Annotated in this window: 51 protein-coding genes (1 of these 51 running past the window's edge); 45 read left to right on the top strand and 6 right to left on the bottom strand. The window is 43.1% G+C overall.

All coding sequences use genetic code 11. The features are described from left to right. The 13 genes from fabF to OCV72_RS03000 all read left to right on the top strand — a co-directional run. On the top strand, positions 1 to 15 hold the end of the coding sequence (gene fabF, locus OCV72_RS03060; RefSeq protein WP_055281846.1) for a beta-ketoacyl-ACP synthase II. The gene continues 1,224 nt to the left of window position 1, outside the view; 15 of the gene's 1,239 nt are visible here — the last part of the coding sequence; the start codon falls outside the window, past its left edge; the stop codon is at positions 13 to 15. 29 nt (positions 16 to 44) lie between these two features. Beyond that, positions 45 to 512 carry an acetyl-CoA carboxylase biotin carboxyl carrier protein gene (gene accB / locus OCV72_RS03055; RefSeq protein WP_055281844.1) on the top strand — a complete coding sequence of 156 codons (468 nt, stop codon included), beginning with the start codon at positions 45 to 47 and terminating at the stop codon, positions 510 to 512. 9 nt (positions 513 to 521) lie between these two features. Then, a complete protein-coding gene (gene fabZ, locus OCV72_RS03050; protein WP_055281842.1) occupies positions 522 to 950 on the top strand; it encodes a 3-hydroxyacyl-ACP dehydratase FabZ in 429 nt (142 codons plus the stop codon). A gap of 30 nt (positions 951 to 980) precedes the next feature. Then, positions 981 to 2,315, top strand: a complete 1,335-nt coding sequence (locus OCV72_RS03045; protein ID WP_055281840.1) for an acetyl-CoA carboxylase biotin carboxylase subunit — start codon at positions 981 to 983, stop codon at positions 2,313 to 2,315. Between the two features lie 12 nt (positions 2,316 to 2,327). Next, the gene (locus OCV72_RS03040) at positions 2,328 to 4,034 is read left to right on the top strand and encodes an acetyl-CoA carboxylase carboxyl transferase subunit (protein ID WP_055281838.1); all 1,707 of its coding nucleotides are present in this window, start codon (positions 2,328 to 2,330) and stop codon (positions 4,032 to 4,034) included. Between the two features lie 45 nt (positions 4,035 to 4,079). Further along, complete coding sequence (locus OCV72_RS03035) at positions 4,080 to 5,150, top strand: NAD(P)H-dependent flavin oxidoreductase (protein ID WP_055281837.1); 1,071 nt, start codon at positions 4,080 to 4,082, stop codon at positions 5,148 to 5,150. Positions 5,151 to 5,207: 57 nt separating this feature from the next. After that, positions 5,208 to 5,660, top strand: a complete 453-nt coding sequence (locus OCV72_RS03030) for a MarR family winged helix-turn-helix transcriptional regulator (protein WP_028088536.1) — start codon at positions 5,208 to 5,210, stop codon at positions 5,658 to 5,660. Between the two features lie 168 nt (positions 5,661 to 5,828). Beyond that, on the top strand, positions 5,829 to 6,557 hold the full coding sequence (locus OCV72_RS03025; RefSeq protein WP_055281835.1) for an NAD-dependent protein deacylase: 729 nt from the start codon (positions 5,829 to 5,831) through the stop codon (positions 6,555 to 6,557). Between the two features lie 70 nt (positions 6,558 to 6,627). Next, a complete protein-coding gene (locus tag OCV72_RS03020; RefSeq protein ID WP_242859192.1) occupies positions 6,628 to 6,816 on the top strand; it encodes a hypothetical protein in 189 nt (62 codons plus the stop codon). A gap of 16 nt (positions 6,817 to 6,832) precedes the next feature. Continuing rightward, positions 6,833 to 7,864 (top strand): ABC transporter substrate-binding protein, encoded by a 1,032-nt coding sequence (locus OCV72_RS03015; protein WP_330376551.1) that lies wholly within the window; start codon positions 6,833 to 6,835, stop codon positions 7,862 to 7,864. Then, positions 7,861 to 9,558, top strand: a complete 1,698-nt coding sequence (locus tag OCV72_RS03010) for a sensor histidine kinase (RefSeq protein ID WP_055281833.1) — start codon at positions 7,861 to 7,863, stop codon at positions 9,556 to 9,558. Before OCV72_RS03015 ends, OCV72_RS03010 begins: the two co-directional genes overlap by 4 nt. After that, a complete protein-coding gene (locus tag OCV72_RS03005; protein ID WP_055281830.1) occupies positions 9,539 to 11,065 on the top strand; it encodes a response regulator transcription factor in 1,527 nt (508 codons plus the stop codon). The genes OCV72_RS03010 and OCV72_RS03005 overlap by 20 nt, the downstream gene beginning before the upstream one ends. A 96-nt stretch (positions 11,066 to 11,161) precedes the next feature. Continuing rightward, complete coding sequence (locus OCV72_RS03000; RefSeq protein ID WP_055281828.1) at positions 11,162 to 12,604, top strand: MFS transporter; 1,443 nt, start codon at positions 11,162 to 11,164, stop codon at positions 12,602 to 12,604. Between the two features lie 229 nt (positions 12,605 to 12,833). Here OCV72_RS03000 and OCV72_RS02995 read toward each other — a convergent pair whose 3' ends face one another. After that, entirely contained in the window at positions 12,834 to 13,907 is a 1,074-nt protein-coding gene (locus OCV72_RS02995) for a M24 family metallopeptidase (protein ID WP_055281826.1), read from the bottom strand. 386 nt (positions 13,908 to 14,293) lie between these two features. Here OCV72_RS02995 and OCV72_RS02990 point away from each other — a divergent pair, with 386 nt between their 5' ends. From OCV72_RS02990 to OCV72_RS02905, 18 genes are all read left to right on the top strand, one after another. Beyond that, complete coding sequence (locus tag OCV72_RS02990) at positions 14,294 to 15,307, top strand: ketopantoate reductase family protein (protein ID WP_330376546.1); 1,014 nt, start codon at positions 14,294 to 14,296, stop codon at positions 15,305 to 15,307. Further along, complete coding sequence (locus tag OCV72_RS02985) at positions 15,304 to 15,714, top strand: peptide deformylase (protein WP_055281822.1); 411 nt, start codon at positions 15,304 to 15,306, stop codon at positions 15,712 to 15,714. Before OCV72_RS02990 ends, OCV72_RS02985 begins: the two co-directional genes overlap by 4 nt. A gap of 122 nt (positions 15,715 to 15,836) precedes the next feature. Then, a complete protein-coding gene (locus tag OCV72_RS02980; RefSeq protein ID WP_055281820.1) occupies positions 15,837 to 16,934 on the top strand; it encodes a glycerol dehydrogenase in 1,098 nt (365 codons plus the stop codon). Positions 16,935 to 17,160: 226 nt separating this feature from the next. Then, entirely contained in the window at positions 17,161 to 18,531 is a 1,371-nt protein-coding gene (locus OCV72_RS02975) for a PhoH family protein (RefSeq protein ID WP_006426107.1), read from the top strand. Between the two features lie 69 nt (positions 18,532 to 18,600). Further along, entirely contained in the window at positions 18,601 to 19,233 is a 633-nt protein-coding gene (locus OCV72_RS02970) for an HD domain-containing protein (RefSeq protein WP_055181618.1), read from the top strand. Positions 19,234 to 19,523: 290 nt separating this feature from the next. Next, positions 19,524 to 20,852, top strand: a complete 1,329-nt coding sequence (locus tag OCV72_RS02965; RefSeq protein ID WP_055281818.1) for an MATE family efflux transporter — start codon at positions 19,524 to 19,526, stop codon at positions 20,850 to 20,852. Positions 20,853 to 21,586: 734 nt separating this feature from the next. Next, positions 21,587 to 22,348, top strand: a complete 762-nt coding sequence (locus OCV72_RS02960; protein ID WP_055281816.1) for a nucleotide-binding protein — start codon at positions 21,587 to 21,589, stop codon at positions 22,346 to 22,348. Beyond that, positions 22,345 to 23,625, top strand: a complete 1,281-nt coding sequence (locus OCV72_RS02955) for a nitrogenase component 1 (RefSeq protein ID WP_055281814.1) — start codon at positions 22,345 to 22,347, stop codon at positions 23,623 to 23,625. Before OCV72_RS02960 ends, OCV72_RS02955 begins: the two co-directional genes overlap by 4 nt. Positions 23,626 to 23,628: 3 nt before the next feature. Further along, positions 23,629 to 24,708 carry a nitrogenase component 1 gene (locus tag OCV72_RS02950; RefSeq protein ID WP_055281812.1) on the top strand — a complete coding sequence of 360 codons (1,080 nt, stop codon included), beginning with the start codon at positions 23,629 to 23,631 and terminating at the stop codon, positions 24,706 to 24,708. Positions 24,709 to 24,756: 48 nt separating this feature from the next. Beyond that, complete coding sequence (gene hypF, locus OCV72_RS02945; RefSeq protein WP_055281810.1) at positions 24,757 to 27,096, top strand: carbamoyltransferase HypF; 2,340 nt, start codon at positions 24,757 to 24,759, stop codon at positions 27,094 to 27,096. A 1-nt stretch (position 27,097) separates the two neighbouring features. Further along, positions 27,098 to 27,307, top strand: a complete 210-nt coding sequence (locus OCV72_RS02940) for a HypC/HybG/HupF family hydrogenase formation chaperone (RefSeq protein ID WP_028088524.1) — start codon at positions 27,098 to 27,100, stop codon at positions 27,305 to 27,307. Further along, a complete protein-coding gene (gene hypD, locus OCV72_RS02935; RefSeq protein ID WP_006426096.1) occupies positions 27,307 to 28,353 on the top strand; it encodes a hydrogenase formation protein HypD in 1,047 nt (348 codons plus the stop codon). Before OCV72_RS02940 ends, hypD begins: the two co-directional genes overlap by 1 nt. 36 nt (positions 28,354 to 28,389) lie before the next feature. Further along, positions 28,390 to 29,436, top strand: coding sequence for a hydrogenase expression/formation protein HypE (gene hypE / locus OCV72_RS02930; RefSeq protein ID WP_055214824.1), 1,047 nt, complete (start codon positions 28,390 to 28,392; stop codon positions 29,434 to 29,436). Positions 29,437 to 29,483: 47 nt separating this feature from the next. Next, positions 29,484 to 29,747 carry a TM1266 family iron-only hydrogenase system putative regulator gene (locus OCV72_RS02925; RefSeq protein ID WP_022415754.1) on the top strand — a complete coding sequence of 88 codons (264 nt, stop codon included), beginning with the start codon at positions 29,484 to 29,486 and terminating at the stop codon, positions 29,745 to 29,747. Positions 29,748 to 29,790: 43 nt separating this feature from the next. Further along, positions 29,791 to 30,567, top strand: coding sequence for a nitrogenase iron protein NifH (locus OCV72_RS02920; protein ID WP_055281808.1), 777 nt, complete (start codon positions 29,791 to 29,793; stop codon positions 30,565 to 30,567). Next, positions 30,561 to 31,856: a nitrogenase component 1 gene (locus OCV72_RS02915; RefSeq protein WP_055281806.1), complete on the top strand. Its 1,296-nt coding sequence runs from the start codon at positions 30,561 to 30,563 to the stop codon at positions 31,854 to 31,856. The genes OCV72_RS02920 and OCV72_RS02915 overlap by 7 nt, the downstream gene beginning before the upstream one ends. After that, positions 31,853 to 32,998 carry a nitrogenase component 1 gene (locus OCV72_RS02910; RefSeq protein ID WP_055281804.1) on the top strand — a complete coding sequence of 382 codons (1,146 nt, stop codon included), beginning with the start codon at positions 31,853 to 31,855 and terminating at the stop codon, positions 32,996 to 32,998. Before OCV72_RS02915 ends, OCV72_RS02910 begins: the two co-directional genes overlap by 4 nt. A 26-nt stretch (positions 32,999 to 33,024) precedes the next feature. Then, positions 33,025 to 33,570 carry a histidine phosphatase family protein gene (locus tag OCV72_RS02905; protein ID WP_055281802.1) on the top strand — a complete coding sequence of 182 codons (546 nt, stop codon included), beginning with the start codon at positions 33,025 to 33,027 and terminating at the stop codon, positions 33,568 to 33,570. Positions 33,571 to 33,978: 408 nt separating this feature from the next. Here the strand turns inward: OCV72_RS02905 and OCV72_RS02900 are convergent, their stop codons facing one another. Continuing rightward, a complete protein-coding gene (locus tag OCV72_RS02900; RefSeq protein WP_055281800.1) occupies positions 33,979 to 35,109 on the bottom strand; it encodes an ROK family transcriptional regulator in 1,131 nt (376 codons plus the stop codon). Between the two features lie 242 nt (positions 35,110 to 35,351). On the opposite strand from OCV72_RS02900, the gene OCV72_RS02895 reads away from it, so the two are divergent. The 4 genes from OCV72_RS02895 to OCV72_RS02880 all read left to right on the top strand — a co-directional run bounded on the left by OCV72_RS02895 (position 35,352) and on the right by OCV72_RS02880 (position 40,671). Beyond that, positions 35,352 to 36,128, top strand: a complete 777-nt coding sequence (locus OCV72_RS02895) for an SDR family oxidoreductase (RefSeq protein ID WP_028088515.1) — start codon at positions 35,352 to 35,354, stop codon at positions 36,126 to 36,128. 120 nt (positions 36,129 to 36,248) lie between these two features. After that, positions 36,249 to 37,844 carry a xylulokinase gene (locus tag OCV72_RS02890; RefSeq protein ID WP_055281798.1) on the top strand — a complete coding sequence of 532 codons (1,596 nt, stop codon included), beginning with the start codon at positions 36,249 to 36,251 and terminating at the stop codon, positions 37,842 to 37,844. A gap of 171 nt (positions 37,845 to 38,015) precedes the next feature. Further along, on the top strand, positions 38,016 to 38,609 hold the full coding sequence (locus OCV72_RS02885) for a 50S ribosomal protein L25 (RefSeq protein WP_055281796.1): 594 nt from the start codon (positions 38,016 to 38,018) through the stop codon (positions 38,607 to 38,609). Positions 38,610 to 38,811: 202 nt separating this feature from the next. Next, complete coding sequence (locus tag OCV72_RS02880) at positions 38,812 to 40,671, top strand: serine hydrolase domain-containing protein (protein WP_055281794.1); 1,860 nt, start codon at positions 38,812 to 38,814, stop codon at positions 40,669 to 40,671. Here the strand turns inward: OCV72_RS02880 and OCV72_RS02875 are convergent. Together OCV72_RS02875 and OCV72_RS02870 are read right to left on the bottom strand one after the other, a co-directional pair. Further along, positions 40,668 to 41,795 (bottom strand): glycerate kinase family protein, encoded by a 1,128-nt coding sequence (locus OCV72_RS02875; RefSeq protein ID WP_055281792.1) that lies wholly within the window; start codon positions 41,793 to 41,795, stop codon positions 40,668 to 40,670. The genes OCV72_RS02880 and OCV72_RS02875 overlap by 4 nt on opposite strands. Positions 41,796 to 41,979: 184 nt before the next feature. Beyond that, positions 41,980 to 43,104 (bottom strand): CdaR family transcriptional regulator, encoded by a 1,125-nt coding sequence (locus tag OCV72_RS02870; RefSeq protein WP_055281790.1) that lies wholly within the window; start codon positions 43,102 to 43,104, stop codon positions 41,980 to 41,982. A 230-nt stretch (positions 43,105 to 43,334) separates the two neighbouring features. On the opposite strand from OCV72_RS02870, the gene OCV72_RS02865 reads away from it, so the two are divergent. Together OCV72_RS02865 and OCV72_RS02860 are read left to right on the top strand one after the other, a co-directional pair. Beyond that, the gene (locus OCV72_RS02865) at positions 43,335 to 44,090 is read left to right on the top strand and encodes a LamB/YcsF family protein (protein WP_055281788.1); all 756 of its coding nucleotides are present in this window, start codon (positions 43,335 to 43,337) and stop codon (positions 44,088 to 44,090) included. A 50-nt stretch (positions 44,091 to 44,140) separates the two neighbouring features. After that, positions 44,141 to 45,322, top strand: coding sequence for a pyridoxal phosphate-dependent aminotransferase (locus OCV72_RS02860; protein WP_055281786.1), 1,182 nt, complete (start codon positions 44,141 to 44,143; stop codon positions 45,320 to 45,322). A gap of 118 nt (positions 45,323 to 45,440) precedes the next feature. Here OCV72_RS02860 and OCV72_RS02855 read toward each other — a convergent pair whose 3' ends face one another. Beyond that, on the bottom strand, positions 45,441 to 46,361 hold the full coding sequence (locus tag OCV72_RS02855; RefSeq protein ID WP_055281784.1) for a LysR family transcriptional regulator: 921 nt from the start codon (positions 46,359 to 46,361) through the stop codon (positions 45,441 to 45,443). A 154-nt stretch (positions 46,362 to 46,515) separates the two neighbouring features. Here OCV72_RS02855 and OCV72_RS02850 point away from each other — a divergent pair, with 154 nt between their 5' ends. From OCV72_RS02850 to OCV72_RS02835, 4 genes are all read left to right on the top strand, one after another. Further along, entirely contained in the window at positions 46,516 to 47,196 is a 681-nt protein-coding gene (locus tag OCV72_RS02850; RefSeq protein ID WP_055214805.1) for an RraA family protein, read from the top strand. Positions 47,197 to 47,329: 133 nt separating this feature from the next. Then, entirely contained in the window at positions 47,330 to 48,067 is a 738-nt protein-coding gene (locus OCV72_RS02845) for a 5-oxoprolinase subunit B family protein (protein WP_055281782.1), read from the top strand. Between the two features lie 16 nt (positions 48,068 to 48,083). Then, on the top strand, positions 48,084 to 49,028 hold the full coding sequence (locus OCV72_RS02840; RefSeq protein ID WP_055281780.1) for a 5-oxoprolinase subunit C family protein: 945 nt from the start codon (positions 48,084 to 48,086) through the stop codon (positions 49,026 to 49,028). A gap of 87 nt (positions 49,029 to 49,115) precedes the next feature. Further along, on the top strand, positions 49,116 to 50,081 hold the full coding sequence (locus OCV72_RS02835) for a D-2-hydroxyacid dehydrogenase (RefSeq protein WP_055281777.1): 966 nt from the start codon (positions 49,116 to 49,118) through the stop codon (positions 50,079 to 50,081). A 146-nt stretch (positions 50,082 to 50,227) separates the two neighbouring features. On the opposite strand, the gene OCV72_RS02830 is transcribed toward OCV72_RS02835, so the two are convergent. Next, positions 50,228 to 51,523 (bottom strand): aminotransferase class V-fold PLP-dependent enzyme, encoded by a 1,296-nt coding sequence (locus OCV72_RS02830; RefSeq protein WP_055281775.1) that lies wholly within the window; start codon positions 51,521 to 51,523, stop codon positions 50,228 to 50,230. Positions 51,524 to 51,805: 282 nt separating this feature from the next. Here OCV72_RS02830 and OCV72_RS02825 point away from each other — a divergent pair, with 282 nt between their 5' ends. From OCV72_RS02825 to OCV72_RS02810, 4 genes are all read left to right on the top strand, one after another. Next, a complete protein-coding gene (locus OCV72_RS02825; RefSeq protein WP_055281773.1) occupies positions 51,806 to 53,158 on the top strand; it encodes a dicarboxylate/amino acid:cation symporter in 1,353 nt (450 codons plus the stop codon). A 102-nt stretch (positions 53,159 to 53,260) separates the two neighbouring features. Beyond that, a complete protein-coding gene (locus OCV72_RS02820; protein ID WP_055281771.1) occupies positions 53,261 to 54,652 on the top strand; it encodes an alanine/glycine:cation symporter family protein in 1,392 nt (463 codons plus the stop codon). Between the two features lie 515 nt (positions 54,653 to 55,167). Further along, positions 55,168 to 56,334 carry a phosphopentomutase gene (locus OCV72_RS02815; protein ID WP_055281769.1) on the top strand — a complete coding sequence of 389 codons (1,167 nt, stop codon included), beginning with the start codon at positions 55,168 to 55,170 and terminating at the stop codon, positions 56,332 to 56,334. A 443-nt stretch (positions 56,335 to 56,777) separates the two neighbouring features. Continuing rightward, entirely contained in the window at positions 56,778 to 57,470 is a 693-nt protein-coding gene (locus OCV72_RS02810) for a chloramphenicol acetyltransferase (RefSeq protein WP_055281767.1), read from the top strand. The last annotated feature ends 201 nt before the right edge of the window (positions 57,471 to 57,671 follow it).

The following is a 57,671-nucleotide window of genomic DNA, read 5'->3' as shown; positions in this document are numbered from 1 at the left end:
CGGTATGAAGGCTAGCGGAGAATCACAGGAGGGACAAAAAGCATATGGAAATGGAGAAAATGATCGAACTCATAGATGCCGTGTCAAAGTCAGATCTGACAGGATTTAAATATGAGGAAGAAGGAATCAAATTGCATTTGAGCAAGAAAGAAAATACATGCTATGTGACGGAAAATCTGTCTGCACCGGTGAATGCGGTAACAACTTCTGCTGCTGAGATAAAAAAAGCAGCAGAAGGAGATCAGATATCGGGAACATCTGCCGAAGAAATACCTGTCGGGAATGTAGTGGAATCCCCGTTGGTAGGAACATTCTATGCAGCACCTGCGGAAGATGCGGAAAGTTTCGTAAAAGTCGGTGACAGAGTAGAAAAAGGACAGACACTCGGAATTGTAGAAGCAATGAAGCTGATGAATGAGATCGAAAGCGATTACAGCGGAACAGTCGCAGAGATTCTGGTAAATAATCAGGAAGGTGTGGAATATGGACAGCCATTGTTCCGCATCGTGTAGGAGGACAGTATGAATCATTTGGATATCAATCAGATAAAAGAAATCATCCCGCACCGCCACCCATTTCTTCTGTTGGATTACATTGAGGATTATGTACCGGGAGAATACGCAGTGGGATATAAATGTGTGTCTTACAGAGAAGAATTCTTCGCCGGACATTTTCCGGAAGAACCGGTGATGCCGGGAGTACTGACTGTGGAAGCGCTGGCGCAGGCCGGTGCGGTTGCAATCTTAAGTCTGGAAGAAAACAAAGGAAAGATTGCATATTTCGGCGGAATCAATAAATGTAAATTCAAAGGTAAGATCGTTCCGGGAGACAAGGTACGTCTGGAGACGAAGATCATCCGGCGAAAAGGGCCTGTCGGTGTCGGCGAGGCAGTCGCAAGTGTGGATGGAAAGGTAGTAGTCAGTGCAGAACTGACATTCATGGTTGGATAAACAAAAAGCAGCATAGGAGTGTAAGGAAAGATGATTAAAAAAGTATTGATCGCAAACAGGGGAGAGATTGCAGTGCGTATCATCCGTGCCTGCCGTGAGATGGGAATAGAGACTGTGGCGGTCTATTCCGAGGCAGATAAAGAAGCATTGCACACGAAGCTTGCAGATGAAGCAATCTGCATAGGTCCTGCTCCGTCAAAAGACAGCTATCTCAGTATGGAAAATATCATCAGTGCAACGATCATCAGTGGTGCAGATGCAATTCATCCCGGATTCGGATTCCTGTCTGAGAACAGTAAATTTGCAGAATTATGTGAGCAATGCAATATTACATTCATCGGACCGGATTCCAAAGTCATTGCAAGCCTTGGTAATAAACAGGTTGCGAGAAATACGATGATGGCAGCAGGCGTTCCGGTCATACCTGGAAGTAAGGAACCGGTCTACGATGCAAAGACAGGTGCTGCGTTGGCACAGGAGATCGGCTATCCGGTTATTATAAAAGCTGCCCTTGGCGGCGGAGGGAAAGGCATGCGTACTGCATGGACACCGGAAGAGTTTGAATCTGCATTTCAGACGGCGCAGAAAGAGACTGAGATGGCATTTGCCGATTCGACGATGTACATTGAACACTTTGTAGAAAATCCAAGACATATTGAGTTCCAGATTCTGGCAGATAAATATGGCAATGTGATCCATCTGGGAGAAAGAGACTGTTCCATCCAGCGTAATCACCAAAAATTGATTGAAGAATCCCCATCTGTTGCATTGTCAGATGAACTGAGAAAAAAGATGGGAGATGCGGCGGTGAAAGCCGCCAAAGCAGCAGGGTATGAGAATGCCGGAACGATCGAGTTCTTATTAGAAAAATCCGGGAACTTTTATTTCATGGAAATGAATACCAGGATCCAGGTGGAGCATCCGGTAACGGAATGGGTAACCGGTGTAGATCTTGTAAAGGAACAGATCCGTATCGCATCCGGACAGAAGCTGTCCTATACACAGGAAGACATTAAACTGACCGGACATGCGATCGAGTGCAGGATCAATGCAGAGAATCCGGAGAAAGGATTCCGCCCGTCTCCGGGAACGATCACGGATATGTATCTTCCGGGAGGAAAGGGAATCCGCATCGATTCTGCAATATACAGTGGTTATACGATTCCGCCATATTATGATTCCATGGTGGCAAAACTGATCGTATGGGCGAAGAACCGTCAGGAAGCAATCCACAAGATGCAGAGTGCGCTGGGTGAGGTCATTATAGAAGGAATTGACACGAATGTGGATTATCAGTATGGAATTGTGAATCATCCGGATTACATTGAGGGAAATATAGATATTGAATTTATTGAAAGACTGTAGAGGTGACTGCTGATGAAGCTGGACAACGTATTTAAGAAAACCAGAATTGCTGTCGGAAGAAAGAATTATATTACATTTACCAGACGACCGGAAGTACCGGAGGGATTACTCCGCAAATGTAACAAGTGTGGAGGAGCAATTATTGCAGAGGATGTAAAGAAAGATCATTACATCTGTCCGAAGTGCGGGGGATATTTCCGCGTGCATGCGAGACGAAGGATCGAGATGGTCACAGATGAAGGTTCTTTTGAAGAGTGGGATTCTGATCTTCAGGGAGGGAATCCTCTGGAATACAAAGGATACGAAGAAAAACTGGAAAAACTGCAGGAAAAGACAGGGCTTTCAGAAGCAGTCATAACAGGAAAAGCAAAGATTGACGGCCGTGAGACGGCTATCGGAGTCTGTGATGGGAGATTTTTGATGGCCAGCATGGGAGAAGCAGTTGGAGAGAAGATAGCAAGGGCAGTAGAACGGGCAACAGAAGAAAGACTTCCGGTCATCTTATTTGCCTGCTCCGGAGGGGCCCGCATGCAGGAGGGAATCGTCTCTCTGATGCAGATGGCAAAGACATCCGCAGCACTGAAGCACCACAGTGATGCCGGACTTCTTTATATCAGCATACTGACTGATCCCACGACTGGCGGAGTAACCGCAAGCTTTGCGATGCTCGGGGATGTGATCCTGGCAGAGCCAAAAGCTCTGATCGGGTTCGCAGGCCCAAGAGTGATCGAGCAGACCATCGGCCAAAAGCTTCCGGAGGGATTCCAAAGAGCAGAGTTCTTATTGGAACATGGATTCCTGGATGCCATTGTAGAACGTCCGCAGATGAAAGCAGTACTTTCTAAAATCCTTGCACTTCATGAGAATGGAAAAGGAACAGATTTTAATAGAAAAGAATGTGCTCAGGATCTGGTGGCAGACGGAAGGAAAGAAGAAAAATTAACGGCATGGCAGAGAGTAGAACTTTCCAGACGAAAAGACCGTCCGGTAGGAAGTGATTACATTGATGCGCTCTTTACAGACTTTGTAGAATTCCACGGTGACAGATATTTTGCGGATGACAAAGCAATCATTGGCGGTGTGGCAAGGTTCCATGGCATGCCGGTAACGGTGATCGCACAGGCAAAGGGAAGAAATACGAAAGAAAATATCGAAAGAAACTTCGGCATGCCGGAACCGGAAGGTTATCGAAAAGCATTAAGACTGATGAAACAGGCAGAAAAATTTGCCAGACCTGTCATTTGTCTGGTCGATACACCGGGAGCGTTCTGCGGACTGGAAGCAGAAGAGCGCGGACAGGGAGAAGCGATTGCCAGAAATATCTATGAGATGTCCGGATTAAAGGTTCCGGTCGTATCTATCATTATCGGTGAAGGCGGAAGCGGTGGAGCACTTGCGATGGCAACTGCGGATGAAGTGTGGATGCTGGAGAATTCTATCTATTCGATTCTTTCGCCGGAAGGATTCGCAAGCATTTTATGGAAAGACAGTTCTAAAGCAAAAGAAGCCGCAGAAGTGATGAAGCTGACAGCAGAGAATTTGAAAGCACAGGGAATTGTAGAGCGTGTTTTCGCAGAACCGGAAACATATACGGTTCAGAATATGGATTCTGTGATCATGCAGATAAATGAAGCAATAGAAGAGTTTCTGATGAGATATGGAAGCATGTCAGAACAGGAATTGATAAGACATAGATACGAGCGCTTCAGAAATATGTAATAGGTATGAACACATAAATTCTATAATATGACGAGGAAAAAAGATATGGAAATACAACCATTGAAAATAGGAACAAAGATGGCAAAAGTTCCGGTTATCCAGGGTGGTATGGGAGTAGGGATCAGCCTTGGAAATCTTGCCGGAGCAGTTGCAAAAGAGGGCGGCATAGGGATTATCTCTGCCGCTCAACCCGGCTTTAAAGAAAAAGATTTTGAAAAGAATCCATTAGAAGCAAACTTAAGAGCGGTGAAATCGGAATATGAAAAAGCAAGAAAACTGGCACCGGATGGAATCATAGGATTTAATCTGATGGTTGCCATGGAGCATTATGAAGAATATGTGCATGCGGTGGTAGAAGCAGGCGCAGATCTGATCGTATCGGGAGCGGGACTTCCGACGGAACTTCCGAAATATGTGGGGGATTCGGACATTCTGCTTGCGCCGATCGTATCTACTGCAAAGTCGGCGAATGTCATATTAAAGTACTGGGATAAAAAATATCAAAGAATACCGGATCTGGTAGTGATCGAAGGACCGCTTGCCGGGGGACATTTGGGATTTCGTGAAGATCAGCTGGATGAATATGAAGGACAGGCAATATACGATCAGGAGATTCAGAAAATCAAAGAAATCATACAGAACTATTCGGATAAATACGAAAAGAAGATTCCGATAGCAATCGGTGGAGGAATTCATGACAGCGAAAGCGCCGCACATGCATTTTCCCTTGGGGCAGATGCGATACAAGTGGCAACCAGATTCGTTACAACGGAAGAATGTGACGCAGACATCCGCTATAAAGAAGCATATCTGAATGCCGGAAAAGAAGATATTGTGATCGTAAAAAGTCCTGTGGGAATGCCTGGACGTGCGATTCTGAATCCCTTTATGAAAAAAGTAAAAGAACAGGGCAGGATCGCTCCCGCACATTGTTACCGCTGTCTGAAACACTGTAATCCGGGAACGACACCATATTGTATTACGCAGGCACTGATCAATGCCGCAAAGGGAAATGTCGATGATGCATTACTTTTCTGCGGGGCATATGCATACAGAGCAGATCATCTGGAAACTGTGAAAGAAGTTATTGATTCTCTGATGCCAGAAAGGGTATAATAAAAGACAAGAGTAAAGAATGAAGAGTTAAAGTGAAGGAAATTACAGAAGATGGGAATGGATGACGCATATAAGATGATCAATCAGACACTGGTCAGTCTGATCAATGAAATATGGGAGCTGGAAGAAAAGGCGATTATTACGGACGAGTTCAAGGATCTTACAAATAATGATATGCATGTAATAGAAGCAATCGGACTCGGAGAAGGAAATAATATGTCTTCCATCGCCAGAAAGCTGAATATTACGGTAGGATCCCTTACGACTGCCATGAACAGTCTGGTGAATAAAAGATATGTGGAGCGTCACCGCAGTGAAGAAGACAGAAGAGTCGTTCTTGTCAAGCTGACAGAAAAAGGTGTAAAGGCTTACCATCATCACGAAGATTACCACAGACAGATGACACAGGCTATCCTGGACAAACTGGATGATACCGAACTTCCGGTACTTGTGAAGACACTGGATGCATTATCTGAATTCTTTACCGGGTATAGTGAGAATAAGGAATGATGGAGTTATCTTCCAAATCTGCATGAAGTAGCTGCATGGATCGAGAAAGAGAATAACAAATAAGAAGATAGAAAGTGACTGTCATGCAGCCTTTACAGGTTGTGGGCAGTTTTTTCTGCATATGTCAGAAATACAAAATAAAATTCATAGAATTCAGGAGGAATAGCAATGTACGAAAAAGAAGCAGAACAATTACAGACAATTATTGATGACAGTGAAAGAATTGTATTTTTCGGAGGTGCAGGTGTCTCTACAGAGAGTGATATTCCGGATTTCCGAAGTGCGGATGGATTATATCGGCAGAAGTATAAGTATTCACCGGAACAGATTGTAAGCCACAGTTTCTTCGTACAGAACCCGGAAGGATTCTATGAATTCTATAAGGAGAAGATGATGTTCCTGGATGCGAAACCGAATGCTGCACATCGTAAGCTTGCAGAATTAGAAGCAGCCGGCAAATTAACTGCTGTTATCACGCAGAATATTGACGGACTTCATCAGGCGGCAGGAAGCAAAAATGTACTGGAACTGCACGGAAGTATTCATCGCAATTACTGCATGAAATGCCATAAATTCTACGATGCGGCTTATGTAAAACATGCAGACGGAATCCCGAGATGCAGCTGCGGAGGAATGCTCAAACCGGATGTTGTACTTTATGAGGAAGGTCTTGATTCTGCTGTGATCAATAAGAGTGTGAAGGCAATAAGTGAAGCAGATACGCTGATCATAGGTGGTACATCACTGATCGTTTATCCGGCAGCAGGATTTATTGATTATTTCAGAGGAAAACATCTGGTGGTGATCAATAAGGGTGCAACAGCCAGAGAAGTTGGTGCGGAGTTGACGATTGCGGCACCGATCGGGGAGATACTGGGACAGATAAAGGTACAGTAGTAAGCGCTGGAAGTACTAAGTGCCAAAAGTGGTAAGGACTGGAAAAGAACTTAAAAACTGGAGAAAGAAGATGAAGAGAACAGGAAAATACATTTCTGTCTGCCTGTGTGCAGTAATGATCGCTTCCATGTTCATGTGCGGAGGCTGCCAGAAACAAGAGAAAACAAAAATAACAAAGAAAAAACAAATCGAACTGTGGCATTACTGGGACATTCCGGGAAACCAGCAGCATCTGGAAGAACTGGTAGAATCAGTTTAACCAGTCACAAGATAAAATAGAAGTTAAGGTATCCTACATACCGGATGAAGATTTCAAGAAACAGCTGGCATTGTCCATGTCGGAAGAAAAAATGCCGGATATTGCGTTGGTGGATTCTTCGGATTTTCAATTTCTCCATCAGATGAAACCATTTGCAGATCTGACAGATGAGATCCCGGAATTACAGGAGTATTCAGAAAAAGCGCTGGCACCATGTTCTGCGGATGGAAGAATCTATGGACAGCCGTTTGGAGTGAACTGTACGGCGATGTTTTATAATAAGAAGATTCTGGAGAAAGCCGGATGTAAAGTCCCGGACAATTGGGAAGAATTCGAAAAAATTGCGGCGAAGGTCAGTGATAAAACGATAAAAGGATTCGCAATCACAGCATTGCAGACGGAAGAAAGTATGTATGAGTTCCTGCCGATCCTGTGGTCTATGGGTGGCGATATCCATCGTATTAATACAGCAAGCGGGCAGCAGGCTTTTCTGTTTTTGAGAAATATGGAACAGGAAGGAAGCTTAAGTCTGCAGAGTATTTCCCTAACGATGGGAGATCTGACGAATCAGTTTATAAAGGGCAAGATTGCAATGATGTTCAATTCTTCTATGGCAATCGACAGCATCCGAGAAGGCAATCCGGATCTCGAATTTGGAGTGGCAGCAATTCCATGTGGAGACAATCCGGTGACAGTTGCAGGAGGAGAGATTCTGGCGGTGGCAAATAATGAAAATAAGGAATATGCGGTTCAGTTTCTGAGATTTCTTGCTGATGAGAATCGAATGAAAAGCTACATAGATGAATTCGGATTTCTTGCACCAAGGCAGGAGATTATGCAGCAACAGTTCAAAAACGATGAAGAAAAAGGGGCATTTATAGATCTGTATCAGAATGCAAGGATAAGAGAGATCAGCAGTAACTGGCCGCAGATCTCATTGACTCTTTCCGATACATTAAGAGAGATCCTGGTAAATGAAGAAGATTCACAGACGATACTGGATAAAGGTGCGGAGAAGATAGAGAGTATTGGAGCGGAAAAAAAATGAAAAAGCGAAAGAAGAATCTCCGGCAGATATTGATCCCGTCATTTATCATTACGGCATGTATTCCGCTTGCTATTTTTGCACTGATATCGCAGGAGAGATTAAAGACAAGTACATTAGAGAATATGAACAATCAGGCAGAGGCTGACTTGCAGAAAGCAAATCAGAGCCTGAATATGACGCTGGATAAATACGAAACGTTACTTTATGCTATTACAACAGATGAAGAATTTCTGAGCCTTGTAGTAAATGCAAATGATTCGGAAGAAATTCCGGAAGCGGATGCATATAATATGAGAAGAGATTTTGCCCATATCTGTAATAGAAATGAAGGAGTTGACGGAATCCAGCTTGTGCTTTCAGACAAGAGGCGGATATTTTACGACCGACTGTCGTCATCTTCGGTAAATAGTACATGGATGGAAAAGGTAAAAATTCCGGATGAGACAAAGCTGCTGTCCTATGATGTTGATAAAGATACGGACAATCCTGAGCGTATGTTTCATATCGGGAGAAAGGTCGTTAATTACTGGGATATCAGTGAGGATCTAGGATATGTAATCCTGTCTGTCAATTTGGATGAACTGGAATCGGTATTAAGCGCAGGAAAAGGGTCCAGAGTATATCTTGTGAAAGACGGAGTGATCGTAGGGGCAGAAGATACAAAGATGCTTGGCCGGCAAGAGAAGGCTTTGGATAGTGCAAAGGTTAATCAGAAGGCAATCAAAAATGCCAGAAGCGGCTGGTCAATCCTCTTATGTCAGTCGATTCGTGAATATCAGAAAGCAATTGAAGAACAGGTGATATTCTGGATCATGGTAGCGCTTGCTGTTCTGCTGATCTTTGTCCTTCTGATCTATCGTGTTACCAAACCGGCCATGATATCGGTAAATGACATTGTGGATGCAATGAAAAATCTCGAAAAAGATAATTTCCGGGAAAAGCTTGAAGTCAAAGAAAAAGACAGTACAGAGATTCAGGAAATATCTGAAGGATTTAATGAAATGTCGGAACGTATCCACAATTTGATCGGACAGGTAAAAGAATCGGCAATGGAGCAGAAGAATGCAGAAATCTCTGCATTAGAGGCTCAGATCGATCCACATTTCCTTTATAATATTCTGGATACGATCAACTGGAAAGCAATTGAGAATGAACAATATGAGATCAGCGAGATGTTGGTGGCACTTGCGGACATCCTGCGCTATGCGATCAATGATGCCGGTGAATTTACCACAATTGATGCGGAAAAAGGATGGCTGGAAAAATACATCCTTCTCCAGCAGGAAAAACTGGGAGAAGAGATTGAACTGGAATTTAAAATTCAAGATTCGTACGGGAACTGCAAGATTCACAAGATGCTGTTGCAGCCATTTGTGGAAAATGCGATCAAATATAGTTTCCGTGGTTATGAAGGAGTACATCGTCTGACGATCGAGGTATCCAAAGCGGAAGAACAGATGCATATTATTATCGCAAACAACGGCCGGCATATAGAAGAAGATCAGTTGAAAGACCTGAATATGGGAAAAGAGATCAAGAATCATTTTGGAATCTCGAATGTAAGAAAACGTCTGAAACTTTATTACGGAGAAGATGCAGTGATTTATTTTGAAAATGTATCTCCAAGTGGAGTGAAAGTACATTTGTTTGTGCCATTGCAGGAGAAACAAAAAGATGAAGATAGCAGTTATTGAAGATGAAAAACCGATCAGAGAAGGACTTGTACATATTTTAAATAAGATAAGTCCGGAATATCAGGTCGTAGGCAGTGCGGAGAATGGAGCAGAAGGACTGATACTTCTGGAAGAGGAAATGCCGGATCTGATCATGCTGGATATCCAGATGCCGGATATGGATGGACTGCAGATGCTGAAAGAAGCACGGGCAAGAGGAATCTATACAAAAGTGATTATTCTTACAGCCTACTCGGATTTCAGCTATGCGAAAAAAGCAATCGAACTGGGAATTGAAAATTATCTGCTAAAACCGGTGAATCTGACAGAACTAAAGAAAACGCTGGAAAAAATTAAAGAAGAGTTATTTGTAGAACAGAGGGGAAAGAATTCTCTTTCATTGGAAAAGATTCTGAAGGATATCCTGGATGGTGAATATGAGAAGAATGAAAGGCTGGACGCTGTGCTGGCAGATAATTATGGAATCATTCAGGGACACAGCCTGTATTGTATGTACATTTTCCTTGGAAAATATTATGAAAGTGAGAAGAAAGAAGTCGGATTATTTCTGGAGGAATTGAAAGAACACAATCCGGAACGGAAACTGTGCTGGCTGCCTCGTGAAAAACAACAGGCCGCATTGGTCTGCTTTTATGGTGAGGAAGATGTCAGTAAATTATTGAAATACGTAAAACATTCGGTAGTACCGGCATGTTCCGTAAGACTGCATGACCGTGGCGTATTTACATGGAAGGAATGTAAGGGACTTAACAGACTGACTGAGACAGAGCTGGAATTAGAGAAGGCATGTGGCTGGCATCTGATACTCGGAGACAGGGTATTGATTGAATGCGAGAAAATTCTACAGATGAGAACGTATCAGTTCATTTATCCGGCAGAGCTTGAAAACAGGGCCAGAAGTGCAGTAATACATATGAATGCAGAAGAATTTACCGGTTGTTTTCAGAAATTCATGAAATATGGACGCATAGAAGTACACAGTCCACAGGAACTCAGAGAAGTGTGTATCCGTTTCGCATATGCGATAATCAATACAGCCAAGGAGTGTGGCACATTGCGGGATGAGGAATTGATGGTTCAGAGAGTGTTAAAGACAATCTTAGGTGCAGTTTCCTGGGAGGAGATAGAAGCAGTCATGATGGAATTATTCTCCAGCATCGAGATAAGTCAGATCAACCAGACATCTTCTGAATATCTGGTACAAAAAGCACTGATAATTATGAAAGAATGTTATAGTGACGGGATTACTTTGGAAGAAACAGCCAGAAGACTTCATGTTACAGAGCAATATCTGGGAACACAATTAAAGAAAGAAACGGGGACTTCCTTTACGGAGACGGTACGAAAATTTAAAATCATGCATGTGAAAGAATTACTTCTGGATACAGATCTGAAATTAAATCAGATAGCTGCAATGACTGGATTTTCCAATCCAAAGTATATGAGTAAAGTATTTAAACAGGAAGAAGGGATGCTTCCAAATGAATACAGGCGGATTAATGCATAACAGTTTATAAAATTACTCCTTTCCGAAAAAATTGCTCCTTTTTAAAATTTGGATTCTGATATAGTGGGTTCAGAACAAAAAAGAGGAGGAATTAAGATGGAAGCGGTTGATAAAATATCCGTCGGAGTGAGTAAAGAAAAAGCCGGACAGAATACACAGGAAGCCATCACAGAGAATGCGGATGGAATGAAAGTATCTCTGGGAGAGAAAATCTGTTATGGAGTAGGTGATATCGGAGCAAATCTGGTATGGACAACGGTAGCCTCTTTCCTGACGATATATTGTACTGATGTGGCAGGTATTGCTGCAGGAATAGTAGGAACACTGATGCTGATCGCCAGATTATTCGATGGCGTATCGGATCTTTTTATGGGAATCATTATAGATAAGACGAACACCAGATGGGGAAAAGCCCGTCCGTGGGTACTCTGGAGTGCGCCACCGCTGGTCATCAGCCTGATCATGATCTTTACAGTACCGGACCTTGGTGCAAATGGAAAAGCAATTTACCTGTTACTTGTATACATATTCCTTGCAGCGGTATGCTTTACAGCATCTAACCTTTCTTATAATACAATGCTTTCACTGGTAACCACAGAGCAGCACGACAGAAATGTCATGAACACGATCCGTTTTGAATTTACCATGATCGCACAGCTTGTGATTAACGTGATCACGATTCCACTGGTACATTTCCTTGGAAACGGACAGCGTGGCTGGACATGCATGAGTATCGTGTATGCAATCGTAGCACTTGGAATGTTCATCACAACATTTGCCGGAACAAAAGAAAGATACAAACCAATCAAAAAAGAAACAACAGCGAAGAAGAAGACACATCCGCTGAAAACAATTAAGACCCTTTGCAGAAATAAATACTTTATCCTGATCACACTTGCATTTGCAGTGATCTATACATCGCTTGGATTAACCGGAGGATCCAGAATCTACTATGCAAAATACGTATTAGGGGATGAGATGCTGAACAGTACAATGACCATGTTCAACTATATCCCGACCATCCTTACGATTATGTTGATCCCGGTATTTACAAAAAGATTCGGAAAGATCAAAGCACTGTTTGTAGGATTCTTATTCTACGCAGCAGGACTGGTGCTTGAAATCGCAGGACCTGTTAATCTTCCAATGATTTACACTGGTCTGGTGTTACAGGGAATCGGACATGCGGCATTGTATTCATGCCTGTTCGCAATTGTCGGAGATGTCGTAGATTACAGTGAATGGAAAGACGGAATCCGTGAAGAAGGAATTACTTATAGTGTGACAAGCTTCGGACAGAAGATCGGAACCGGACTTGGAACAGCAGCACTTGGATGGATCCTGGCAGCCGGACATTATGACGGAACAGCAGCCGTTCAGTCAGCAAGTGCAATCTTCGCAATCAAAGGACTGTTCCTGTATCTGCCACTGGTAATTACAGTAATTGTACTTATCATCTGGTACTTATTCATGGGAATTGATAAGATCTATCCGACAGTCAGAAAAGAACTGGATGAGCGTAGAGAAAAGGCTGAGTAAGAAAAAGCTGAGCAAGAGAAAGCCGAGTCAGAAAATATAGAATAGAAAATGTGAACTTGAATGGTAATTAGGAATAAGCCGGAAGATGTAATGTCTTCCGGCTTATTTTAATCGCCATGCGTTCGGAAGAAGCTGCCGGTGGCAGGTTCTGTAGATACAGAAAACTTTGGCACATAAAAAGGCAGGAAATGAAGTCCTGCCTTTAAAAAATAATATGTAAGATTTAAAATTAACCAACAATGCGGTATTTCTTATCTACAGCATTCAGAAGTTCATGTCCGTCTTCTGTTACGAGAACAAGGTCCTCAACACGAACACCGTATTTGCCTTCGAGGTAGATACCAGGCTCGATAGAGAAGATCATACCAGGCTCAGCTACATTCTTGTTGATCGGGCTTACATCACCATACTCGTGATCTTCCTGTCCGATGAAGTGTCCAAGACGGATTCTCCAGTACTCACTGTATCCAGCTTCGTCAATCAGATCTCTTGCCTGAGCGTCGATATCGCAGAAACGCATACCAGGTTTGATAACAGCTTCTGCTTTCTCAACTGCTGTACGAACCAGATCGTGGATAGCAGCCTGCTCATCATCTACGCTCTTGCAGTAGAATGTTCTTGTCATGTCTGAGCAGTAACCTTTCCATACACAACCCATATCGATCAGGACACATTCTCCGGCTTTCAGAGTTCTTGTCTCACTTGGTGTATGGTGCTGGTCAGCAGCGTTAGCTCCGAAACATACGATGGTATCAAAGCTTACTCCGCTTGCTCCTTCTTTCAGGTACTCAGCATCGATGAAGTCCGCAACTTCTTTTTCTGTCATACCTTCTTTGATGAAATTAGCAACTCTTTCCATAACCGTATCATTGATTACAGATGCATGTTTCATGATCTCGATCTCCTCAGCGTTTTTAACAGCACGAACACCGTCTACGCAGTCAGATCCCCATACAGTCTTCATCTCAGGGCAGCGCTCCTGAAGTGGAATGAGGAAACGAGCCGGCCATGTCTTGTCAATTCCAAGAGTGCTCTTTGTATCGATGTGCTCCATCAGAACACCGATCTGGTCATCCATGTCACTGAACCATACTTCTTCGAATCCTGTATTTGATACATAATACAGATAGTTCAGGAATAATGTATGTTTTCCACTTGTTCTAAGTAACAGGGCATATAATCTTTCCCCAGGATTTACCATGATTCCTGTTAAAAAGCGGATGCTCAGTGGATCAGATACCAATAACTGATCAATTCCTTTCTCTTTCATTTTTTCCAATACGCGGCTAATTCTTTCGTCCATTGTTAAAATGCTCCTTCCTGTGCGTTTTGTTAAAAATCCTATTTAAGATAATAACATGAATTGGCTAAAATGACTAGAATTTTAGTGAATTTAAAGGATTAATTTTTGAAATGTTCTGACAACAATTTCTAATGGGCCAGTGTGGACGGAGTTTGTGGCTTTTTTGTGTCCCCTCCGGTAATTTTGTAAAAAAATAGGACTGCATTGTTTGGGAGGAGTGCAGTCCTGAGGAAAAAGTTATGAAAAAGATTTAAAGTGTTTGTTCTTTCGAACAATTCTTAGTATAGAAGGAATATGTGATGAAAGTGTGATGGAATTAGGAAGAAATTGTTAACAAATGAAAAACAGAAAATAGAATACAATCAATGGTACCATAAACGGGAACAATGTTGAAATCCAAAAGTCCGGGTGTTAGAATTACAACAGATGCTATAACAGAAGATATATATCAAAGAATACAAGAAACCATACAGAACATACGAATATACACCAAGGAGGAATACACCATGCGGATCCTAATCTACGGCGCCGGAGTCATCGGAAGCTTCTACGCATCCAGATTCGCCAAAGCAGGACTAGATGTAACAGTCTTAGCAAGAGGGCAGCGGTTAAAAGAATTACAGGGACACGGTCTATGGTACAGAGGCAAGACAAGAACGCATAAAGTTGAGGTTAAGACGATCAGTGAGTTAAAGCCGGATGACCGCTACCAGTTTATTTTCCTGACCGTACGTGAGAATCAAGTAGAAGAAGCACTGGAAGATATCAGTAAGAATAAAAGTCCGAATGTTGTCACTATGATCAATACGATCAAACCATATGGCAGGTGGGAGAAAATCTGCGGAAAAGGAAGGATCCTTCCGGCATTTCCGGGAGCGGGTGGCTGCATTGAAGGTGGGATTCTGGATGCGCAGCTTCTGCCAAGAGCAATTCAGCCGACAACATTCGGTGAGATAGGAGGAAGAAAGAGCAGCAGGGAAGAAGCATTGGCATATATATTTAGAAAAAGCCACATTCCATACCAGATCGTTCCGGAAATGCATCACTGGCAGATATCACATCTTGGCGTGATCATTCCGCTGGCAGATGCTTATTACCAGAGCAGGCATCCGGAAAAAATCTGTGCAAATGAAAAATTGATGACGCTGACAGCTTATCGGATGAAAAAGAACCTGAAGTGGATCGCCCAGAAGGGAATGTTGTGCCCGGCAAAGCTCTATATGATCAAAGATATGCCGACAGGAATGCTGGCAGGGGTTCTAAGCAGAGTATATCAGAGTGAATTTGGCAACAAATTCCTTTACAGACATGCGATGCATGCACCGGAAGAATTCCAGCGGTTGCATCAGGAATTCTATAATTATATGAAGACACATACGAAAGAGAGTAACAAAGCATGATAAGACCGATTATGAAAGACATATTTTTCCTGAACCAGAGATCCGAGCCGGCAACAGAGACGGACAAGCAGGTTGCAGTGGATTTGTTAGATACATTGAAAGCGCACGAGGAAGGCTGTGTCGGCATGGCAGCGAATATGATCGGAGTGAAGAAATGTATCATAGCCGTTAATATGGGATTCATGAATATGGCAATGTTTAATCCGAAGATTGTAAAACGTTCCGGAAAATATGAGACGGAAGAAGGCTGCCTTTCCCTTACAGGTGTGAGAAAATGCACTCGATATCAGGAGATTGAAGTAGAATATCAGGACATGAATTTCAAAAAGCAGAGACAGAAATATACCGGATGGACGGCACAGATTATTCAGCATGAGATAGATCACTGTCAGGGTATAGTGATATGACACTAAGAAAAGTAAATGTTTTCCTCCTGTTTTATTGACACAACTGTATCGATAGCATACAATAAAACCAGATTGTTAATAAAATAACATATAAAACGTGAAGATTACAGGAGGGTAATAGCATGGCAAAGATTTTATGTAGTCCAAGTAAATATGTACAGGGTGCAGGTGAGCTGAAGAAGCTGGGTGAATATGCTCAGAAGTATGGCAAAAAAGCACTTGTACTGATCACAGAATCAGGATATAAACGTATCGGGGACGTTGTAAATACCGGATTTGAAGGATACGAGATCACACCTGTGTACGAGTATTTCAACAGAGAATGCAGTAAGAATGAGATCAACCGACTGGTAGACATCATGAATGAGAAGGGCTGTGATGTCGTGATCGGTATCGGCGGTGGTAAGATCCTGGACACGGCCAAGGCAGTTGCTTATTATAAAGAAGCACCGGTTCTGATCTGTCCGACGATCGCCTCAACAGATGCACCTTGCAGCGCACTGTCTGTTATTTATACAGATGCTGGTGTATTCGAAGAGTACTTATTCCTTCCGGCCAACCCGGACATGGTTCTGATGGATACTGAGATCATTGCAAAATCACCGGTAAGACTTACCGTTTCCGGAATGGGTGATGCGCTGGCAACATATTTTGAAGCAAGAGCCTGTCAGGTAAGCGGAGCAACGACATGTGCGGGTGGACAGGTCACACAGGCAGCAATCGCACTTGCAAAACTCTGTTTTGATACGCTGATGGCAGAAGGAGTAAAGGCAAAACTTGCTTTGGAAGCAGGAGCATGTACACCGGCTGTAGAAAAAGTCATCGAAGCCAATACATTGCTGAGTGGTATCGGATTTGAGAGTGGCGGACTTGCAGGAGCGCACGCAATTCATAATGGATTTACCGTACTGGATGAGTGCCATCACATGTATCATGGCGAGAAAGTCGCATTTGGAACGATTACACAGCTGGTACTGGAGAACATTCCGGCAGAAGAACTGGAAGATATCATCGATTGGTGTATCGAACTGGGACTGCCTGTGACATTAAAAGAACTGGGAATCACAGAAGTAACAGATGAGAAGCTGATGGCAGTTGCAACGGCAGCCTGTGCAGAGAACGACACGCTTCACAATATGCCATTCGAGGTAACACCGGAGACTGTATGTGCAGCAATCAAGGCAGCAGATGCATACGGAAAATATTTCCTCGGAGAATAGTCAAGAATCTGTGAAAATAAAAAATACATAATAAATACAGAGAATCTGCCATTGACAGGTTCTCTGTATTATTTTGCAGAATCATTCTGTATATGAATCTGAAAATTTCAGTAGATTTCAAGAATAACTTAACATCTTTTTTACAAAAATATCGAGTAAATTCAATATTTTCATACTATACCTGAAAATGTACAAAAAACAAAATCAGAAAGTGTGAGAAATATCTATGATCAAATCCTATGTTATTGATACCAATATTTTAATCCAGGCACCTTATGCATGTCAGTGTTTTGAAGAAAACAGGGTGATATTGCCATTGGTTGTATTAGAAGAACTGGACGGCCTGAAGAAAGCAGAAGGAGAAAAGGGAGCAAATGCAAGGCGGGCGATCCGTTTTCTGGAAAAGCTCAGACTGAAAGGAGACCTTTTAAAAGGTGTCCAGATGGAAAATGGAGGAATCCTCCGTGTAGAGGCCAATTGTGTAAATGTAGAACTGCCGGAAAGCCTTCCGGAAGATAAGCCGGATAATCGGATCTTAAAAGTATGTAAGGGAATCCGGGAAGAAGAAAAGCCGGTCGTTCTGGTGACAAAAGATCTGGTCCTTAGGTTAAAAGCACAGATTCTCGGAATTGAAGCCCAGGATTTCAGCACAGAGCAGGTCATCGAAGAAGAGGGACAGTACAGCGGCAGACAGATTTGCTATGTGGCGGAAGACAAGTTCAAAGAATTCAAGAAAAAAGGCGTTCATCTGAAGGAACTTTATTTGTCCGATGAAGATGGTAATAAGATCCAGCCGGAACTTACGGAGAATGAATTTATCATATTGAAGGCAGATCAGTCTGTGAAAAAGACACATCTTGGAAGAGTTGAAGGGAAGAAAGTAGTATCGTTAGAATTCCGAAAGAGCCAGCCTTATGGCATCAAACCAAGGAATGCCGGACAGTATTTTTTACAGGAAGCATTGATGAAATCCGCAGAGAAAGCACCGCTTGTAATTGTAAAAGGAATGGCAGGAACGGCGAAGACATTTTACTCACTGGCAGTCGGACTGGAGAAGGTGCTGAACAATCCGACCGGAGAATATAGAAGAATTCTGATCTGCAGACCGAATGCGCAGTTTGACCAGGATATCGGTTTCCTTCCGGGAGACGAGCAGGAAAAGATATCACCTTTGATGCGTCCGATCGTAGATAATCTAGAGCAGCTGATTGATTCGGATGAAGAAGAGCGTTATCAGGATGAACAGGAATTACAGGGTAAGATCGAAGAGATATTTGCAAGAGGACTGATCCAGACAGAAGCAATGAATTTCATCAGAGGCCGTTCATTTGTGAAGACCTATCTGATCATAGACGAGGCGCAGAACATGACTCCGAATCAGGTGAAAGGAATCATAACAAGAGCCGGAAAAGGAACGAAGATCATTCTGCTTGGTGATCCGAATCAGATAGACCGGCCATTTCTAGATGAGAGAACGAATGGACTTAGTTATGCGTCGGAATACATGAAGGGTAGTCCTTTATGTTATCAGATTACAATGTCTGCAGAAGAATGTGAGCGTTCCGAACTTGCGATGGATGCGATTCACAGATTATAGACATAGATTATAGAATTAGAAGGGAACGAAATAAAATTGAGCAAAGTAACATATAAAGCAATCAAAAATATGCCGGAGGTGAATGCCTATATTGAGCAGGGAAATAGGGTACTTGGAGCACTTGGGTTTACCGAACATTCCAGAGGACATGCAGTAAAAGTGGCGGAAACTGCCGGAAATATTCTGGAAAAATTAGGGTATAACCAGCATACGATCGAGCTTGCCAGGATAGCGGGCTATATGCATGACATGGGAAATTGTGTAAACCGTGTGGATCATGCACATAGTTCCGCGATCATGGCATTTCAGATACTGCGGGATCTGAAAGCACCGGATGAAGACATCGCAGTGATCGTCAGTGCAATCGGTCAGCATGATGAGGCAACCGGCATGGCAGTGGATGCGGTATCGGCAGCACTGATACTGGCGGATAAGACGGATGTAAGAAGAAACCGTGTGCGGAACACGATCAAGGAAAGCTTTGACAAACATGACCGGGTGAATTATGCTGCAGTGGCATCCAGTCTGCATGTAAATGTCGAAAAGCAGGTGATTCTGCTGGAGATTGAACTGGATGAAGGAATCTGTTCTATATTAGATTATTTTGAGATTTTCTTACAGCGTATGCTGATGTGCAAGCGTGCGGCAGAGATGCTGGGAATGAAATTCAAGATGAAAGCGAACGGGAATAAGATCTGTTAATCGGATGTGACAAATGAGGGAAAATTGGAAGATGATTTCATAGAACTAGTGATTGACATTCCCTGAAAGACAGTGCTATAATACAACCCTAAAATGAATGTGGATTTTTCTGGAGCAATCTATTTTTCGCCACATGGTTACTGAGTAGAAGTAACCATGTGGTTTTTTGATGTTACATATTCAGTTGAAACAATCTGTGACAAGATGGGAAAATAGAGAAAAGCATTGCAAAGATCCGCAATAGAATTAGAAGATTAATAGATAGTACATATGAGAGAAAGGGGATATATATGGATCAGACATATATGAAAGAACAACCGGTATTAAAATTGATCGTATCGATGGCACTGCCGATGGTCATTTCTATGATGGTGAGTTCACTTTATAATATTGTAGACAGCTTCTTCATCGCCAGGATCAGCGAAGATGCCATGACGGCGTTATCACTGGTGTATCCAGTGCAGAATCTGATCAATGCGGTGATGATCGGATTTGGAATCGGAATCAATGCGGTCATCTCATTTTATCTTGGAGCGCAGGATAAAAAGATGGCAGACAGGGCGGCAACACAGGGAATGCTGCTAGGGACGATTCACGGAGTCGGATTTATGATTCTGGGAATTGCCGTAATGAGACCGTTTTTACAGATGTTTACGGGAAATGCACAGATTGTGGACTATGGTGTGCGTTATTCGAGAATTGCATTTTTATTTGCTACGGCATTATCTTGGCAGCTGGTATTTGAGAAGACGTTTCAGGCGGTCGGACGTATGGTGGAGTCAATGACTTGTATGATGTCAGGTGCGATTATCAACATTATCCTGGATCCAGTCCTGATCTTCGGACTTGGACCATTTCCGAAGATGGGAATCGAAGGAGCCGCACTTGCAACAGGAATCGGACAGGCAGCAGGAGCAGTATTGTACCTGATCTTTTATATCGTGAATCCGCTTCCGGTGAAATACAGAAAGAAATATCTGAAGGCTGATTTGAAGCTGTGGAAAAAATTATATGTAATCGGAATTCCGGCAAGCCTGAACCTGGCACTTCCGTCGCTTTTAATCTCTGTATTGAACGTAATACTTACAGGCTATGGGGAAGTCTACGTATTCGTTCTCGGAGTCTACTATAAGCTGCAGACCTTCCTCTACCTTCCGGCAAATGGAATCGTGCAGGGAATGCGTCCGCTTCTCGGATATAATTACGGAGCAGGAGAGCATAAGCGTGTACATAAGATCTTCCAGGATGGCCTGATCCTGGTACTCGTGATGATGGCAGCCGGAATGGCAATCTGTCTGGCAGTTCCGGGACAGCTGATGGGATTATTTACAGCGAATCCGATAACGATGAAGGCCGGAAGTGTGGCACTCAGAGTCATCAGTCTTGGATTCCTTGCTTCATCGATATCGGTTATCTGCAGCGGGGCACTGGAAGGTCTTGGAAAAGGTGTGCATTCACTGATCATTTCGTTATGCAGATATGTGGTTGTGATTATTCCGGTGGCATTCATTGTCAGCCGTTTTATGGGAGCGGTCGGAGTATGGCATGCGTTCTGGATCACGGAAGTGGTGACTGCGGTGATTGCGTATGTGGTGTATCGGAAAGGCGTGAAGGGATAGTAGAAGAGATAGCGAAAGAGATCATATAAGAGTAGAGAATATAAAGTAAGAAGTGGGAAGTTAAAAGTCAGAAAGAAAGTTTTTTCAGATCTGAATAATCTGAATGTGATTATTTCTACATCTCAGGAATATGAGACCAGCTTTGGATTTACGGAAGAAAAAGTATTTTATGTCCGATCGCATGGACCATTGCCGAGTCACTGGGAGCGGATCCGAGAGTCGTCGTCATTGCAGTGTTCATTGTATTGCCGATCTTTTATCCATTTTATTAATTCCTTAATTTTTATAAATATGAACAGGGCTGTCGTACGAAATGATGTGTGCGGCAGCCCTGTTCTTTTGCGCAAAAAGGGCAGGTAAAGACAGAGAAAATTGTAAAAGAAGAGACTACAGGTTTGCGTTGACTGACTAATTGAATAAAGAGTATAATAAACCTATTGATACAGACGGAGTGATCGATATCTATCCGAATGTAAAGAGAAGAAAATACAGGGAAGAAAATAAAAAAAGAATGACTCTGACTGCAAGGTAAGTCCCGAGCAGGAATAGTTATGAATTCGTTTCATTAAAAAGTAGTTAACAGCAGGTTATGTTACAGCACGGTATACAAAATCAGGCGATTTCTAACATGAAAGAGAGCCATTTGGGTATATCGTGCTTTATTATATCTAAGTATACAAGAAAAACTTTCAAAGGTAAGTTTTCAGCAATAAGAACATGCAGGAGGAACACACATGTTAAAAGTAGCAATCTACGGCAAAGGCGGCATCGGAAAATCTACCGTCACATCCAATCTGGCGGCAGCATTTGCCACGATGGGGAAGAAAGTAATCCAGATCGGCTGTGATCCGAAGGCAGATTCGACGATGAACCTGCTCGGTGGGGAACCGTTAAGACCGGTCATGAATTATATGAGAGAGGAAGATGAAGAACCGGAGAAACTGGAAGACATTGCAAGAGAAGGATTTGGAAATGTCTTATGTATCGAGACGGGCGGACCGACACCGGGACTGGGCTGTGCGGGAAGAGGAATCATTGCCACATTCCAGTTATTAGAAGATTTGAAATTATTCGAGACCTATAAGCCCGATGTGGTTCTGTACGATGTACTTGGTGACGTAGTCTGCGGCGGATTCGCAGCGCCGATCCGGGAAGACTATGCAGAGAAGGTCCTGATCGTGACATCCGGGGAGAAGATGGCACTTTATGCGGCAGATAACATTTCAAAAGCAGTAAAGAACTTTGAAGACAGAAGTTATGCAAGAGTGTTCGGAATCGTACTGAATCACAGAAATGTAGAAAATGAAAATGAAAAAGTAGAGACATTTGCAAAAGAGCATGGATTTGACATCGTGGGAGAGATTCCAAGAAGTGATGAAATTAACCGTTGTGAAGACCAGGGGAAGACGGTGATCGAGGGCAATCCGGAGTCGGACATCAGTAAATGCTTCTATGATCTGGCGGAAATATTATGGAAAGATGAGGAACAGGTATGAGAGGGACTGCCTATTATTGTACGGTAGAAGAATTACAGAAGCGGGGAAGGGATGATATTCCGGAGCAGTTCCGGTCGAATACGCATCTGATTTACAGTTCTCCGGCGACGCTTGCATTTAATTCGCCGGGAGCGGAAGGATTCGGTGTAAAGAGAGCGGGGCTTGCGATCCCGGATTCGATCATGCTGATCGTGGCACCGGGATGCTGCGGACGGAATACGTCCATGATCAGTTCCATGCCGCAGTATGAGGACCGGTTCTTTTATCTTACGATGGATGAGACCGATATCGTAACGGGAAGACACTTGAAGAAGGTACCGAAGGCAGTACAGGAGATCTGCGAAAGCCTTGCGAAGAAGCCGTCGGTTGTGATGATCTGCATTACCTGCGTAGATGCGCTTCTTGGAACAGATATGGAACGGATCTGCAGAAAATCCGAAGAAAAGACAGGACTTTCGGTCAGACCGTGTTATATGTATGCGCTGACAAGAGAAGGACGGAAGCCACCGATGGTGCATGTGCGCCAGTCCTTATATTCTTTATTGCAACCAAAGAAGAAGAAAGGAAATGTCGTGAATCTGCTGGGATTCTTCTCACCACTTATGGATGACTGTGAGTTATACGGAATGCTGGAAAAAGCAGGCGTAAAGACGGTACACGAGATATCCAGATGCAAAGATTACGAAGAGTACCAGACGATGGCAGAGGCGAATTTCAATCTGGTATTACATCCGGAAGCGAGATTCGCAGCGGAAGATTTTCATGAGAAATTACAGATTCCATTTATCGAACTTCGGAGATTGTACCAGATTGATAAGATAACGAAGCAGTATCAGGCACTGGGGAAGGTTCTGGGGATTCCATTCGAAGATCATGAAGCGGAGGCTGCTGCACTTGATTCCGTAAAATGCTTGAAATCTGCGAAGCCGGATGCAGTTTTCGCCATCGGGGAATGCATGAACGGGGATCCGTTCGAACTGGCACTGGCGCTTGTAAAGTATGGATTCCGGGTGGCTGAGATCTATGGAACGCTGACCGCCGAGAATTTTGTATACCTGAAGAATTTATCTGAATTGAGTCCGCAGACAAAAGTATTTTCCAATATGGAACCAACCATGCTGTATTATGATCCGGAAGAGAGCGGGGTTACAATTACAATTGGCAAAGATGCCTGCTACTATCATCCGGATGTGAAAAACGTGATGTGGAACGAAGAAGTGCAGCCGTACGGATATGCGGGTGTGAGACATTTGTGCGAAAGACTGTTGGAGGTGTAGGCGATGAAAGGATTAAGAAAATATCTGACACCATTTGCACCGGACCAGTCTGGAGCGGTGTCGGTGTTATACGAACTTGGCGGAATGCTGGTCATCTGTGATGCGGGCGGCTGTACGGGAAATGTATGTGGATTCGATGAGCCAAGATGGTTTGAAACAAGAAGTGCGGTATTCAGTGCGGGGCTTCGTGATATGGATGCGATCCTTGGAAGAGACGACAGACTGGTTGCAAAACTTGCAGATGCGGCAGAAAAGCTGGATGTGACATTTGCAGCAGTGATCGGGACTCCGGTACCGGCAGTGATCGGGACTGATTACCGGGCGCTGGAGCGGATGCTGGCGAAGAAGACGGAACTGCCGGTCCTGACGGTGAATACGGATGGCATGGAATTGTATGATAAGGGAGAAGAAAAGGCGTATCTTGCATTGTTCGAGAAATTCAGTGACAAGAACGAAGAGTCTGAGGATATGAATGATAAAGACAGACCACATATCGGTATTATCGGTATGACTCCGCAGGATGTCAGTGACCTGAAGGCAGCAGAGAAAATCCAGAAATTATATGCAGATCAGGGACTGCGTGCTGTCTGCTATGGCATGGGCGACGGACTGAAAGAAGTGAAAAAGGCTTCGCTGACAGTGAAAAATGTAGTCGTATCTCCGGCGGCGTTAAAAGCAGCGCAGTATCTGCAAAAGAAGTTCGGAACGCCATATGAGATTGCTTATCCACTGGCACCAGAGCTGGTACCGGAAATGGATTACAGAGGAAAGAAGATCCTGATCGTACAGCAGCAGGTGATTGCAAATGCAGTGCGTAAGGAGATCGAAAAACGAACCGGGGAAAAAGAAGCAATCACAACAGCGACATGGTTCATGCGGAAAGAGGAGATTTTAACGGATCTGAATGTTGATGCTGCAGATGATATTAGTCTGAAAGAAGAGGATGATTTCATTTCGCTGGTGGAAAAAGAAGGATATGATGTGATCTTTGCAGATCCGTGTATGGAGCGGATGATTCCGGGATTTGAAGGGGTATTTATTCCGCTGACGCATTTTGCAGTGTCAGGAAAGCTTAACGTGTAAGCAGGGTATATGGGAAACCTATATGTTTTAGACAGGGGGAAGAAACGGATGATAACAAAGAAAATCCGTGTCTACGGAATTGTGCAGGGTGTCGGCTTCAGACCGACTGTGAGCCGTCATGCAGCGGCTGCCGGAATCACCGGAAGTGTGTGTAACAAAGGTCCCTATGTGGAAATCTTTGCACAGGGAGAGGAAAAATGTGTAAAAGATTTTCTGGAGAGACTGGAAAAGCAGCCGCCGAAGAGAGCTGCCATATTGAAGATCAATACAGAAGATGTAAAAGAGGAAGAATACGGGAAATTCAATGATTTTCAGATTATAGAAAGTGAGAAGACAAAAGGGGAGATCTTCGTCTCGCCGGATATTGCAATCTGCGAAGAATGCAAGAAAGAAATGTACGATCCGAAAGACCGGCGTTATCTGCACCCATTTATCAACTGCACCTGCTGCGGTCCTAGACTTACGATCCTGGATGCGCTTCCATATGACCGGGAACGGACCAGCATGAAGGAATTCCCGATGTGTCCGGACTGTGCTTCGGAGTATGAGGATCCGGCGACCAGACGTTATGATGCACAGCCGGTATGCTGCAACGATTGTGGCCCGGAAGTGTATCTGACCGGCAGGGAAGAACGGGGAAGAGCTGCGATCATTGCCACAAGAAAAATGATCCATGATGGCGGGATCGTGGCAATCAAGGGAATCGGCGGATTCCATCTCTGCTGTGATGCGACGAACGAGGAAGCAGTACAGAGACTGCGGACATTAAAGAACCGTCCGGCAAAACCGTTTGCCGTGATGGCGCGGGATGTGGAAGCGGTAAAGCAGGAATGTCTGGTAAATGAAGTACAGGAGGAGATCCTGGATGGACACCAGAAGCCGATCCTGTTACTTGAAAAACGGAAAAAATCTGCAGACAGTACAGGTCTTTGCAAGTCTGTCGCTCCGTGGAATCCGAAAGTCGGCATCATGCTCCCATACGCTCCGGTACAGATGTTGTTATTCCGATATGACGACGGGATCCAGATGCCGGATTATCTGGTGATGACGAGTGGCAATGCATCCGGTGCACCGATCTGCAGGGATGACAAAGAAGCGGTGGAGGAACTGTCACAACTATGTGATCTGATCCTTTCTCATGACCGGAAGATCCGGATCCGGGCGGACGATTCGGTGATGGATTTTTATAAGGGAGAGCCTTATATGATCCGGCGCTCCAGAGGCTATGCGCCGCTTCCGACGATGGTGACGATGCCGTGGAAAGGACAGGTGCTGGCCGCAGGCGGAGAACTTAAGAATACATTCTGTATCGGAGTGGATGGACGTTTCTATCTGTCCCCGTATGTAGGGGATCTGGAAGATCTCCGTACTGTAAAAGCGTTGCAAGAGACGATCCACAGATTCGAGACACTTCTGGAGGTAGAACCGGAAGTTGCAGCATGTGATCTGCATCCAAAATACAACTCGACAGTTGTTGCAGAAGAACTGGGACTTCCCGTCGTAAAGATCCAGCATCATTATGCACATATTTTATCCTGTATGGCAGAAAATGACCGGAAAGAGCAGGTGATCGGCGTTGCATTCGACGGAACCGGATATGGTACAGATGGAACCATCTGGGGAGGCGAACTTCTGCTTGCAGATTATCACGGATTTGAACGGATGGGAAGTATCGAACCATTTCTTCAGATCGGAGGCGACATTTCTGCTAAAGAGGGATGGCGAATTGCAGTTTCACTGATCTATCAGCAGACACAGGATAAAGAGCAGACAATGGAGATTGTAAAGAAACTTAACCTGTGCAGTGAACCGGAATGCAAAGTGATCCTTGCCATGGCGGACAGGAAAATGAATGCTGTGACATCGACCAGTGCGGGACGTCTGTTCGATGCAGTCAGTGCAATCCTCGGAATCCGGACGAAGTCTACATTCGAAGGGGAGGCTTCGATGGCACTTGAATTTGCCGCAGAAGCTTATGAGGAAGAGCTGTGGGAAATTGATGAGCCGGCAGATGGTGAAAGCGATCCGGATGAAGAAAAGAAAGAGCCGGAAAACAGGCTGATTATGCAGACAGGAAGCCTTATAAAATATCTGACAGAGAAGAAAACAGAAGGCATTCAGGCAGAAAAATTAGCTTATATCTTTCATCAAAAGCTGGCAGACCTTATAATCTGTGGCTGCAGGAAGATCAGAAAGAAAACAAAATGTAATTGTGTGGCATTAAGCGGCGGTGTATTCCAAAATCGGCTGTTGTTGAGAATGGTGGAAGAAGGTCTGGAAAAAGAACATTTTACCGTACTCAGACATCACCTGATCCCGGCAAATGACGGCGGGATCGCACTGGGGCAGGCAGCATATGCCATGCAGTATATTCAGGAGGGAAAATAACATGTGTGTAGGATTATCAGCAAAAGTAGTCCGTATCAGTGATGGTACGGCAGTTGTAGACGCGGGGGGTGCAAAAAGATCGGTCTCTTCAGAATTACTGGAAGATCTGGAACCGGGAGATTATGTAATGGTGCATGCAGGAATCGCCATTGCAAAAATTACCGATGAAGATGACAGTGAGACAGATCAGTTGATGGAGGAACTTCTGTAATGAGTGAAGGAAAGAAAACGGCAAGAGAGATTATAGAAGGATATGACGGCCCTGCAGTCCGGATCATGGAAGTATGCGGGACACATACACATGAAATCTTCCGTCTGGGTATCCGCAAACTTCTTCCAAAGCAGGTAGAATTGATCTCTGGTCCCGGGTGTCCGGTCTGTGTCACACCGGTAAGTTATATCGATGAGGCAGTTTATCTGGCTCTGGAAAAGAGTGTGACAATCTGTACATTCGGAGATCTGGTGCGTGTGCCGGGAAGTAAGAAGAGTCTGGCAGATGCAAGAAGCGAAGGCGGGAAGATCCATATCGTCTATTCACCTGCCGATGCGGAAAAATATGCAAAAGAACATCCGGAAGAAGAGGTTGTATTCTTATCTGTAGGATTCGAGACGACGACTCCGGCGGGATGTCTGTCTGTCAAAAAAGCAAAAGAAGAAGGAATCACGAACTATTCCATGCTGATCGCAAATAAAACGATGCCGCAGGCATACGAAGCATTAAAAGGAAGCGCAGACATTTTCTTATATCCGGGACATGTCAATGCGATCACAGGAACAAAGCTCTGTGAAGAACTGGTGCAGGAAGGTGTAAGCGGTGTGGTGGCAGGCTTTACGGCAAAAGAACTTCTGACTGCACTGGCAGTTGCACTGACACATTTTCAGAAAGGGAAACCTTTCTTTGTAAATTGTTATCCGCGTGTAGTGACAGAAGAAGGCAGTAAGGAAGCACAGAGACTGGTGGATACGCTGATGGAAGCATGTGACAGTGAATGGAGAGGACTCGGAATCATACCGGGATCCGGACTTAGGTTACGTGATGAATGGGACATGTATGATGCCAGAAAGAAATATCAGGTTCCGAAGATGGAAGGAAGGGCGAATCCGGCCTGCAGATGCGGGGATGTATTACAGGGAAAATGTAAACCATCCGACTGTAAAGTATTTGGAAAGGTCTGTACACCGCAGCATCCGGTAGGTGCATGTATGGTATCCGGTGAGGGAGCCTGTTCAGCATATTATATGTATGGAAGAGAATAAGAAAAACAGACGGAAAATAGCAAGGAAGTGGACAAAATGAACGAGTATGTGGATAACGAAGCAAGAAAAGCGAAATTAGTGGGGAAAACTGTGACGATGGCACATGGTGCAGGAGGACGCCAGACGTCAGAACTGATCGATATGATCTTCAAAGCACATTTTGATAATCCGGATCTGACTGCGGATGATGCGGCAGTCCTGACGCCGCCGATTGGAAAGATGGCAGTGTCTACCGATGGATTTATCGTATCACCGGCATTCTATCCGGGAGGAAATATCGGAAAGCTTTCCATCTGCGGTACGGTCAATGATCTTTCCTGTATGGGAGCAAAACCATTATACCTGACCTGCGCATTTGTGATCGAAGAAGGATTTCCTATGGAAAAACTGGAAGAGATCGCAGAGGCAATGGAAAAGACGGCGAAAGAAGCCGGAGTCCGGATCGTATCGGGGGATACCAAGGTTGCCGGAAAGGGCCAGGTGGACGGAGTCTTTATCACGACAACAGGTATCGGTGAGATCACGGATGGAGTTGAAGTTGCGGGAAATCTTGCAAAACCGGGCGATGCGATCATTGTGACAGGAGATATCGGAAGACACGGATGCACGATCCTTCTTGCGAGAGAAGATTTTGGAATTGAAGCAGATGTGACCAGTGACTGTGCACCTCTCTGGGGCAATGTAAAAGCAGTGATGGATGCAACACATGAACTGCATGTGATCCGTGATGCAACCAGAGGTGGAGTCGGAACTGTGCTGTATGAGATTGCAGGACAGAGTCAGGTAGGAATCCGTCTGGATGCTTCGAAGATTCCGGTTGCACCGGAGGTACGCGGCGTATGTGGAATGCTTGGCCTGGAGCCGCTCTATCTTGCGTGCGAAGGACGACTTGTGATCATGGCACCGAAAGAACAGGCACAGACAATCGTGGATGCATTGAAAGCATGTCCGTATTCTAAAAATGCGGCAATTATCGGTGAAGTGACCGAAGAACAGCCTGGAAAAGTTGTGATGTTGACGGAGATTGGAACGCAGGCATTACTTCCGCAGCCGGGAGGGGAATTACTGCCGCGTATCTGTTAAGCATGGAAGACAAAGCAGACATAAAGCATGAAAAAGTGAGGAAATCTATGGATACAAGAGTGGCAGTTATTTCGATTATTGTGGAGAATCCGGAAGCAATCGAGACGTTGAATCATCTGCTTCACGAGGCAGGGCAATTTATTATCGGAAGAATGGGAATTCCGTACCGGGAGAAAGGGATTAACATCATCAGCATTGCGATCGATGCACCGCAGGATATGATCAGTACATTATCCGGTAAGATCGGGCGCCTGAACGGGGTATCCACGAAGACGGCATATTCGAATATTATTACGAAAGCAGGAGAATAGAACATTCGGATATTATTTATGAGAGCAGGAGAGCAAGAATAATATGATTAAGATTGCAGTATATGGAAAAGGCGGGATCGGTAAATCAACGACGGTATCGAACGTTGCCGTGGCACTGGCAGAAAAAGGCCTGAAAGTGATGCAGATCGGCTGCGATCCGAAAGCCGATTCAACGATCGCATTAAGACACGGGGAAGCAGTACCGACGGTACTGGATCTTTTCCGGGAGAAAAAGCAGGATCTGAAATTGGAAGATATGGTGCGGACCGGATATCAGGGTGTGATCTGTGTAGAGGCAGGTGGTCCGACACCGGGACTTGGATGTGCAGGAAGAGGAATTATCACGGCATTGGAAAAATTAAAAGAGACGGGAGCATATGAAGTATATCAGCCGGATGTTGTACTTTATGATGTACTCGGGGATGTTGTATGCGGTGGATTTTCTATGCCGATGAGGAAAGGACATGCGGATAAAGTCTTTATCATCACTTCGGGAGAAAATATGGCAATCCATGCCGGGGCAAATATTGCGATGGCAGTGGAGAATTTCAAGACCCGTGGATATGCGTCTCTTGGAGGGATTATCTTAAATCGCAGAAATGTGGCAAGAGAAGAAGAGAAGGTAAAAGAGCTGGCAGATGATTTCAAGACACAGGTGATAGGAACATTATCTCACAGTGAACTTGTGGCAGAAGCGGAAGAAGAAGGAAAGACGGTTATGGAGTGTTTCCCAGGCAGTGAGATGGCGGAAGAATATAGAAAGCTTGCGGAAGTAATCTATGAGTTGTCAAAAGAATCCGGGGAGGGATGGAAATGTTAAAGAAAGCCGGAGAATCAAGCGGTCTGGAATTCAATTCCCCGGCGCATGGGAACTGGAATATTGTTCATACGGGAATGCTTCTTCCGGAAGCGATCCAGATCTATGTCTGTGCGGATAACTGTATGCGGGGAGTTGTTCTGACAGCAGCCGAGATGAATGCCGCAGACAGGTTCTCTTTTGTGATCGTAGAAGAGGAGGACCTTCTGAATGGTAATCTGGAAGATGTGACGATCGAGGGAGTGACAGATGTATTAAAGAAACGAGGCGATCATCCGAAGGCGGTATTATTATTTACAGTATGCCTGCATCATTTCCTGGGATGTGATCTGGAACGGGTATATGAAGAATTGGAAGCGAGATTTCCGGAGATCTTTTTCATCCGCTGTTATATGGATCCGATCATGCAGAAGCACGGACTGACGCCGGATCAGAAGCTTCGGAAGTCGATCTACGACGCACTTCCGGAAAGAAATGCAGGGAAGTCTGATTCAGAAAGATCAGTGACAATTTTAGGCAGTGATTTTGCGCTGGATGAGACGAGTGATATCAAACGTTTGTTGAAGGCAGAGAATATAGAAGTGAGAGAACTTCCGACCTGTGACTCATGGAAAGCTTATGAGAACCTTGCAGACAGTAGAATATTAATAGCATGCTATCCGCCTGGAAAATATGGACTGGAAAGTCAGGCAGAGAGGCTTGGGAAGAAAGCGTTATATCTTCCGGGAAGCTTTGATTATGAAGAAATCATCAGACAATGGAGAATGCTGGAGCAGACGGTTACGGAAAGTGTAAGAGATGTTGAGATAGATGAGACCATAGAAAGAGAGATTGCATTGTGTGAAGCAGTTTTGAAAAAAACAAGACAAATAATCGGAGATGCACAGATCATGATCGATCACACATTTCATCCAAGACCGCTGGAGCTTGCAAAGCTGTTACTGACACATGGCTTTTCTGTGACAAGAATCTATCTGGATGCGGTAAATCCGGAAGAAAAAGCAACATTTGAGTGGCTGAAACAACAATATCCTGGTCTTTCATATGAGCCGACGATCCACCCAGAGATGCGGATGCGTCCGAGGAAAGAAGAAAATGTACTGGCAATCGGACAGAAAGCAGCGTGGTTTACCGGAACGAAGCATTTTGTCAATCTGGTGGAAGGTGCCGGACTGTATGGATTTGACGGAATCCGGAAAGTGGCAGGATTGATGATAGAAGCCTGGCAGGAAGAAAAAGATCCGGAAGATCTGATCATCCGGAAAGGTTGGGGGTGCGAAAGCTGCATATGAAACGAAGTTATAAGATCATACCAATTTATACAGCGGATGTATCCGGTGTCTGCTCGGCACTCTATGAACTTGGCGGGATGACAGTGATGCATGATCCGTCCGGCTGTAATTCTACATATAATACACACGATGAGATTCGCTGGTATGACCAGGACAGCATGATCTATATCTCGGGACTTACGGAGATCGATGCTGTTATGGGAAATGATGAGAAACTGATCCGTGATATCGAGATTGCGGCAGAGGAATTAAAGCCGAAGTTTATAGCACTTGCGGGCTCCCCGATTCCCTATATGAATGGAACAGATTTTGAAGCAATCGCCAAGATACTGGAACAAGATCTCGGGATTCCGGCATTTTCCGTTCCTACAAACGGCATGCATGATTATGTATATGGTGTTGGAAGAGCACTTGCAGAGATTGCGAAACGTATCGAAGGAAAGAGAGAAGTGACGCCAAAGAGCGTGAATCTTCTTGGTGTGACACCGCTCGATTTCGGACCACAGGAGCATGTGGATGCATTGATACAGAATGTGGAACAGGCGGGATGGAAGGTGTTGTCGACCTGGGCGATGGGAGATACACTGGAAAACCTTGCTCGCGCACCGGAGGCAGAGGTGAATCTGGTGGTCTCTTCGACGGGACTCCGGGCGGCGGAAATATTGCAGGAAAGATTCGGGACGCCTTATGTGACCGGTACACCGATTCGGGGATTTATGAAAACTCTGTTGAATGCAATAGAAGAAAAAAAGCAGGTAGCATATCTCGAAAAAGGAAGACATATCGGCCTGACAGGAAACGAGTTGGAAAAAAGTTCAGAAAATCAGATCATATTAATCGGCGAACCAGTGATCATGGAATCTCTGGCAGCGGTGATCGAGACGGAATATCAGATATCTGTAAGAGTAATCTGTCCGCTAAGGGAAAAGAAAGGATTACTTGCGGATGGAGATATTGCAGTTTGTGGAGAAGAAGAACTGGAGCAGGCACTTCAGAGTTTAAAGAATGTAAAAGGCGTTGTGGCGGATCCATTGTATCGCCCGGTCTGCCCGGAGAATGTGGCATTTTATGAGTTGCCGCATATTGCATTTTCGGGAAGAATTTATAAAAAGAAACTGCCGGTTCTTGCAGAACTTATATAGGCGGTAAGAGCAGAAAGGAAACAGAAATGGGACATTTATATTTTGCAAGACACGGACAGACAGTCTGGAATGTAGAGAATAAGATCTGCGGAGCAACGGATATTGAATTGACAGAACTGGGCCATCAGCAGGCAGAAGAACTGGGACAGGCAATTCTGGAGCAGGGAATTCAGATTGATGAGATACTGTATTCACCATTGATCAGGGCAAAGGAGACCGCCAGACATGTATCTGAGGTAACCGGGATCCCGATGCGTGAAGAAATGCGCCTGAAAGAACAGAACTTTGGAAAATACGAAGGTACGCCGAGAAATGGAGAAGAGTTCCAGAAGGCCAAGGCTAATTTTATTAATTCTTATGAAGGCGGCGAATCGATGCTGAAGCTTTGTCACCGGATCTATGATCTGCTCGATGATATTAAAAAAGAATCAGATCAGAAGACGTATCTTCTGGTTGCACATAACGGGATTTCAAGAGCGATACAGTCTTATTTTGGTGATATGACAAATGATGAATTTGCAAGATTCGGTATCAGGAATTGTGAGATCCGTAAGTTTGAATACAAGGAGTAAGAATAAAAACAAAAAAGAAACATGAAAAATCCACCGTACTTAATAATATTTTAAATACGATGGATTTTTATGATATCTCATCCAATGGACTATACCTCTTTCTTTCTTCGATTTGTTTTTTATCATTTTTAAATGATGTTAAATTTACGTTCCTGGTGGTTTATCCTCCTTATTCTTTATTAGAATCTTTTCAGTTTAAATTGTCCTCTGCATTGGACTATACCTCTTTCTTTAAATTTTAAATAAAGATTTAACTGATTGGTGGTTCGTCCTCCTTTTCTTTTGTTGATATTATAATATCTCACGAAAGAGAAAATGTCAATAGGTAATCTGAAAAAAATATAAAAAATAATAAAAAGACAGAATATTCAGAAAATATGGAGCACCTAAATAAATAATGCTATAAAATTATATAAGATAGATTCCTTCGATAAAGTCTTTAATAAATGGCAGGGCGGCTCCTGTGGCTACGGTGTCTGTGCGGCATTTTCCCGGAATGATATAAGAAGTATCGTCATCAAATGTTGAACGTTCTGCTACACAGGAACGGATATATTCCATATCTTCTTCCGTGAAATATGGTGTTACATGTCCGCCAAGGATTACCGTGTGTTCCAATACCATATGGAGGTTATTGATGAGGATGGATAAATGCCGGAGATATTCATCCCATTTGGCAAGGCAGGACGGATCGCCTGTGGCTTTGCGGGAAAAAAATTCATCCAGATTATCACAATCGGAAAGTAGCGAATTACCGGAACAGTAACATTCGGCACATCCTTTGCGTCCGCAGTAGCAGTCCAGACCATTCGGAACAAGAGTCATATGTTCAAAAGTACCACTTTTTCCGGTTGCTCCGGTAAGCAACTGACCGTCGACAATGATGGCACCGCCAAGATGATAACCGAGAGATATATAGGTCGCATCGGTAATATCCGGATTTTCCCATAATTCACTGGTACATGCACATTCGGCATCGTGTACAAATTTGCAGGGAACATGAAAGGCATCAGAGAAGAGGTCTATAGACATTCCGGTGCAGTCTAAGATTTTTCCATAAGTTAATTCCGAACCGTCCGGAGAGATAAGTCCCTGGACACCAAGGCCAATTCCAAGAATACTTTCAGCTTTATGATGGTTGATCTGGCAGAAGTTTTTGACTGCTTTTTTTAATTTGGAAAAATATGCATCAGAAGCTTCGAATGAGACCGGGAGCGTTTCTTTTGCAATCATCTTACCATATAAGTTGATAGAAAGAATGTGTGTAGTATGTGGCAGAATTTCCAGTCCTATTGCGATTTTTGCATCTGAAATAATCTGATATGCATTAGCCCGGCGTCCAACGGAAGAGGACAAACGGCCGCATTTTTCAATTAACTGTTCTGATTCAAGTGTTGTCAGATGTTGTGAAACGGTAGGCAGACTGACTGATAATGCAGTTGCGATATCCTGTTTGGAGCAGGATGGATTCATATATATATAATGATATACGTCTGACAGATTTTTTTTCTTAATATCAGTTAATGAAAATTGTTCCATGATCGATCTCCTAATTATTATAAATCATTTTATAAATTTATTATACAATTTATTCGGTTCATTGAAAAGGATATTTCTCCTATGAAAACTGCACAAAAAAGAAAGTATAATCTTGTTTGGTTTTATGTCTTGCATTTATCTCGAAAAAGATATATTATATAAACACATTAAATAAAACGATTTTATAAAATTGAAACATATAATTATATAAAAAGAATCAAAAAGAAAGAGAGGAAACAAAAATGGGAATCATTGAAAAAATGAGACTGGATGGAAAAAAAGGTTTCGTAACCGGTGCAGCAAGAGGAATCGGTAAATGTACAGCTACAGCATTTGCAGAGGCAGGAGCTGATGTGGCAATTGTAGACCTTGACATCGAAGAAGCAAAGAAGACGGCGAAAGAACTTGCTGAGAAGACAGGAAGAAAGGTTATCGCAATCCAGACAGACTGTACAGACAAAGAGCAGGTTGATGCAATGGTAAAACAGGTTGTTGAAGAATTTGGCGGACTGGACTTCTGCCACAATAATGCAGGAATCTGTATCAATGCTCCGGCTGAAGAGATGACATATGAGCAGTGGTTAAAAGTTATGAATATCAACCTGAACGGAATCTTCTTAACAGATATCGCAGCAGGAAAATATATGTTAGAGAATGGCGGCGGATCCATCATTAACACCGCTTCTATGTCAGCACATATTGTAAACGTACCACAGCCACAGTGTGCATACAATGCATCAAAAGCAGGAGTGATCCAGCTTACAAAATCACTTGCTATCGAATGGGCAAAACGTGGCGTACGTGTTAACAGTATCAGTCCTGGATACATCGGAACGGAATTAACACTGAATTCTCCAACACTGATTCCACTTATTGAGAAATGGAATGAGATGGCACCAATGGGAAGAATGGGTAAACCGGAAGAACTGGAAGCTATCTGTGTATATCTTGCAGGAGACGCAAGCTCATTTACAACAGGATCTGATATTGTGGTTGATGGAGCATTTACCTGCTTCTAAGCTATAGAATGTCTGTATGGATATATAGAAAATGCATAGGGAAGTTTGTCTTTTGGCAGGCTTCCTTATATTTATAATAAACGAAAAAATCAGATGATTAGGTCGGAAAGGAATTTATTTATGGGTGCAAAAGAATTAATTATTGAAGGGAAAACGGCACTTGGAATCGAGCTTGGATCAACAAGAATCAAAGGAGTGTTGATTGATTATCAGGGCAATGTACTTGCTGTCGGAATACATGACTGGGAGAACTCTTTTATAGATAATATCTGGACATACAGCCTTGCGGAAATTCATGCAGGAGTGCGTGACTGCTATAACTCTCTGAGAAAAATTGTAGAAGAGACATATGGAGTTACACTCAAGAAGATTGGTTCGATCGGAGTCAGTGCAATGATGCATGGATATATGGCACTGGACAAAGAAGGCAGACAGATTGCTCCATTCCAGACATGGAGAAATACCAATACACAGCAGGCAGCAGATGAACTGACAGAGTTATTTGACTTTAATATTCCGCTCCGCTGGACAGTTGCACATCTGTATCAGAGAATTCTGGACGGAGAAAAACATGTAGAGAAGCTGGATTATGTATCAACACTGAGTGGATATATTCACTGGAAACTGACAGGGGAAAGAGTTATTGGTGTCGGTGATGCTGCCGGTATGTTCCCGATTGATTCGGATACTATTGATTATGATGCCGGCATGAAAGAGAAATTTGATGATTTGATCAGGCCATATGGATATAGCTGGAAACTGGAAGACATTTTCCCGAAGGTACTTGCAGCAGGTGAGAATGCAGGATATCTGACAGAAGAAGGAGCAGCATTTTTAGATGAGACCGGTAATCTGGAATCCGGAATTATGATGTGCCCACCGGAAGGAGATGCAGGAACCGGAATGACAGCTACAAATTCGGTGGCTCCAAGAACAGGTAATGTATCAGCAGGAACCAGTACATTTGCAATGATCGTTCTGGAAAAACAGCTTAGCAAAGTGTACCGTGAGATCGATATGGTTACTACACCAACAGGTTTCCCATGTGCAATGTCTCATGCGAATAACGGAACATCTGACTTAAATGCATGGATTGGAATCTTTGGCGAATTTGCAAAACTGATGGGAATGGAAGCAAGTTCAGGTGATTTGTTCCAAAAATTGTATACAAAATCTTTGGAAGGGGATCTGGATTGCGGAGGACTTCTGGCATATGGATACTATTCAGGTGAAAATATCACAATGTTAAATGAAGGCCGCCTGGCTTTCCTTAGAACAGCAGAGAGCAAATTCAACCTTGCAAATTTTATGAAAGTAAATCTGTATACATCACTTGGTGCGGTTAAGATGGGACTGGATATTTTGATGGATGATGAAAAAGTAAAGGTTGAAAAGATTATGGGACATGGCGGTTTCTTCAAGACAAAAGGTGTCGGACAGAGATATCTGGCAGCGGCAGTAGGAGCACCGGTTACGGTTATGGATACTGCAAGCGAAGGTGGTGCATGGGGAATTGCACTTCTGGCCGCATATCTGGCAGATAAAAAAGACGGAGAAAAGCTGGAAGATTTCCTGGATAACAGAATCTTTAAAGAATTATCAGGAGAGACGATTGAACCTGCAAAAGAAGAGATTGATGGATTTGATGCATTTATGGATCATTATAAAGCCGGACTTGAAATTGAAAAGAGTGCAATTGAACATATGAAGTGGTAGAATTGTGCATAAAAATCCAGACAAAATAATCAACTTTTTGGTGAATCTTCATCTGCTTTAGATGTTATAATACGACTGTAACAAAGGAAACCTACTTAACAAAACCTCTTTGTAGCGTTGAAACCACAAAGCGAAGGCTGCTAAGCATCAGATTTTTGGAGGAAAAGATAAATGAATACTTTAAAAGCTGAAAAAAGAAGCATGGACGTCAAAGCAAAGAAATTAAGAAGAGAAGGTTACGTTACTGGTAATGTCTTCGGAAGAGAGATGAAAGAATCTGTTCCGGTTAAGATAGAAAAAGCAATTGTTGACCGTTTACTGAAGACCTGTCACAAAGGCAGTCAGGTCATGCTGGACATCGAAGGTGAGAAGATGAATGTTCTGGTCAAAGATGTTGAGTTCAATCCATTAAAAGGTCAGGTAGATGAGATAGACTTCCAGGCACTTGTAAGCAATGAAAAAGTACATTCTGTAGCAGAGATCGTTCTGGTCGGACATGAGAAAGATGCAGGCGGTGTACTGGAGCAGTTACTGGAAGAAGTACAGTTCAAGGCATATCCGTCAGCATTGGTTGACAAGGTAGAAGTTGATGTAAGTAACATGAAAGTCGGAGATTCTATCAAGGTAAAAGATCTTACACTTTCAAGTGACAAAGATGTAGATGTCATGACTGATCCTGAAACGACAGTTGTTACATTACAGTATGTACACAACAATGTACCGGATGATGATGAAGATGAGGCAGCCGCAGAGACCGCAGAATAATTCTTGTGTAATACAGAAAATTGTATTACAGAAGGGAATAATCTAAACAAAAGATAAGGTATATAAAAATATGGAAAAACCCGGATATCGAAGTATAGATGTCCGGGTTTTTCTGTTATACTACATCATATATAGAAACTATGATCTGTTCTGATTTGTATAGAGATGAACAAAAGCAAGAATGGTAAAATGAGGTGATCTTATGGCAAAAGAGCAGCTTGCGGTAATAGAGATGGTAACGAATATGATTCTGGGTAAGACCGGTGGAATCAGTAAAGTGGACTTTGTACCTCAGAAAATACGGTGCCCGGAACCACAGAGTATTGTGTATGAGAATCCGGGGCAGACCTTCCCAAGAAACACTCCGGAAAGCCAGGGGATTCATTCGGAGCATTTGAGGAATCTGGTGGAGGAACTGGCATACTCACCAGACACCGATATGCACCACTTTATGGTATTGCGTCATGGAAATGTCATCTGTGAGACGGATTTTGCACCTTACAGAAAAGGCATCTGGCATATCACACATTCCATGTGTAAGAGCATCACCGGAATGGCAGCAGGACTTCTGATAGATGAGGGAAAACTGGATCTTTCAGAAAACATTTATAAAATTTTTCACGATAAAGGAAGTACCTGGGCGAAAATATTCCGGCCGGAGGTCACGGTAGAGAACCTGATGACGATGACAAGCGGCGTAACATTTAATGAATCAGGAATCGTATCCGGAAATGACTGGCTGGAAAGTTATCTGAATGCACCGGTATCAGAAAAACCAGGCACAAAATTCCAGTACAACAGTCTGAATTCCTATGTGCTTTCCGCAATCATAACCGAACGGACCGGAATGCCGATGGATGAATATCTGAAGCCGAGACTGTTCGAGCCATTGGGGATTACAGATTATCTTTGGGAGAAATGTCCGAGAGGAATTACGAAAGGCGGCTGGGGACTTTTCATGCATACAGAGGATATGGCGAAGCTTGGACAGCTATATCTGAATAAGGGGAAATGGAATGGAAAACAGATCATTCCGGAAAGCTGGGCAGAGGCGTCTGTTACGAAAAAAGTAGATAGTATAGAAGGTACTTACGGATACGGATATCAGCTCTGGATGGAAGAACGTCCGGGAAGTTTTGAATATAACGGAATGCTTGGGCAGAATGTGCTGATCTATCCGGACGTTGATATGGTGATCGTAACGAATGCGGGAAATGAAGAACTATTCCAGAACAATGTGATGCTGAATATTATAAGAAAATATTTCCCGGTAGATTGGATGCCAAAAGAGACACTTCCGGAGAATCCAATTGCGTATGCAAAGCTGCAGGAACTGACCGAAATCTGTTTAAAGAAGCAGCAATGCTATAATCATCCACTCACGGTCTGTAAAGGTGGATGGAAGAAGAACTCAGAAAAATATAGGGCACGCGGGAAGTATATAGAAACACAAAAAGCACGGAAACAACAGATCCATTTACTGGAGGATCTGCTGGATGGTGTACACTATGAATTGGACCAGTCAAGTGTCGGTCTGTTTCCGCTGGTTATGCAGGTGATGCACAATAATATGACAGATGGGATATCGAAAATCGGTTTCCGCAAAGGGATGATACTATGCTTTCAGGAAGGTGAAGAATTAATAGAACTTGAAATGGGATGGTCAAAATATATCGAAAATAAACTGACTGTTCATGGAGAGACATATCTGGTTGCAGTGAAGGGAGAACTTTCCTCAGATGCAGATGATAACCAGGTTTTGAAAGTGGAAATTGCGTATCTGGAAGAAGCGATGAGACGGAAGTTATACGTGACATTTGCCAGGAATACAGGGAATAACCGGGACTTAATACCGCCGGAACATATAGAAATAAAATGGTACGAATCACCCGGTAAGGCTTTGATCATGGAAGGAATGGAATCCATCACGACAGAAGTTACTAAGCATCCGATCTATTCCCGTATCAGGGAGAACGGAGGTATTGATCTGCTCCATCGCCTGATGGAACAGACGATAGAGCCGGTGATTAAGGGGAAATTAATCATTACTGATACACATTAAAGTAAACGGAAAACCTGTTCTACAGTTGCGGTCATATTATTGCGCGCAGCGACAGGATCCATAGCTTCCGCAAGTGTGCAGACACCGCGTAAGATAGGAAAAAATGCATCGATCCCTTCTTTGTTGCAGGCAGTCGCTTCTTTTGTGACGCTTCCTGCAAATGCGATAACCTTTGCATTATATTTTTTTGCAAGTCTGGCAACTCCGACAGGAGCTTTTCCCATTGCGGTCTGAAAATCAAGGCGGCCTTCACCGGTAACGACCACATCTGCGCCGGAAAGCTCTTCTTCCAGTCCGACAGCATCTAAGATCAGTTCAATACCAGGTGTCAGTGCTGCGCCGGTATATGCAAGGAATGCATAGCCAAGTCCACCGGCAGCACCGGCACCTGGTGTATTCATATAATCATTTTCAAGAGTTTCAGAAGTAACTCTGGCAAAATGTGCCATCGCTTCATCCAATGTTTTTTTCATATCTTCGGTCACACCTTTTTGCGGTCCATAAACGTATGTGGAACCATTTTCACCACAGAGTGGATTATTCACATCGCATGCGACCTGAATGTGGCATTCTTTTAAAAGCGGATTCATACCGGATACATCGATACGGGCAACTTTAGCCAGGGCCTGTCCGCCTTCTCCGGCATCTTTGCCATTTTCATCCAGAAAACGTACGCCGAGAGCTTTTAACATTCCGATACCTCCGTCGTTAGTGACGCTTCCACCGATACCGATGATAAAGTTACGACAGCCTTTTTGGATAGCATCGTTTATCATTTCACCAACACCGTAGCTGGTTGCGAGAAGCGGGTTCTTTTCTGAGTCGGGAACCAGAGTAATGCCTGCAGCAGATGCCATCTCCATAACAGCAGTGTTGGTATCTTTCAGATATCCGTAATAAGCGTCTACCGGTGTGTGCATCGGACCTGTAACGGTAAGATCAATGCGTTCCCCGTTCATTCCTTCGATCAGTGCGTCGGTTGTCCCTTCTCCTCCGTCTGCGAGTGGTTTTACGATAACTTCCGCGTCTGGTTTTGCTGCAAGGATTCCGTCTTTGATTGCCATTCCGGCTTCCATGGAACTTAAGCTTCCTTTTAATGAATCGATTGCTATTACAACTTTCATGTGAATAAACCTCCTGAAATACATTTTTTAGGTACATAGAAATAAAAATTCAGATTGATTTCTTAATATGCAGTATAACATAGGAGAAAAAGAAAAATATATAGTACGAAGAATGAAAAAAGAGAAAAATAAACGCAATATATGTTTCAAGTGACATATATTGCGTAAAAAGCTACAGTTCTATCTACATTTCTTTCAGACGAAGAGCAAGATAAAGAATAACTCCGTCTCTGAAACTACGCGGGTTCAGACCGCAGATCTTATGAATACGGTCTAACTTGTATTGCAAGGTATTCTTATGAAGATAGAGATATTCACTTGTTCTGGAAAGCGATTGCTCATGGTCAAAATAACTGCGTAAAAGAGAACAGTCTGTTTCATCCAGACAGGAAAGCGTCTTTGCAATAAATTCAGCCGTGGTGACTTCGTTTAAGGATCCAAGGAGGATTTCAAGTGTCAGATCATCGAAGAGTGCATAATGATCAGCAGAATCCGTAAGTGAATTTAATGCGATCCGGGCAGTATCGTAGGAGGTGGAAAGCTTAAAAAGTTCCGCTGGGCGTCCGATACCCATCTGGATGGAATCAGACAGAGACAGACAGAATGATTCCAATTCTTCCAGAGGGAAGGAGCTGTCGATGATTGCAGCATATTCATGTGGATACTGAAACTTATATAAGTGTATGGAATGTTCTGTGAACATCCGTAAAATTTTTTCTTCTGCAGACGAGATCGTGATCGTAGAATGGTCTGATAACATGCGGATGATCAGTACACGTTTTTTCTTCTCGATATTGATCTCAAATTCATCAAGAAGATCATGGATATAGTTCAAATCTGCTATTTTATCTGGGAAAGATTCAAATTCGCAGGTTCCGTTGGAAGTTCCGGTTCCGGACAGCAGATAAGAAACCAGATAAGTGCGCTTTTCTGATAAAGTGCGGGAAGCGGCATTTAATTCCTGTTCGCGGATAAGAAGCCGGGTGATTTTTTCTGCCAGATAAGCAAATTTGCGGACCTCATCCGGTGAACCGCTTATTCCGATAACAGCAATGAGATATCCGTTGTGTGTAACAGGAATATTAACTCCGCTGCTGGTTCCTTCGTAGTGGTCATTATCCTGTACTTCAATGACAGTTTTCGTATCGGCAGCTTTTTTACCGATTTCATGAAAAGAGCCGATGCGGGAAGTATTGGTACTGGCGTAGATAATACCATTCTTATTGATGAAATTAATATCGTGTCCACAAACGTCATGGACGGTATCTACAATCTGTGTAGCGAGCTGTTTTCCAATCTGTGTGATCATTGGTATCCCTCCTGCTTGTATGATTCGCCTAAAAGATCATATTCAAAAAAGTTCATATCTGAGATTATAGCAGAGAATCCGTTCATATTAAAACATGAAAAAATATATTTGATAATAAAAAAAGTTAATATATTAAAGTGAAATTATTTATTTTATTATTTATTCTTGCGGTGTTATACTTGAAGCAACAAGGAAAAAAGAAACGGAAATAAACGAAAGGAGAAAGACTCATGTATAGTATTGATTTGAACAGTGATATGGGAGAAAGCTTTGGAGCATATAAGATCGGAGGAGACGAAGAAATCATCAAATATGTGACCACTGCCAATGTTGCCTGCGGATGGCATGCAGGAGATCCGATGGTTATGGACAAGGTTGTCCGCATGGCTAAAGAGAGAGGTGTTATGGTAGGTGCACATCCGGGATATCCAGATATGATGGGATTCGGACGCAGAAAGATGGTTCTGTCTCATGATGAGATTAAAAATTATGTAAAATATCAGATCGGAGCGCTTGCAGCATTTACGAAGAGTTGTGGAATGAAATTACAGCATGTGGCACCTCACGGGGCAATGGGAAATGCATGCCAGTATGATGAAGATATCGCAAGCGCAATCGTAGAAGCAATCTGCGAATATGACAAAGACCTGATTGTTTACTACTGTGCGGGAGCAGTTCTTGGAGATATCGCCGAGAGCAAGGGACTTCGTACAGCTTCAGAGATCTTCGCAGACAGAGCATATATGGATGACCTTTCACTCGTTCCGAGAAAGATGGAAGGGTCTATGATCACAGATGAAGACATTGCAATCCAGAGATGTGTGAAGATGATCAAAGAAGGAAAGGTTACTTCTATCACTGGAAAAGAACTGGATATCAAAGGAGATACTCTTTGTGTTCACGGTGACGGACCGAAAGCGCTGGCATTCGTTCAGAAGATACGTGAGAAATTCACGGAAGAAGGCATCGAGATCAGACACTTATAAAATATAGTATAGGGACAAACAGATAATCATTTTCAGCAGGAGGAACAGGCATGGAATACAAGACAGCAAAAAGAATGGAATACCTTCCATTCTCCGGAATCAGGGCAGTTATGGAAAAGGCAACAAAGATGCAGCAGGCAGGAGAGAAAGTCATTCATCTGGAGATTGGACGTCCGGACTTTGATACACCGAAAAAGATCAAGGATGCAGCGTATGAGAGCCTGAATGCGGGACATGTATTTTATACATCAAATTATGGAACTCCTGCACTCCGGAAAGAAATCGCAAAATGGGAAAACGAACATCACAATGTGAATTATGAAACATCGGAAGTTCTTGTAACAGTTGGTGTCGGTGAGGCGACTTATGCGTCTATGGCAGCATTTCTGGAAGAAGGCGATGAAGTGCTGGTTCCGAATCCGGTATGGCTGAACTACATTCATGTACCGTCCTCACTGGGAGCAACTCCGGTTACTTACAGCCTGAAAGAAGAAAATGATTATCAGATAGATTTTGAAGAACTGGAATCTAAAATTACTGAGAAAACCAAGATGATCGTAGTTGTTAATCCAAGTAACCCGACCGGCGGTATCTTCTCAAGAAAGACACTGAAAAAATTAAGTGAGATCGCAATCCGTAATGATCTTCTGGTCGTATCGGATGAGATTTACAGTCAGCTGGTGTACGATGGTGCAGAGCATGTCAGCATTGCTTCCATCCCGGGGATGAAAGAGAGAACAATCACACTTGGAGGATTTTCAAAAGCATATTCTATGACCGGATGGCGCCTGGGATATATGTGTGCTCCGGAAGGTATTATCTCTGCATGTGTCAGAGTACATCAGTATACGATTACATGTGCTTCTTCATTTGTACAGGATGCAGCAATTGTCGCACTGAATGAATGTGCAGATGATGTAGAAGCAATGAGGCAGGAGTATCAGAGAAGAAAAGACTTCATGGTAAAAGCATTGAATGATATTGATGGTATCAGCTGCAATAACCCACAGGGAGCATTCTACATTTTTGTAAATGTAAAGAGTCTGGGAATGACATCAATGGAAGTTGCAGAATATCTACTTGAACATGCCAAAGTAGCACTGGTTCCGGGATCGGCATTTGGATCTGAAGGGGAAGGATATCTGAGAATTTCTTATGCATGCAGTTATGAAGACCTTCAGGAAGCAGCTAAGAGAATCAGAGAAGCAGTTGCGGAACTGAAAGCCAGATAAAAATAGAAAAATTAATTTGACACTACCAATTAATATTGTATAACGTATCCAAAAGGAAGAAGCAGTATCTGTCCGTCAGATACTGCTTTTTCGATGAAACAGGAAAATATGGATACAGTTACTGTCCGCCCCATATTTCACCAATCGGGATCTCCTTGCGTTCAAGATGAAGAAGCTGTTCCAGAATCTCTTCAAAAAGCTCAACAGCGCGTTTGCTGGTAGTTTTTGGATATTTGTGTTTGATCTTATAGCAGATGCGGTTTGGAGCCGGATTCTTCAGCTCACTCACATATATTTTGCGGTACCGGGAAAGTTCATGGATGACAGATTCCGGTGCAATCATCCAGGTATCTGCATTTTTCCAGAGACGGTCGAGCAATGTGATCGTATCCGCAGAAATATGTGGTCTGGATACAGAAGAAAGCCAGCGGTCGTGCCAGATTTGAAAATTGTCATCCCAACTTAAGAACAATTCTTTTGTTGGATCCAGTTCATCTGTATGTACGATCGGTTTCTCAACAGTCGGATGTTCGGACTGTACCAGATAAAGTTTTTCTTCAAATAATTTTTCTGAAATAATGTTTTTGTAATGAAGCTGGTGATATACAAAGCCAATATCTATATTATGTTCACTGAGCATACCGTATAATTCGGAAGAATGATGTGACTGAATGCTCAGATCCAGATGTGGATAATCTATAAGGATCTTGTCATACAGCGGGATAAATACGGCAATGTTCAGACTATCGGTGCAGCCGATATTCAGCAGCAACTGTTCCTGATTATGCTGTAGTTCAAGTGTTTCTTTCCAAAGAGACATCCAGCGTTCGGCGAGGATGATAAAATCCATTCCCTTTGGGGTGAGCTCGACCTGCTTGTGACCTTTGTTGCGGATGACCAGAGAAAATCCGAGCTCGTTTTCCAAAGAAGTTAACCGGTGGCTTACCGTAGGCTGGGAAAGAAATAAGAGATCTGCGGTTTTTGTAATACTTTTGGTGTTGACAATCGTTAAAAATGTTTCAATTTCAGCGAGATTCATGCTATTCCTCCTCGTTCATTTGTTATTTATATTTCATAGTTTGCAGTTATTCTGAATATAAAAGTTGTTTATATTATACAGAGAAATTATTCGTTTTTCAATCAGTAACTTGTGTGCTATGATGAAATCAGAATAAAAGAAAAGAGGTTTTTATATGTCAGCAGGATGTAGAATCAGAAGGAATTTTGAAAGACCGGCAAAGGAGTTGGTTGAGGCATTCCGTGGAATTCCGGTTGCTAATATTGACGATAATTGCGGAAGAATCGCAGCGGTAGATGCAAGTATTTTCCCGTTAAATCCTAAGGCACGTCTTCTTGGAACGGCATTCACAGTAAACGCACCGGCAGGAGATAACCTTCTGTTCCATGCAGCACTTGATATGGCACAGCCTGGAGACGTTATTGTACTTGCAAACAAAGGAAGTATGAGCCGTGCACTATGTGGTGAGATTATGAGCAATTACGCAAAGAAGCGCGGACTTGCAGGTATCATCATTGACGGATGTGTGCGTGACAGCTATACACTCAGCCAGATGGACTTTCCTGTGTATGCAAAGGGGATTACACCAAACGGACCGTATAAGAACGGTCCTGGAGAGATGAATTTCCCAGTTTCCTTTGGAGGAATTATTATCAATCCGGGAGATATCCTTGTTGGTGATTCCGATGGACTGATCGCAATAGATCCAAAGAATGCGGAAGAGCTTGCTAAAATTGCAAAAGCTTATCATGAAGGGGAAGAAAATCAGCTGGACGGAATTATAAATCGTGGTGAATGGCCTCGCCCATGGGTACAGGATTCCCTGGAAAAAGTTGGATTCGAATTTGTAGACTAGCAGATAACTGTATATTAGAAATATTAGTATATGTTATAATGAATCTAAAGTGACGAACGATAAGAAATGATATGCAGAAAGGTCTGTCAGAACATGGGACAGACCTTTCTCCATACAAAATGGAGGTATGAAAATGGAGGTAAGATTTCTTACAGCGGGAGACCGGGCGGTTTCCGTAGAGTTTGGGAAAACAATCTGCCTTGAGACGAATGCAAAAGTACGTATGCTGGATGAGAATTTGAAAGAAGATCCGATCGAAGGCATGATCGAGACAGTTCCTACATACTGTGCACTCATCATTCACTACCGTCCGGAAGTGATCCGGTATGGGAAACTGGTGAAAGAACTGGAGAAAAGACTTGGTAATATGCATGCAGTCGACAATAGTAATAAGAAGAAAGTAGTAAAAGAAGTGCCGGTATACTATGGCGGCGAGACAGGTCCGGACCTGGAATATTGTGCAGAGCTGGAGCATACAACCGTAGAAGAGATCATAAGAAAGCATTCCGAACATGAATACTATGTATATATGCTGGGATTTGCACCGGGACACCCGTATATGGCAAGATTTGATGAGCCGTTCGGATTCAAGAGAAGAGAATCACCGAGAGTAAAGATCCCGGCAAGATCCATTGTTGTACAGCAGAATCTGTCAGATTTTATTCCATTTGAACAGCCATGCGGATGGAATATTATCGGAAGCACGCCGCTGGATATCTGTAACTTTGATAACGAAGATCCATTCCTGGTACATGCCGGTGACTGGGTAAAACATGTGCCGGTAACGAAGTCGGAATACGACAAGATCCGCAGAGATGTGGAAAAAGGTACATATAAGGTGAAGACATATACACCGGAAGGTAACGCATAGAATCGGAGGTCATGATATGGGAATAATAGTTGAAAATGGTGGAATCCTGACGACTGTACAGGATGAAGGAAGATTCGGATATCAGGCATTCGGAGTATCTACCTCAGGAGCCATGGATAATCATTCGTTTCATATCGCCAATATACTGGTAGGAAACGATATGGGAGAAGGCGCACTGGAGATGACATTTATCGGTCCGACATTAAAGTTTACCAGTGATAATATCGTTGCAGTGACGGGCGGAGATCTGACTCCGATGCTTGACGGCAATAAATTCCCGATGTATCGGGCAGTTCTGGTGAAAGAAGGGCAGACGCTTTCTTTTGCAGGAGCAAGAAATGGATGCCGTGGATATATTGCATTTGCAGGAGGCCTGGATATTCCGATCGTGATGGGAAGTAAATCAACACTGCTTCGTAATCATCTTGGAGGAGTAAAGGGACGAAAACTTGAAAAAGGTGATGAGATTGGATTTGTCTCAGCGAAGACGATACTTCCGAATATGGAAGTAAGAAAAGTACCGGCAAATGTATATCCAAAGAAAGAGATTGTTCTTCGTGTGGTACTGGGACCACAGGACGATGAATTTACAGAAGCAGGGGTAAAGAGCTTCTTTTGGAACAGTGGTGTGATCACCAATGAATTTGACCGTATGGGCTGTCGTATCGAGCGGGAGCCGATTGAACATGTCGGGGATGGTAATATCAATACAGATGGTATTTCCGTCGGATCCATCCAGGTGCCAACAAATGGAAAGCCGATCATTATGTTATCGGACAGACAGAGCACCGGAGGATATGCCAAGATAGGAACAGTAATTTCCGTGGATCTTGCAAAGATTGCACAGGCACAGCCGGGACAGAAAGTACGTTTTGTCAATGTAAGTCTGGATCTGGCCCAGGATCTTTATATCAGAGAGCTGGAGTCGATGAAGGCACTGGATGAAAAGCTGAATGCGTAAGTGGTCATTCAAGTGATGATCATGCAGGATTGCACATGGAAATGAAATAAAACAAAATGCTAATAAAAGAGAAAGGTGAGAAATGTTATGAAAATTGTAGTATTAGACGGTTACACAGAGAATCCTGGAGATTTAAGCTGGGACGCATTAAAAGAATTAGGAGAAGTAGAAGTCTATGACAGAACTTCTTATGAAGAGTCGCCATTAATCGCAGAGCGTATCGGAGATGCAGAGATTGTAGTGATCAACAAAACTCCTATTTCCAAAGAAACAATGGATAAATGTGAAAATATCAAACTGATTGCTGTTCTTGCAACAGGATACAATGTTGTTGATTATGCATACGCAAAAGAAAAAGGCATTCCGGTGGTAAATGTACCTACATACGGAACACAGATCGTAGGACAGTATGCACTCGGACTTCTCCTTGAAATCTGTTCACATTACGGACATCACGACGAATGTGTAAAAGAAGGAAAATGGGAGAACAATCCTGACTGGTGCTTCTGGGATTACCCAATGATCGAGCTCTATGGAAAGACAGCCGGAATCATCGGACTTGGAAGAATCGGACAGGCTACAGCAAAACTTCTGAATGCATTAGACATGGAAGTAATTGCATATGATGCACATGAAAGCGAAGCAGGAAAGAAACTGGCTGAATATGTGTCATTAGATGAGTTATTTGCCCGTTCTGATGTGATCTTCCTTCACTGCCCGTTATTCCCGGCTACAGAAGGAATAATCAACAAAGAGAACATCGCCAAGATGAAAGACGGTGTAATCCTCATCAATAACAGCCGTGGACAGCTTGTTGTAGAGCAGGATCTGGCAGATGCACTGAACAGCGGTAAGGTATACGCAGCAGGACTTGATGTTGTGTCTACAGAGCCGATCAAAGGCGATAATCCACTGTTAACAGCTAAGAACTGTATCATCACTCCACATATTTCATGGGCAGCTCAGGCATCAAGACAGAGAATCATGGATATCACAGTAGATAATATTAAAGCCTTCCTTGAGGGAAATACAGTAAACCAGGTAAACAAATAGAATAGATATGATAAAGGAAAGCCTTTCACAGAGTTATCAAAACTCTGTGAAAGGCTTTCTTTGGTACACTTCCCAGATATTTATATACAAAAAAGAGAAGCTGCCAGATAACAGCTTCTCGCTATTCAAAAGATGAGGAATGGGGGTTATTTCCCTTCTGCAATGTCCTTTGTGATCTTTAAGAACTTGTCTACGTCATCTCTGCCATGGCAGTGAAGAGGAGATACACGGAGTGCTCCGTCAAGTCCGAGTGTTTCTACGATACGTTTTGAATAAGGGCTGCTCTTCACACGTTCGAAGATCGTCACGCCGTGTTCCATATATTTCTGAGTACAGTCTGCATATTCAATACCCTTGATACCCATAGCAATGATCAGATCTTTGTATGTAAGGTCTTCCATGTCTACATATACTTCAACATCAGGAATATGACGAAGACCAGGAACATCTTCTGTTCCTTCCAGCATACGGTAGAGAAGTCCTCTTTCCTGCAGATGGATTCTGTTCATACCTTCTACATAGAGCTCACGTTTGCTCATTCCTTCAGCTTTGTCTCCAAGGAAATGTTTTGCAATATCGCATACATAATCGATGACTGCCATCATAGATGCGAAGTTACCAGGTGTAGGAGTTCCGAGAGCCCATACATCAGGAGCTTTACATGTGAGTTTTCTGTGCGTCATGCTCGCAACACGGTCAGATACATAACAGTATCCACATCCACGTACACCAAAGAATTTGTAAGGTGCGAAGTTGGATACATCTACACCCCAGTCTTCAACATCTATAACGGCATGTGGTGCATGCTGTACTGCGTCACTTACAATGTAGATGTCAGGATTGATCTCTTTGGCACGTCTTGCAATTTCCTTGATATCCATGATATTTCCGGAAATGTTGGAAGCAGCCATGATGCTTAATAAAACGGTGTCTTTGTCTACGTACTGCATAATCGTATCAGGATCAAGACCACCGGTTGTCTGATTTGCAGGAACTTCACGGAATTCTCTTCCTGTCTGCTTACAGTAGTATTCTACCGCATCATGAGCAGACGGATGTTCCAGTGCAGATGTAACTGCATTTTTTCCCCATTTAACATTTTCCATGATTGTTCCGACAGCATGGAACATTGTCTGGGAAGCAGAAAGTTCAGTGATAAGAGCACCACTCTTTGCACCAAACACAACTTCAAGGATTTCTTTTGTTCCTTCACTCACATAATAAGAAAGATCATATCCTTTTCCACGTACACGTTCCGGACAGTCTGGATATTCTTCCAGTCCGGCTTTGGCTTCTACAGCAGCTCTGAGTCTGAGAGATCCGCCGGAGTTCTCAAAGAAGAGCCGGTCTCCATAATCCGGATCTGTATCGGCATAACAAAACTGTTCTTTTAAGCTTTTCTGATATTCATCTGAAAATAATTCCCCGTATTTAGTAGCCATAATTTTTCCTCCTTATTGGCTTGAATCTATTGGTTGTCTTTATTATATCAATGTTATTGTGAAAAGAGAAATGAATAATGTTGCTGTATAATATTAACGATATTAATATTTGATAATATAGATAATATAAAAGATATTGATATTTTATAGACAAATAATTAATTTTACTTACGACCGCATCTATGTTACATTGTATGTAGTTCATAAATAAACGCGCGATTTATAGAAAAAATTAGTAAATTCTAATGAAAACAAACAAAAAGGAAAAGGAGTAGAACAACAATGAGTAACACAACGAAAAAACAGCCAATGTCGGTTGTAAAGAAAATGATGATCGCTCTTGTCGGCGGCCTGTTGGTGGGAATTGCTTTTCTTTTATTAAGAGAGCAGTTGATCTCTTCTGGTAATGAGGGTGCATGGACGATACTCAACAAGATCCTGTTCCAGGACATTACAGCAGAAGATGGTGTTAATGCAATTGGTCTTTTCTACATTATAGGCCAGTTATTTATGAGAGGATTACAGCTTGCGATCGTACCACTTGTATTAGTATCCCTCAGCCTTGCGATGTGCAGTATTTCAAGTTCCACAAAGCTTGGAAGAATTGCAGGACGTACACTGATCGGATTCTTTCTGTTCTATGTATGTGGTGCATTTTTAGCAGGTATCGTTGCATATGCGGTAAAATCAGCAGGATTTTTCAACGTAACACTTCCAAGTGAGGCAGTTACAGATGCAGCAACACTGGATGCATTTAACCCACTGGCAACAATCGTAAATGCAGTACCGTCTAATATTGCTGCCGCATTTAGCAGCAACAACAGTATTCTGGCAGTTGTAGTAGTAGCAATTATCATTGGACTTTGCATGAATGCACTGGGAGAAAAAGCTGACCCACTGAAGAAAGTGCTGGAAAGTGTCAACGAAATCATTCAGTTATACCTTACATTCTTAATCAACAAAGTTGGTCCGATTGCAATTTTCTGCCTGATCTCAAGAACATTTGCAATTTACGGAACAGAGTACCTTGCACCGGCTGCTGCTTATATCGTAGCTGCAATGGTAACCTTATTCGTATTGGTTGTTACAATTTATCCTATCGGTATCTGGGTAACAACAAAGATGAATCCAATTCAGTTTATCAAGAAAATTGCGAAGGTCGGTGTGTTCGGATTTTCAACAAACTCATCAGCAGCATGTCTGCCGCTCAATACAAGGACATGTATTGATGAACTTGGATGCAGCGAAGAGATTACAAGCTTTGTATTACCGACAGGTATGACGATCAATATGAACGGAACAACCGTTATGCATATGTTCGCAGCAACATTTATTGCAACAAGTGCAGGAATTGATGTAACACCTGCCAACCTCGCAACGATCGCATTCTTATCAATCTGTGCAGCTATGGGATGTCCTGCTATTCCAATCGCAGGTACCACACTGATCGTAACGATCCTTTCAGGACTTGGATGGACATCTGATGCATGTATGATCGCTTACGCATTGGTTGTTGCAATCAACCGTCCGGTAGAGATGGCACTCCTGCCACTGAACGTTATCGGTGATGCCACAGTAAACGTAATCGTAAATGCGAAAGAAAAAGAGCTGGATAAAGAAAAATATAACAGCTAAAAATGTAACTGATAAACTTTTCATAACGGCAACGGATGCATTCATCCGTTGCCAAAAAAATGACTATTTATTGACAGGAATTTAACAACTGGGAGGAAAAAAATGGAAACATTTATGAAGTTACTGGAAACAATTCAGACATTTGTCTGGGGACCGCCGACATTGGTGCTTCTGATGGGAACTGGTCTGTATTTTACATATAAATTACGAGGAATACAGATATGTAAATTTCCAAGGGCACTGAAAAGTATTTTTGAAAAAGAAGAAGGGGCAGGCGATGTATCTCCGTTTGCAACACTTTGCACAACACTGGCTGCCGATATCGGAACCGGAAGTATCGTAGGTGTGGCAACAGCTCTTCGTATCGGTGGACCTGGAGCGATGTTCTGGATGTGGGTATCTGCGCTTCTTGGAATGACAACAAAATATGCTGAGGCACTTCTGGCTGTAAAATTCCGTGTAAAAGATGAAAAAGGTGAAATCGCCGGAGGACCGATGTATTATATCGAGAATGGAATGGGAGATAAATTCAAATGGCTGGCAAAAATCTTTGCATTTTTCGGAGTTGTAACAGCACTTCTTGGATGTGGTACCTTTCCACAGGTAAATGCGATTACAGAGTCGGTGCATGATTCATTCCATATTCCGGTCATTGTTATTGGAATTATTGTTACTGTATTAACAGCAGTTGTAACACTTGGCGGAATTCAGGCAATCTCGAAAGTTGCACAGTTTGTTGTTCCATTTATGGCAATTTCTTTCATTGGTGGTTCAATGGTGATTCTGATCGTGAACCATTCCGCAATTCCGGGAGCATTTGCAGAGATATTTTCCTGTGCATTTTCTAAGGAATCTGCACTTGGCGGAGCAGCAGGAACGGCTGTGGTCTCTTTCATGACAGCTATGAGAACCGGTGTGGCAAGAGGTGTATACACGAATGAGGCTGGGCTTGGAAGTTCACCAATTGTGGCGGCAGCAGCAAAGACAGATTCCTGTGTAAAGCAGGGGTTGATTTCAATGACAAGTGTATTTTTCACCACAATTCTGACATGTTCTATGACAGGACTGGTTGTAATCTCAAGCGGCCTGCTTGATAAAACTGATTTAAGCGGAAGTGTTCTGGTTACAAAGGCATATAATGCCGGACTTCCGTTTAATATTGGTATGTATCTGGTAGCAGTAGGAATTATCTTTTTCTCATTTACTACGATCCTCGGATGGAACTATTATGGAGAAAGATGTGTGCTGTATCTCACCGGAAAGACAGGAAGTATCAAGATTTTTAAGATCGTTTATATTCTGGCAATTGCAACAGCGCCGTTCCTGACACTGGAACCAATCTGGCTGATGGCGGATATTACCAATGCGCTGATGATCATTCCGAATCTGATCGCATTACTTGGACTTCGAAAAGTGGTTATCAGCGAAACTAAGAAATTCTTCGACCGGGAAGAGCGTACGAAGGTGAATGTAAGAAAATCAGTAGTGGAGTAGATTTATTGTTGAAAAATCTTTTGACATATTCATAAGATGATGTTAGTATAGTTATAGAAAAAGAGTGCTACCGATAGACGGTTAGCCCGATAATAATTTAGTAAAAATAGTCGCTTAGTTTACCAGACTGTGGGCGGCTATTTTTGTGTCTTATGATTATCCTTACCAATAGTGTATCCGATGCTGAAGCATGATAAGCCGAAACTGATGATAGCTAAAAAATCCATAATACTCATTGGCTTAGCCCTCCTTTCCAGTGAATTCCTTTTCAGGTTTCTATGTAATCAGAGGGGCACAGTCCCTCTGCAGAAGGACTAACCGCCTACCGTTTTGGTAGCACCCGTGATATGATTATAACAATTAACAACGAAAAATACAATATATATTTACTTACTAATGGATAATTTAAAGGCGCGATTTTATTAGTGAGAATAACAAATTATGGATTCATGTATCTTGCACAGTCTTCTTATATAGACTTATAATAAAAGAAAAAGACCGAAAGGACTGATTCTATGAAACGTATTTTCTGGATCGTATTGGACAGTGCAGGCATCGGTGAAGCACCGGATGCGGATAAATTTGGTGATATCGGAAGTAATACATGGAAGAGTTGCTATGACAGCGGGAAACTTCATATTCCGAATATGGAAAAGATCGGAATCTACCAGATCGATGGTATGGAATATGCAAAAAGTACAGAGAAGCCGACCGGAAGTTTTGCAAGAATGCAGGAATTATCCTGTGGAAAGGATACGACGACCGGACACTGGGAAATGGCGGGTATCGTAACACCGGATCCGCTTCCGAAATTCCCGGACGGATTTCCGAAAGTATTCATAGAGGAATTTTCAAAAAGGACGGGAAGAAAGATTTTGTGTAATCTGCCGTATTCGGGGACACAGGTCATTCATGATTATGGCCGGGAGCAGGAAGAGACAGGAGCACTGATTGTGTATACATCTGCGGACAGTGTATGCCAGATTGCAGCGCACGAGGAGATAATTCCGGTAGAGCAGTTATATGAATACTGTAAGATTGCCAGAGAGATGCTGACTGGAGATCTCGGAGTCGGAAGGGTGATCGCAAGACCATTTATCGGAACATGGCCAAATTACGAACGGACAATCAGACGGCATGACTTTTCACTTGCACCGCCGAGACAGACGGTGTTGGATGCATTAAAAGCAGAAGGAAAAGATGTGATCGGTGTCGGAAAGATCTATGATATCTTTGAAGGGCAGGGAGTGACGGAGACCTACCCGAATCAGGGAAATGAAAAGAATATGGAAAAGACGATCGAGATACAGAAGAAAGAGTTCGACGGACTTTGCTATGTGAACTTAGTAGATGGGGATATGATCTATGGACACCGGCGTGATATTGCAGGATATGCAGGAGCATTGACGCAATTTGATGAACAGCTGGGAGAGTTCCTTGCGAATATGCGGGATGATGATATGCTGATGATCACGGCAGACCATGGCTGTGATCCCGGATATACCGGAACAGACCATACGAGGGAATATGTGCCTTGCCTCATATATGGAAAAGAGATCAAAGCGGGAGTAAACCTGCATACCAGAAAAGGGTTTGCAGATATGGCGGCGACGATCGCGGAAGCTCTTGGAAGTACCTACCGGGGAGATGGGGAGTCATTCTGGGATATAATAAGAAATTGACATATTCATAAGATGATGTTAGTATAGTTATAGAAAAAGGGTGCTGCCGATAGACGGTCAGTCCTGATAATTAATTCATGTATTAAAAATAGTCGCCTAGTTTACCAGACTGTGGGCGGCTATTTTTGTGGATTGTTATCTTTGCCAAATGTATATCCTAGTCCGAAGCAGGTTAAGCCGAAGCTCACCACTGCTATAAAATCTATAATGCTCATGGCTTAGCCCTCCTTTCCATTGGAGTTCCTTACGGGCTATGTAATCAGAGGGTGTGGATTACAGTCATCACAGTCCCTCTGTTAAAAGGACTAACCGCCTACCGTTTTATGGCAACACCCGATTATAATTATATCATCAATTTATAATAAAGCAATATATACTTACTTATTTGTTTATTTGTACTTTTTTATATTAATTCGAAATAATACACAATAAGAGGTGACATTATGAGTCTTCCATCATATAAAAAAATTGACCAGTCAACCTGGCCGCGCCAGGATCACTACAAGTATTATACCGAAAAATTAAAAGTAAACTACAGTATGACAGCACGCCTGGATGTAACAAGATTAAGAGCAGAATGTGACCGCTTGGGGGTGCATTTCTATGCAGCCTTTATCTGGTGTACGTCAAATGTTGTGAACCGCTTGCCATTTATGAAGATGATGACGGACGAAGAAGGCAATCCGGGAGTGTGGGATGTTGTACACCCGAATTATACGATCTTCCACAAAGAAGATCACACATTTTCTGACTGCTGGAGCGAATACGATGATGACTTTGCGACTTTCTATAAGAGAATAGAAGCGGACATAGAAGCCGCAAAGAAGGTCAGAGGCGTCAAGGCAAAAGCCGGACAGCCGGCGAACTTTTACTGTATTTCCTGCGTGCCATGGATGGATTACATCGGATATGCGGCATCGACAGCATCTGATCATGTGCCGCTGTTTCCGATCATTACATTCGGTAAATATACAGAAGATAACGGGAAACTGACACTTCCGCTGACGCTTACGATTGCCCATGCGGCGATGGATGGGTGGCATACGTCGGAATTCTTTCGGGAGATGCAGAAGGAACTGCAAGGAATTGAATTGGGATTTAATTTATTAACGGGGAAGCGGCCTCTCAGTCCTTGAAGGAAACAATAGATAAGGCTTCTTGTTCAGGTTCCATACCATAAGAAACACTAAGAGAGTCAGAATCACCTAAAAGCAAAGGAACTACGTTCAAACTCGGCGTTCGCCTCAAACACGTTCGCTTCGTTCCTTTAACGGTGCTTCTGACTCTCTAATTGTTTCTAACGGCATTCCACATTCACAATAATCCTTATCTATTGT

Source organism: Dorea amylophila (genome assembly GCF_025567265.1).
Lineage (GTDB): Bacteria > Bacillota > Clostridia > Lachnospirales > Lachnospiraceae > Dorea_A > Dorea_A amylophila.
Note: the sequence above shows the minus strand (reverse complement) of the source record. Positions and strands in the feature narration are given on the sequence as shown.

Coding starts and splice junctions, on each gene's coding strand:
- accB (WP_055281844.1), top strand. CDS start 45: ATGGAAATGGAGAAAATGATCGAACTCATAGATGCCGTGTCAAAGTCA.
- fabZ (WP_055281842.1), top strand. CDS start 522: ATGAATCATTTGGATATCAATCAGATAAAAGAAATCATCCCGCACCGC.
- OCV72_RS03045 (WP_055281840.1), top strand. CDS start 981: ATGATTAAAAAAGTATTGATCGCAAACAGGGGAGAGATTGCAGTGCGT.
- OCV72_RS03040 (WP_055281838.1), top strand. CDS start 2,328: ATGAAGCTGGACAACGTATTTAAGAAAACCAGAATTGCTGTCGGAAGA.
- OCV72_RS03035 (WP_055281837.1), top strand. CDS start 4,080: ATGGAAATACAACCATTGAAAATAGGAACAAAGATGGCAAAAGTTCCG.
- OCV72_RS03030 (WP_028088536.1), top strand. CDS start 5,208: ATGGATGACGCATATAAGATGATCAATCAGACACTGGTCAGTCTGATC.
- OCV72_RS03025 (WP_055281835.1), top strand. CDS start 5,829: ATGTACGAAAAAGAAGCAGAACAATTACAGACAATTATTGATGACAGT.
- OCV72_RS03020 (WP_242859192.1), top strand. CDS start 6,628: ATGAAGAGAACAGGAAAATACATTTCTGTCTGCCTGTGTGCAGTAATG.
- OCV72_RS03010 (WP_055281833.1), top strand. CDS start 7,861: ATGAAAAAGCGAAAGAAGAATCTCCGGCAGATATTGATCCCGTCATTT.
- OCV72_RS03005 (WP_055281830.1), top strand. CDS start 9,539: ATGAAGATAGCAGTTATTGAAGATGAAAAACCGATCAGAGAAGGACTT.
- OCV72_RS03000 (WP_055281828.1), top strand. CDS start 11,162: ATGGAAGCGGTTGATAAAATATCCGTCGGAGTGAGTAAAGAAAAAGCC.
- OCV72_RS02995 (WP_055281826.1), bottom strand. CDS start 13,907: ATGGACGAAAGAATTAGCCGCGTATTGGAAAAAATGAAAGAGAAAGGA.
- OCV72_RS02990 (WP_330376546.1), top strand. CDS start 14,294: ATGTTGAAATCCAAAAGTCCGGGTGTTAGAATTACAACAGATGCTATA.
- OCV72_RS02985 (WP_055281822.1), top strand. CDS start 15,304: ATGATAAGACCGATTATGAAAGACATATTTTTCCTGAACCAGAGATCC.
- OCV72_RS02980 (WP_055281820.1), top strand. CDS start 15,837: ATGGCAAAGATTTTATGTAGTCCAAGTAAATATGTACAGGGTGCAGGT.
- OCV72_RS02975 (WP_006426107.1), top strand. CDS start 17,161: ATGATCAAATCCTATGTTATTGATACCAATATTTTAATCCAGGCACCT.
- OCV72_RS02970 (WP_055181618.1), top strand. CDS start 18,601: ATGCCGGAGGTGAATGCCTATATTGAGCAGGGAAATAGGGTACTTGGA.
- OCV72_RS02965 (WP_055281818.1), top strand. CDS start 19,524: ATGGATCAGACATATATGAAAGAACAACCGGTATTAAAATTGATCGTA.
- OCV72_RS02960 (WP_055281816.1), top strand. CDS start 21,587: ATGTTAAAAGTAGCAATCTACGGCAAAGGCGGCATCGGAAAATCTACC.
- OCV72_RS02955 (WP_055281814.1), top strand. CDS start 22,345: ATGAGAGGGACTGCCTATTATTGTACGGTAGAAGAATTACAGAAGCGG.
- OCV72_RS02950 (WP_055281812.1), top strand. CDS start 23,629: ATGAAAGGATTAAGAAAATATCTGACACCATTTGCACCGGACCAGTCT.
- hypF (WP_055281810.1), top strand. CDS start 24,757: ATGATAACAAAGAAAATCCGTGTCTACGGAATTGTGCAGGGTGTCGGC.
- OCV72_RS02940 (WP_028088524.1), top strand. CDS start 27,098: ATGTGTGTAGGATTATCAGCAAAAGTAGTCCGTATCAGTGATGGTACG.
- hypD (WP_006426096.1), top strand. CDS start 27,307: ATGAGTGAAGGAAAGAAAACGGCAAGAGAGATTATAGAAGGATATGAC.
- hypE (WP_055214824.1), top strand. CDS start 28,390: ATGAACGAGTATGTGGATAACGAAGCAAGAAAAGCGAAATTAGTGGGG.
- OCV72_RS02925 (WP_022415754.1), top strand. CDS start 29,484: ATGGATACAAGAGTGGCAGTTATTTCGATTATTGTGGAGAATCCGGAA.
- OCV72_RS02920 (WP_055281808.1), top strand. CDS start 29,791: ATGATTAAGATTGCAGTATATGGAAAAGGCGGGATCGGTAAATCAACG.
- OCV72_RS02915 (WP_055281806.1), top strand. CDS start 30,561: ATGTTAAAGAAAGCCGGAGAATCAAGCGGTCTGGAATTCAATTCCCCG.
- OCV72_RS02910 (WP_055281804.1), top strand. CDS start 31,853: ATGAAACGAAGTTATAAGATCATACCAATTTATACAGCGGATGTATCC.
- OCV72_RS02905 (WP_055281802.1), top strand. CDS start 33,025: ATGGGACATTTATATTTTGCAAGACACGGACAGACAGTCTGGAATGTA.
- OCV72_RS02900 (WP_055281800.1), bottom strand. CDS start 35,109: ATGGAACAATTTTCATTAACTGATATTAAGAAAAAAAATCTGTCAGAC.
- OCV72_RS02895 (WP_028088515.1), top strand. CDS start 35,352: ATGGGAATCATTGAAAAAATGAGACTGGATGGAAAAAAAGGTTTCGTA.
- OCV72_RS02890 (WP_055281798.1), top strand. CDS start 36,249: ATGGGTGCAAAAGAATTAATTATTGAAGGGAAAACGGCACTTGGAATC.
- OCV72_RS02885 (WP_055281796.1), top strand. CDS start 38,016: ATGAATACTTTAAAAGCTGAAAAAAGAAGCATGGACGTCAAAGCAAAG.
- OCV72_RS02880 (WP_055281794.1), top strand. CDS start 38,812: ATGGCAAAAGAGCAGCTTGCGGTAATAGAGATGGTAACGAATATGATT.
- OCV72_RS02875 (WP_055281792.1), bottom strand. CDS start 41,795: ATGAAAGTTGTAATAGCAATCGATTCATTAAAAGGAAGCTTAAGTTCC.
- OCV72_RS02870 (WP_055281790.1), bottom strand. CDS start 43,104: ATGATCACACAGATTGGAAAACAGCTCGCTACACAGATTGTAGATACC.
- OCV72_RS02865 (WP_055281788.1), top strand. CDS start 43,335: ATGTATAGTATTGATTTGAACAGTGATATGGGAGAAAGCTTTGGAGCA.
- OCV72_RS02860 (WP_055281786.1), top strand. CDS start 44,141: ATGGAATACAAGACAGCAAAAAGAATGGAATACCTTCCATTCTCCGGA.
- OCV72_RS02855 (WP_055281784.1), bottom strand. CDS start 46,361: ATGAATCTCGCTGAAATTGAAACATTTTTAACGATTGTCAACACCAAA.
- OCV72_RS02850 (WP_055214805.1), top strand. CDS start 46,516: ATGTCAGCAGGATGTAGAATCAGAAGGAATTTTGAAAGACCGGCAAAG.
- OCV72_RS02845 (WP_055281782.1), top strand. CDS start 47,330: ATGGAGGTAAGATTTCTTACAGCGGGAGACCGGGCGGTTTCCGTAGAG.
- OCV72_RS02840 (WP_055281780.1), top strand. CDS start 48,084: ATGGGAATAATAGTTGAAAATGGTGGAATCCTGACGACTGTACAGGAT.
- OCV72_RS02835 (WP_055281777.1), top strand. CDS start 49,116: ATGAAAATTGTAGTATTAGACGGTTACACAGAGAATCCTGGAGATTTA.
- OCV72_RS02830 (WP_055281775.1), bottom strand. CDS start 51,523: ATGGCTACTAAATACGGGGAATTATTTTCAGATGAATATCAGAAAAGC.
- OCV72_RS02825 (WP_055281773.1), top strand. CDS start 51,806: ATGAGTAACACAACGAAAAAACAGCCAATGTCGGTTGTAAAGAAAATG.
- OCV72_RS02820 (WP_055281771.1), top strand. CDS start 53,261: ATGGAAACATTTATGAAGTTACTGGAAACAATTCAGACATTTGTCTGG.
- OCV72_RS02815 (WP_055281769.1), top strand. CDS start 55,168: ATGAAACGTATTTTCTGGATCGTATTGGACAGTGCAGGCATCGGTGAA.
- OCV72_RS02810 (WP_055281767.1), top strand. CDS start 56,778: ATGAGTCTTCCATCATATAAAAAAATTGACCAGTCAACCTGGCCGCGC.